We start from the raw sequence: 57,671 nt of genomic DNA on the forward strand, positions 1-57,671 counted from the left end.
ATTGAAAACAGGATCTAAACCTTGTTTCTTTTGAGCAATGTAATCTTTCAATAATGCTCTTGCTACTTTTGCTAAGCGCGTAATTGCGTAAAGGTTAACGATTACCATTAATCCCATGAAGATATCTGCTAAAGACCAAATTAATTCAGCGCTATATAATGCTCCGAATAATACCATTCCAATTACGGCAAAACGGTATAAGTAAATTGTTTTTTTCGAATGCTTCATGAAGCTAATATTTGATTCACCGTAGTAATAGTTCCCCATAATTGTACTTAAGGCAAATAAGAATACTGAAATTGAAACGAATGTTGCAGCAAAATCACCAACGCTTACACGTAAAGATTCTTGTGTTAGTGGAATACCTGATAGCTCAGATGTTTTGTAAACGCCAGAAACTAATACAATCATAGCTGTAGATGAACAGATGATAAATGTATCAACAATTACACCTAATGCTTGAATGAAACCTTGTTTTACTGGGTGAGTTACGTCAGCTGTTGCAGCTGCGTTTGGAGCAGAACCCATACCAGCTTCGTTTGAGAATAATCCACGACGAATACCATGAAGAACTGCAGCACCCATAACACCGCCAAACATTTGTTTAAATGTAAAAATACCCTCTGAGAAAATTGCACCAAAAACATCTGGTAAAATATCGAAATTTGCAATCATAACCCATAAAGCTAAAATAATATAAAAACCAGCTTTGATAGGTACTAAAACAGTTGAGAATTTAGCAACTGAATGTACGCCACCAAAAATAATTAGTGCCGTAATAATAGCTAGTACAATTGCAGATGTCTTTGTATTTACACCAAATTCATTATTAATAGAAGCAGCAATCGTGTTTGCTTGTACTGCATTAAATATAAGACCAAAAGATAAAGTAATTAAAATACTAAAAATTACACCAAGCTTTCGATTACCTAGAGCTTTTTCCATATAGTAAGCAGGTCCGCCACGCCATGAAGAACCGTCTTTCACTTTATAAAGCTGAGCTAACGTACTTTCTACAAATGCTGAAGCTGAACCAATTAATGCCATTAACCACATCCAAAATACTGCTCCTGGTCCCCCTAATGCCACTGCTGTTGCAACGCCGGCAATATTCCCGGTACCAATACGAGCAGCCATTCCGATCATAAATGCTTGTAATGAAGATACAGTTTTCTTGCTTTTGTCTCTGTTTCGACCATCACCTAATAATCGAACCATTTCAGGGAAGAATTTAAACTGAATAAATCCTAAATAAACTGTTAAAAATAGGCCGATTGCAACTAATAAGATAACAAGTAATTTAGCCCAAAGGTAGTCGTTGAGTACTGTAACCAATTCTGTCATGATTCCCTCTCCTTTTTAAGAATATTCGCAAAATTATCCGATAATTTTGACTACAAAATGTAATAATAATTTATTTTTTTATCAATGGCAACGTTTTTTTTATGATTAACCAATAAAAAGGATAATATTAAAAAAAGATTAAAAAAGTAAGTGTTCACTTACTTTTTGTTGACGAAATCCATTTCGGTTAATATACTAGAAAAGTGAATAAATACTTACTTTTTTGTACTAACTGCCTTTTTAACATCATTTTTTAAGGAGGTAAAAAATGAATAAAGGAGAAAGAACAAAACATCATATTCTAGAAAAGTCTATCCAACTATTTGCGAAAAATGGATATGATGGTACGACAATTAATCAAATTGCAAAGGATTGTAAAATTTCTGAAGCGACGATTTATAAGTATTTTAAAAGCAAACTGGATGTATTGATTAATTGTGTAAAACCAGATATTCATGACGTATGGACGGAAGAGGACTTTAGTAAACTTTCAATTGAAGAATTGCTTAGGTTATATGTTGAGAAAAGAATTAAATGGGTGGAAAAGAATCGAAATCAAATTGAGATCTTGATAAGTGAAACTTTACGACACCCTGAGTTATCAGAAATTTTCTTCCAACAGATCTATCGTAAAACACCAATTGAAGAAGAAATAGAAGCAAGAATGCTTGCAAAAGAAACCAATTTCCATTTAGAAATTCCTATACTGAGTTTAAGTATGATTACGACAATTATATCGATTCTTAATCTACAAAAAAGTATTCTGGAAAAAGATCCAATGCATATAACGGATGATGCTATAAATAAAATGGTGCAATTAATTTTATTTGGATTAATAGGAAATAAAAGTCCTGAATAAACATGAAAGTGTGTTTATTTGGAGAAAAGTTTAGTATTACCTTTTATTTTTTTTAAAGGAAGTATTAAACTATTTAATTGCAATAAAATGACCGGAATACGAATTTGGTCAATCGGTCTAAAAAGAGGAGTGAAAATGTGTTTAAACAAGAATGGAAAAATATTTTAAAGAAACCAATGACAATTGCAACAATCATTGCGATTGGTCTTGTACCTATGCTTTATTCATTAATTTTCTTATCAGCGTATTGGAATCCATATAATAAAACAGAAAAACTATCTGTCGCAATTGTAAACAATGACAAGGGTACGGAGTTTAATGATAAAAAGCTTAATGTAGGGAAAGATTTTGTAGAAGGACTGGAAGATAATAAGTCATTTAAATGGAAAGTTACAAGTAAAAAACAAGCTATGGAAGGATTAAATGATGAAAAATATTATTTAGTCATCGAATTGCCTTCTGATTTTTCAAAAAATGCGGCTACTTTATTGGATGAAAAACCAAAAAAAATGAAATTAAATTATTACACGAATGCAGGGAAGAACTATGTAGGCGCACAAATTGGTACAACTGCGATCAAAGAAGTAAATGCTAATATCTCAAAAGAAATTACTGAGCAATATGCTAAAACAGTTTTTGATAATTTCAAGGAAATTGGAGATGGCATGACAAAAGCATCTGATGGTGCAGGTAAAGTGAATGATGGTGCAGCAAAAATCACTGATGGAACAGATGTTTTAAATAAAAATTTAAAAAAATTAAATGACAGCATGATCACATTTGAAAGTGGAAGTACAAAACTGAAAAGTGGAGCAGAAAAATTATCAGATGGTATTAAAAAATCAAATGATGGTGCAAATCAATTAAATACTGGTTTAAATGCTCTATTAGAAGGAACTGGTACATTAAAAGCTGGTTCTAGTGATTTAAATAATGGACTATCGCAACTAGTTGAAGGCGGTAATAAAATCGAATCTGGTTCTTCTAAGCTAGAAGCTGGAAGTAATCAATTAAATGCTGGACTGAAACAATCTTATGCTGGTGCAACCGAACTGCAAAAAAATGAAGCAGGATTTAATGAAAATCTTGGCGCTACTAATGATGCTCTTAAATCAATTGTTAATGGATTGCAAGATGGTTCAATAAGTAAAGAAGATTTGCTGAAATTACAAGCAATCTCAAATAACTTAGATCAACTTTCAAAAGGAAGTAATCAAATTAAAAATGGAGTTGATCAAATTGCTGCAGCACAAGGTCAATTATATGAAGGTTCAAATAATCTCCTTGCTGGGCAAAAAGAATTAAATACAAATTTAAATTTATTTAATAGTAAATTGCAAGAAGCGTCGAATGGAGCAAATCAATTAGCTCAAGGAAGTAATGATTTATACATTGGTACAAAAAAATTAAGTGAAGGTAGTTCGCTACTTTCAATAGGCCTAGGAAAATTAAATACAGGTGGGGACGAATTAGTTCAAGGGATTAATCAATTAAATGCTGGTTCTAAACAACTATCTGATGGAACGAATAAGTTATATAGTGGGTCTGGAGATTTATTAAAGGGTGCAACTGATTTAACAAAAGGAACAACTGAACTTCATAAATCCCTTAAAGAAGGTGGAGATGAAGTAAACAAAGTTAAAACAAGTGATGAAACGGATCAGTTCTTTGCAGAACCAACAGAACTAGTTTCTCATAAATTAAATAATGTCAAAGAATATGGTGTAGGATTAACACCTTATATACTATCTATTGGACTATTTGCAGGTGGGTTAATGTTTACCTCAGTTTATCCAATGAGAAAGAACTCTATTGCTCCAACTACTGGTTTAGCTTGGTTCTTTAGTAAATATAGTGTTCTAATTTTCGTGGGAATCATGCAATCAATCGTAGCAGATATGGTATTAATTCACGGTATGGGTCTTGATGTGAAAAACGTGTGGTTATTCGTAGTGTTTACAATCATTACTAGCTTGACCTTCTATTCATTAATACAATTCTTAACTGTTACATTAGGAAATGTAGGACAATATTTAGTGTTTATCATTATGCTATTACAAATTGGTGGAACTTCAGGTACGTTCCCAATTTCATTAACACCAACATTTTTCCAAACGATTCATCCTTATTTACCGATGACATATGCTATAAAAGGATTCAGAGAATTAATTTCTAGTTCTGTAAATAAAGGACTTGTATGGGATCAAGTGTACTATCTATGTGGATTTGCAGTTTTATTCATCGTTTTAACAAATGTTACTTTTGCAGTTCGTGTTAAATTATCTAAGAAAAATCAATTAAGCGAAATCGAGGCTTAAAACGATAAAATAATAAAAAGGATTGAAATCAAATAAAAAAAGATTTCAATCCTTTTTACTATTAGTGAAATAAAAATCCAGTATCTTTAGAGCAATCTTTTATTGTAAAATTAGTAATGGAATATGGTAATAATGAAGGAAATTGTATAGAATCCCTTTACATTGTAAGGGAGTTATCGTTAAAATTTGAACGTAGTTAATCTGCTATTTGTACGTCAAAGCACTTAATTACTTTCTTTTAGAACATTAGATATAAAAAAATAAGAAAGCGTTTTCATTTAATAGAAAAGTGGTGAATAAATGAAACTAACTGAAATCGATAAAAAAATTCTAGAGATGCTCACTAAAAATGGACGGATGTCATACTCCGATATTGGAAAAGAACTTAATTTATCAAGAGTTTCAATCCGTGAACGTGTGAATCAATTAATAAAAAACGGGGTAATTGAGAGGTTCTCAGTCGTCATTAATTCAGAAAAAGTAGGAAAAGGAGTATCTGCATTCTTTGAAGTGGATTGTGAACCAGCTTATTTAGTAGTCGTAGCGGAAGCACTTGCAGATAATCCTGTTGTAGCGAGTTGTTATCAAATGACGGGTCCAAGCACTTTACATATGCATGTATTAGTAGATGATTTTGTCAGCTTAGAACAATTTATAAATAATGAATTATATGCTTTAGAAGGAATAACAAGAGTAGAAAGTCATATTTTATTACGAAGATTTAAGAGTAGAAATGGCTTAAAATTATAGTTGTCATGGCGAGAGATTGGAAAATCCTCGTCTTTTTTTACTGTTTTTTGTAAAAATACATAAAATTATAGAATATTCTGTCTACCAGAGGTATAATCGAGAATAATTAAATTTACATTGTTAGGTTATGTAGTGATTATGATTAACAAACGTATGTAATTTTAGTTAATATACTTACAAATGGAGTAGGTGGAAAGATGGCGTCACTCATATTAAGAAGGTTGTTTCAATTGTTTTTATTATTGCTAGGTATCTCCTTTTTAGTCTTTGCTTCTATGCATTTAGCACCTGGTGACCCAGCTGCAATAATTGGTGGACCTACAGCAACAAAAGCTGATTTAAATGCTATTCGAGAAAGTTTAGGATTGAACGACTCGTTTTTTGTCCAATATTGGCATTATTTATCAGGCGTATTTCATGGGGATTTAGGATATTCGTTTCAAACGAAACAGTCGGTTGCAGAGGCAATTTCAATCCGTTTTCCTAATACTTTAAGTTTAGCAATCGCGAGTATGATTGTTGCAGTAATAATCGGGGTAATAACAGGGATTGTTTCTGCACTTAAGCAAAACTCGTGGATGGATGTATCAAGTACAATAATTGCCCTTGCAGGTATTTCAGTACCGAATTTTTGGCTTGGTGCCATCCTTATTCTTATTTTTGGAGTTAATCTACAAATTCTGCCCGTTGGAGGACTCGATTCACCAATTTGGACGATTGAAGGATTTAAACAAATCATTTTACCTGCCATTGCATTGGGAACAGCCTCAGCTGCAATGATTGCCAGAATGAGCCGTTCATCTATGTTAGAGGTAATTCGAGCTGATTACATACGAACTGCAAGAGCGAAAGGTGTAAAAGAAAAATCGATTGTTTGGATTCATGCTTTAAAAAACTCGATGATTCCAGTCATAACTGTTATTGGTTTAAACTTTGGATTTCTTCTTGGAGGAACAATCATTACAGAACAAGTATTTGCGATTAACGGTGTCGGTAGATTAATGATCGATGCAATTGCAGCTAGAGATTTTCCGATGGTTCAAGGGGCAGTATTACTTGTAGCATCAATGTTTGTAATCGTGAATTTACTTGTTGATATTTTATACGTATTTATCGATCCAAGAATTAGCTACGATTAATTAGCTAGAAGGGAGGAAGGATTTTGTCTACAGAAGTAGTCCTTAATAACATAAGTGCAAAGCAAGCTAGTACAAAAAAGAAGGAAAAATTTATCGTTCAAACATTCAAACGTTTAATCAAAAATAGATTAGCAGTTTTTGGATTAATCATTATTGTTTTACAAGTTTTAATGGCAATATTTGCACCTCTTATTACGATACATGATCCGATTAAACAAAATTTAGCTTCAACAGAACTACCAATATTCTCAAGCGGACATTGGTTAGGTACAGATAATTATGGTCGGGATATGTGGAGCCGAATTGTATTCGGATCTAGAGTATCACTCGTTGTTGGATTCAGTGCAGTGATTCTTGGTTTAATTGGTGGTATTACAATAGGTATGCTAGCTGGTTATTTTTCTAAACTAGATGGCTTGCTTATGAGAATAGTAGATTTATTATTTGCTTTTCCAGGAATTCTCTTAGCCATGCTAATTATCGCAATTCTTGGGACAAGTTTAGTGAATGTAGCAGTTGCGATTAGTATTTGGTCCATTCCTTCATGTGCAAGAATTGTTCGAGGTTCGGTTTTATCGATTAAGAAGCAAGAATACATACATGCAATGAGGACTTTAGGTGCGAGTAATTTACGAATTATGGTGAAGCACATTTTACCAAACTGTATGGCACCAATCATTGTTTTTGCCACAATGAGAATGGCGACTGCTATTTTATCAACTGCATCACTAAGTTATTTAGGTCTTGGTGCACAACCTCCAACGGCCGAATGGGGGTCAATGATTTCTCAAGGGCAAGATTATATGTTTTCTTCCCCACATATGACAATCGTACCAGGGATCGCAATTATGTTGATTGTTTTCTCTTTTAATGTCGTAGGTGATGGATTAAGAGATGCTTTAGATCCAAATATGAATATTAATGATTGAGGAGATGGGTAAATGAAAAAATGGATGGTTATCGTACTTAGTGCAATTCTTCTTCTTGCTGGATGTTCTAGTAAAACAACTGGATCAAATAGCGCTAATGTTTCGCAAGAACTTACATATGCTTCAACATCAGATGCAGTAGGTTTATCACCAATCTTAACGAATGATTCTGTATCAGCTAATGTCATCATGCAAGTTTATGAAACTTTATTTAAAAGAAATCCTAAAACAATGAAAATCGAACCTTTATTAGCCGAATCTTATACGAATCCAGATAATAAGACTTGGGAAATTACATTAAAAAAAGGGGTTAAATTTCAAGACGGAACAGATTTTAACGCAGAAGCAGTAAAATACACATTTGATAAATTCCGTGATCCAAAAACTGCCGCTCCACGTGCTTCATTATTAGAACCAATTGAATCAGTTAATGTAATTGATGATTATAAAGTAGAAATTAAAACGAAATATCCATATGGACCACTTTTAGCTGCACTTGCTCATACCGCTGCTTCAATTGTAAGCCCTGAAGCAGATAAAAATAGTGATTTAATGAAAACGCCTGTAGGAACTGGGCCATTTAAGTTTGTTAGCTGGACACCTGGTGACCAAATCGTTCTTGAAGCAAACAAAGATTATTGGAATAGTGCACCTAAATTGAAAAAAGTTACTTTTAAAGTAGTACCTGAAGTTTCAACAGCTATTTCAATGTTACAAACAGGAAAAGTACAATTTATTGATGCTCTTCCAGCTGAACAAGTGAAACGTCTAGAAGCAATTAAAAATGTGAAAGTAACAAAGGAAGAGGGAACACCTGTTTATTATTTAGGATTTAACATGAAAAAGGCTCCAATGAATAAATTAGCATTCCGTCAAGCAGTTGCTTATGGATTAGATCGTAAAGCATATATTAATCAGTTAAACGGATTAGGTATTGAAGGTAATAGTGTAATTGGACCAAAAGTTTTCGGATATGATCAATCTGAAGAAAAGGCTGGTTATTCTTATGATTTGGAAAAAGCTAAAAAACTGATTAAAGATAACGGCTTTGAAGGAAAAGAAGTAAAAATGCTAGTACCAAATCGAGATATGTACATGAAAATGGCTGAAATTGCTCAATCTCAAATGACGGAAATTGGCCTAAAAGTTAAGCTTGAAACGATGGAATGGGGAACTTTCTTAGATGCAGCAACAAAAGGTCAATACGATGTAACATTCCTAGGATGGGCAAACAGTACAGCTGATGGTAGTGAATTATTGTATCCAAACTTCCACTCTGACAATGTTGGGTCGTCAAACCGAATTTCATATAGTAATAAGCAATTTGATCAGTTAGTTAATGAATCTCGTCAAACAATTGACCAAAATGCCCGAAAAGAAAAACTAAAACAAGCAAATGAATTATTAGTAAAAGATGCTCCTGTAATCGTTATGAATCAAGGTGTAGTAACATCTGCAGTTGATCAATCGGTGAAAGGCATTGAAATTGATCCTACTGGCCAATGGTCATTATACAACGTACACAGAGAGTAGGTAATAGTATGTCAACAGAGCTTCTATCTGTAAATAATTTAGTAACAACGTTTCAAACAGCTGATGGAGAAATCCCAGCTGTTCGAAACGTATCCTTTTCAGTTAATAAAAGTGAAACTTTATGTATAGTTGGCGAATCGGGTTGCGGAAAAAGTATTACTTCATTATCTATTATGGGATTATTGCCAAGTAATGGTTCAATAAAAAGCGGTTCAATTCAATTAGAAGGAACTGATTTAACTAAGTTAACAACTGATGAATTAAGAAAAATAAGAGGCAATAAAATATCGATGATTTTTCAAGAGCCGATGACTGCGTTAAACCCTGTAATCACAATTGGTTATCAGCTACGTGAGCCACTTATGATCCACCAGAAGCTTTCTAAACAAGAGGCAAATCAAAAGGGAATTGAACTCTTAAAACAAGTAGGAATACCATATCCAGAAAAAAGAATGACTCAATATCCCCATGAGTTAAGTGGTGGAATGAGGCAAAGGGTTATGATTGCTATTTCATTAGCCTGTACACCTGGACTCTTAATTGCAGATGAGCCGACGACCGCACTTGATGTTACGATACAATCTCAAATATTAGATTTAATCCATGATTTACAAGAACAGCTTGGAATGGGTGTCATTATGGTTACGCATGATATGGGGGTTGTAGCTGAAATTGCCGATAAAGTAATGGTCATGTATGCAGGAGAAAAAATTGAGGAAGGTCCAGTTGAAGAGATTTTCAATCGTCCAAGTCATCCATATACTAGAGGATTATTAAGCTCTGTACCAAATGTAGATGATCCTGATTTTGAATTAGAAGCAATCCCAGGCTCGACACCGAGCTTAAACGAACAAATAACTGGCTGCCGTTTCCATCCACGTTGTCAACATGCATTAGCACGTTGCAAAGTGGAAGTTCCAAAGGAATTTACAATAATGGACGGTCACACAGTTAAATGTTGGCTGAGTGAGGAGGATTCTATATGACTCTAACAAAAAGTAAAACTTTATTAGAGCTTCGAAATGTTAAAAAATATTATCCGATTCGTGGAGGCTTACTAAAAAAAGTTCAAGGCCATGTAAAAGCAGTTGAAGAAGTAAGTTTAACATTATTAGAAGGTGAAAGCTTAGGAGTTGTAGGTGAATCAGGTTGCGGTAAATCTACATTGGGAAAAACGATTTTAGGTCTTGAAGATATTACTGACGGAAAAGTATTTTTTAAAGAGACAGAAATCCAACATTTATCGAATAAGAATCGAAATGATTTTAAGAAACAAATGCAAATGATTTTCCAGGACCCGTATGCATCATTAAATCCGAGACAACGAATTGGAGATGCGTTGGAAGAGGTATTTGTTATCCATACGAATCTATCAAAACAAGAGCGAAAAGAAAAGGTAATCGGCTTGCTTCGTGAGGTAGGCTTAAACGAAGATCACTATGATCGATATCCCCATGAATTTAGTGGTGGACAACGTCAACGGATCGGAATTGCACGAGCGATAGCCCTTAACCCATCGTTAATTATATGTGACGAGGCAGTGTCAGCACTAGATGTATCTGTACAAGCACAAGTACTTAAACTATTAAAATCATTACAAGCAAAATATAACTTAACTTATTTATTTATCTCTCATGATTTAGGAGTCGTACGATATTTCTGTGATCGAGTTTTAGTAATGTATTTAGGTAATACAGTTGAGTTAGCTCCTGCTGACAAGCTATATAATAACCCACTACATCCTTATACTAAGGCGCTACTATCTGCGATTCCTCGCCCAAAGGTAGGAAAGAGACCTGAGAAAATTCGTTTGACAGGTGAAATTCCAAATCCAGCTAACCCACCATCAGGTTGTACATTCCGTACACGTTGTCCACTAGCAACTGAACTTTGTGGACAAGTAAAACCTGAGTGGAAAGAAATTGAAGAAAATCATTTTGTTGCATGTCACCATGTAGATGCTTAAAGGAGAGGAAACAGATGCAGTTTGATCATTTAAATAATCCATATTCAGCACAACGCCATACGACATTTGGTAAAAATGGTATGGTAGCTACTTCACAACCTTTAGCGGCACAAGCGGGGTTAGATATATTAAAAAAAGGTGGTAACGCAATCGATGCTGCAATTGCCACAGCGGCTGCATTAACAGTAGTCGAACCTACTTCAAACGGTATTGGTGGAGACGCCTTTGCACTAGTTTGGGTAAATGGGGAACTACATGGTTTAAACGGTAGTGGTCCTGCTCCAAAATCAATATCGATTGAAAAGTTAAAGGAACAAGGACTAGAGAAAATGCCGACGCATGGGGTTATTCCAGTTACAGTGCCTGGAGTGCCTGCTGCATGGGCTGCATTATCAAAACGTTTTGGTAAATTACCATTACAAGAGGTTTTACAACCAGCTATTACGCTTGCAGAAGATGGCTTCCCACTCTCGCCAATTTTAGGGAAGTTTTGGAATATAGCATATGAAAAGTTTAAAAAACAATTTACATCACCAGAATTTGATGAGTGGTTTAAAACATTCGCTCCAAATGATCGTGCACCTGAGATTGGCGAATTATGGTCATCTAAAGCACATGCAGAAACGTTACGTGAAATCGGTGCAACAAATGCTGAGAGTTTTTATCGTGGTAGATTAGCAGAAAAAATTGTTTCCTTTATGAAAGAACATAACGGATACCTTAGTTCAGAGGACTTAAGTGAATATAAAGTAGAATGGGTTAACCCAATCTCGACAAATTATCGTGGATACGATGTTTGGGAAATTCCACCTAATGGGCAAGGTTTGGTAGCATTAATGGCATTAAACATTGCTAAAGGTTTTAATTTTTCTACAAAAGATGATGTCGATACATATCATAAGCAAATAGAGGCTATGAAACTAGCATTTACTGATGGAAAAGCTTTTATTACGGATTCTGAGCATATGGATATGAATGTAGATGAGCTACTATCAGAAGAATATGCCGCGTCACGTCGAGAATTAATTTGTGAAAAAGCAATAGAACCAGAAAACTATACACCTCCAAAAGGTGGCACAGTTTATTTAGCGACTGCTGATGGTGAAGGGAATATGGTTTCCTTTATTCAAAGTAACTATATGGGATTTGGTTCTGGGATTGTCATTCCTGATACAGGAATAGCTCTTCAAAATAGAGGACATGACTTTACTTTAAATCCGGAGCATCCTAATGCACTTAAGCCTGGTAAAAGAACATATCACACAATAATCCCAGGGTTTTTAACAAAAGATGGTGAAGCAGTAGGTCCATTTGGCGTAATGGGAGGATATATGCAGCCACAAGGTCATGCACAAGTTGTCATGAATACAGTGGATTTTCACTTAAATCCTCAAAGTGCATTAGATGCACCTAGATGGCAGTGGATGGAAGGTAAAAAAGTGGTCGTGGAACCTCATTTTCCAAATCACCTTGCCCAAGCACTTGCGAGAAAAGGCCATCAAATTCAAGTGGCTACAGATTGTGGCAGTTTCGGAAGGGGCCAAATTATATGGCGTGATCCTAGAACCGGAGTACTAATGGGAGGAACTGAATCTAGAACAGATGGCGCAATTGCAGTTTGGTAAAGGGATGATTCGATGATAAATCAATGGAAACTTTTTTTAGCTTTTTTTAGAGTAGGAATGCTAGGATACGGAGGAGGTCCTTCTTCTATACCACTAATCCATACAGAAGTTGTGGACAAGTATAAATGGTTAAGTAAAGATGACTTTTCAGATGTACTAGCAATCGCAAATGCTCTTCCAGGACCAATTGCAACAAAGCTTGCAGGATATGTAGGATGGAGAACAGGTGGCGTAGTAGGTATGCTAAATGCCATTATCGCAACAACACTACCGACTGTATTCCTACTTTTACTTCTATTATCAACACTAAATCACTTTAAAGGTGTTGCTTGGGTACAAGGCATGTCGAATGCAGTTGTGCCAGTAGTAGGAGTAATGTTAGCAACTTTAACATGGGAGTTTATTGAGAAATCGAAGGAATCTCTTGGCTGGAAAATCACTAGCTTGATCGTGGTTGCTAGTTTTATCCTTTTATATTTATTAAATATACATCCTGCTATCTTAATTGGATGCTTAGTCGGATATGCCTTTTTCTCAAAAAGTAAAAACGAAAAGAAGAAGAAGGTGAAGGCTTCATGATTTATTGGAAAATATTTTTAGCATTTTTCTTACCAGGCATTTTCGGATACGGAGGAGGACCAGCTTCGATTCCTCTTATTGAGAATGAAGTCGTTGATAAATACGGATGGTTAACTTCAGTTGAATTTAGTAACGTACTTGCATTAGGAAATGCGCTTCCGGGTCCGATTGCAACAAAGATGGCCGGATATATCGGATATGTTGAGGGAGGTGTATTTGGTTCCTTTGTAGGACTATTCGCTTCAATCGCACCCTCTCTAATCTTGATGATTGCTTTATTAAGTATATTAATGAAGCATAAAAATTCACCAAAAGTCAAAAAGATGACATCATTAGTTAGGCCTTTAATCGCCGTTTTACTCGGCATTATGGCCTTTGACTTTTTTAACGATTCATATAATGGGGTAGGTGTAACGCAAACAATTATTATTAGCGTCCTTTCTTTATTATTTCTAGAACGTTGGAAAATTCATCCCGCATATGTAATTGGTGGGGCTCTTGTTTACGGTGCAGTATTTTTATCTTAAATAATGAACAACTGATTGTTTTATTCGAACATTATTGAAGCAATGCCAATATAGGGTTGCTTCAATAATGTTTTTTTAAAGCTCAAAGTTAAGGAGTAAAAAAGTGGCGGCTTTTTTATCATAAAAAAGCACTTTTAACAGTGAATGTGAATTCTGTCACAAAATAGACAATTTATAGACACGATTTAGACAAAAAAGATGAAGTCAAAAACCCCTTTGGAAAAGTAAACTAGAAGTAACAAGAGATACCACTGAATGGTTCTCTGAAATTTACTTAATGAATTATTTGTGAAAAAATATTCAAAGTTTTGCTCGAGCTTAATGGAATTTTTTTTGAAATGATTTTTATCCTAAGGGGGATGTACTGTGAGTGTGTTAGAGCTTGCAAGAATACAGTTTGGTTCTACTACAATTTTCCATTTTTTATTTGTTCCACTTTCAATAGGTTTAGTATTTATGGTAGCAATGATGGAAACGTTGTATGTTTTTCGAAACAAAGAGGAATATAAAAAGTTAACAAAATTCTTTGGGCACTTATTTTTAATTAATTTTGCAGTTGGTGTTGTGACAGGTATTATTCAAGAGTTTCAATTTGGGATGAACTGGTCTGAATATTCCCGTTTTGTAGGGGATGTATTTGGTGCGCCGCTTGCAATTGAGGCACTTTTAGCATTTTTTATGGAATCTACATTTTTAGGAATTTGGATATTTGGTTGGGAAAGACTTAATAAAAAAATTCATTTAATGTGTATTTGGTTAGTTGCTTTCGGTACGTTAATGTCTGCGTTTTGGATTTTAGCAGCGAATTCTTTTATGCAGGAGCCAGTAGGATTTGCGATTAAAAATGGTCGTGCAGAAATGACCGACTTCTTAGCAATCATAACAAATCCACAACTTAAAGTTGAGTTTCCTCACACAATTGCTGGAGCATTAGCAACAGGAGCATTATTTGTTGCTGGTGTAAGTGCGTATAAAATCTTAAAAAAACAAGAAATAGAATTATTTAAAAAAGCATTTAATCTCGCAATGGTGTTCGCGCTAATTGCAGGAATTGGTATTGCATTTAGCGGACATTCTCAAGCGAAGCATTTAATGAAAACACAGCCTATGAAAATGGCTGCAAGTGAAGGGTTATGGGATGATAGCGGAGACCCTGCAAGCTGGATGGTCTTTGGTCTGATTGATTCGAAAAAGAAAGAAAATAAATACGAGGTAGAAGTACCATATTTATTAAGTTATCTAGCTTATGAGAAGTTTGAAGGTAAAGTACCAGGAATGAATACATTACAAAAACAATATGAAAAATTATATGGTCCCGGAAATTATATTCCACCAGTTAATACAACGTTCTGGAGCTTTAGAATTATGGCAGGAGCAGGAATGGTTATGATTTTAATGTCGATGCTAGGTTTATATTTTAGTTATCGAAAAAAATTAGAATCAAAAAACCTATTCTTAAAGGCATCAATTTTACTAATTTCTTTACCATTTATTGCAAATACAGCTGGATGGGTTATGACGGAAATAGGTCGCCAACCATGGACAGTATTCGGTTTAATGACTACTGCTGCATCTGTATCACCAAATGTTTCAAAAGGATCACTCATTTTTTCAATCACAACTTTTACAACAATGTATGCCATTTTAGCAGTTGTTTTAGTTTACTTGTTTGTGAAAGAAATTAAAAAAGGAACACACCATGTTGAGACAAAAGAAGTTCCTACGGTCGATCCGTTTGAAAGGGAGGCTACTATCGTATGATTGAGTTAAATGAATTATGGTTTTTACTTGTAGCAGTTTTATTTATCGGATTCTTCTTCTTAGAAGGCTTTGACTTTGGTGTAGGTATATCTACAAAGCTACTAGCTAAGAATGATACCGAAAGAAGAATTTTAATAAACACAATTGGACCGTTTTGGGATGCTAATGAAGTGTGGTTATTAACAGCAGGTGGTGCAATTTTTGCAGCCTTTCCAAATTGGTATGCAACGATGTTTAGCGGATACTATATTCCATTTGTATTTGTATTAATGGCTTTAATCGGCCGTGGTGTAGCTTTTGAGTTTAGAGGAAAAGTTGAAAAAGCTAAATGGGCAAAAGCTTGGGATTGGGTCATTTTCTTCGGAAGTTTATTACCACCATTTTTATTCGGTGTACTATTCTCAAGTATTCTTAGAGGAATGCCAATTGATCAAAATATGAATATTTCTGCTGGTTTTACAGATTACGTCAATTTGTTTACAGTAGTTGGGGGCGTAACAGTGACATTACTGTGTCTCTTACACGGATTAATGTTTTTAACATTAAAAACGGTTGGAGAATTAAGAAACCGTGCACGTTCTCTAGCACGTATGGTAATCATGCCAGTATTCTTATTCTTAGTGGCCTTCACTGGTATGGCTTATTTTGAAACAGATATGTTTAAAGTAAAAGCACAAATAACAATTCCACTAATTTTATTAATCGTAGTAAGTTATGTTCTCGCTACAATATTCATTTTTAAGAAAAAAGATGGCTGGTCATTTACTATGACAGGCCTAGGTATTGTACTAACAGTCGGGACAACGTTTACTTCACTGTTCCCAAGAGTCATGATTAGTTCAATCAAAAGTACGTATGACCTAACTGTTTATAATGCTTCATCTGGTCCTTATTCGTTAAAAATAATGACAATCGTTGCATGTACATTATTACCATTCGTACTAGGTTACCAAATTTGGAGTTATTATGTATTTAGAAAAAGAGTGGATGAGAAGGATTTGACTTATTAATGGGAAAAGATCTTATTAAATATAAAGGGATAAATCGTTTATTAATGATCCTATCTTTTTTAACAATTATACAAGTAACGGCAATTATTATTCAGGCATATATGCTTTCACAAGCTATTGTCAGATTGTTCAATGGAAAAAATAGTAGCGATATTTTATACGCTACTATTTTCTTCATCACAGCGTTTATTTGTCGTTATCTTATATCAACTATAAAGCAGAAATGTTCAGAGCATTTTGCAGACATTGCTTCATCCGAAATGAAAATGAAAGTTTTAGAAAAGCTTTTTAAACTAGGACCTAGATTTGCGAGGAAATCAGGAACAGGAAATATTGTAACGCTTATTATGGAAGGAACTACACAACTAAGAAATTATTTAGAAATCGTTCCATTGAAAATGATTAACTTAGCAATTGTCTCACCAGTAATCGTGATTTATCTATTCTTTATTGATAAAGTTTCTGCACTTATACTAATCGTAACATTTCCAATCATTATTATTTTTATGATTTTACTAGGTTTGGCAGCTAAAAAGAAATCAAATAAACAATGGAAGGTTTACCGTATATTATCGAACCATTTTACTGATTCATTACGGGGTCTAGAAACATTAAAATTCCTTGGGTTAAGTAGAAAACATATAAAAAAAATAGAAAGTGTAAGTGAAAGATACAGAGAAGCAACGATGGGCACATTAAAAGTAGCTTTTTTATCATCATTTGCACTCGATTTATTCACAATGCTATCAATCGCTACAGTTGCCGTCTTTTTAGGACTTCGTTTGATTGATGGAGTAATTTTATTAGGCCCAGCATTAACAATTTTAATTTTAGCTCCTGAATATTTTTTACCAGTTCGTGAAGTTGGAGCTGATTATCATGCTACATTAAACGGTCAAGAAGCCGGAAAAGCAATGCAAGATATTTTAGATCAGCAAGAATTTAAGGTTCAAAGTGCTCCTATATCAGATTGGAATCATGATAGCGAAATTCATTTAAAAAATGTATCAGTAAAACCCGAAAAAGACGGTCAAATGATACTAAAAAATATAAATATGAATATAAAAGGGTTTCAAAAAATTGGGATTGTTGGAGAAAGTGGATCTGGTAAGTCGACGCTTATTGATTTAATAGGTGGATTTTTAGAGCCAGCAAATGGTACTATTCAAATTTCTGGTGAAGAGATATCACATTTGCAAATAGAAGATTGGCATAAACAGTTAATCTATATTCCACAAAGTCCTTATATTTTCTCAAAATCATTAAACGATAATATAAGCTTCTATAAACCGAATGCTACTACAGAAGAAATTGAAAATGCAGCTGTTAAAGCTGGGTTAACTTCTTTGATCGAAGAATTACCAAAAGGATTAAATGAAAAAATAGGTGAAGGTGGCAGGGCTTTAAGTGGCGGGCAAAGTCAACGTGTCGCTCTTGCTAGAGCATATCTTGAAAATCGTCCGATTCTTTTGTTAGACGAACCTACTAGTCATCTTGATATTGAAACTGAGTTTGAATTAAAACAAACAATGCTTCAGCTATTTTCTGGTAAATTAGTATTTTTGGCTACTCATCGCTTACATTGGATGAAAGAAATGGACCAGATTATTGTAATGAATGAAGGTAGCATCATTGAAGTTGGTACCCATGAAGAATTATTAATGAAAAAAGGTCATTATTATCGATTAATTCACAGTTAGAAGGTTAATATATGTTGAATAAAAATGGATGGATTTTACCATATATAAAAGAAAATCGTCGTTTGTTTCTAGTCGTGATTTTTTTAAGTTCATTGACTATATTTGCAGCGGCTTCTCTTATGTACACTTCCGGCTACTTAATCTCTAAAGCAGCAACAAGACCTGAAAATATTTTAATGATTTATGTACCAATCGTTGCTGTACGTACTTTTGGTATTTTAAGGTCAGCTTCTAAGTATGTTGAAAGATTAGTCGGTCACAACACAATATTAAAAATCTTATCTAAAATGAGAACCAGATTATTTAGTAATCTAGAACCGTATGCACTTACGATCAATTCGAAATTTAAAACAGGAGATATTCTAGGTCTTTTAGCAAATGACATTGAATATTTACAGGATATTTATTTAAAAACTATTTTCCCTGGAATTGCGGCATTGTTTATCTATTTTATATCAGTAGTAGCACTTGGATTCTTTTCCATTCCATTTGCAATACTAACAGCAGTCATTTCCTTTGTTTTAATAGGCGTTCTACCGTATGTTTCATTATTAGTTGAAAAAGCGCGTACTTACCAAATAAAAAAGGAAAAAAGTCATTTATATGAAAATTTAACTGATGCTGTTATGGGTATTAGTGATTGGCTGTTTAGTGGTAAACAAAATAGTTTTATTGAAAATTACCGAGAAATGGATGAATCGCTAAGAAACATACAAAACAAGGAAAAAAGATTTAGAAGACGTCGTGATTTAATTGCTCAATGTATTGTAGCAATTTTAGTTTTAATGATGCTATATTGGACAGGGAATGAAAGTATAGCTGGAGAAATTCCAAGAACATTTATCGCAGCATTTGTTTTAGTTTTATTTCCTTTAACTGAAGCTTTCATTCCACTTTCAAATTCACTTGGAAGTGTTCCTTTATATACTGATTCAATCAATCGTTTAGAAGGAATTAAAGAAGTGAGTCGTGATCAGCAAACACCTATTATTGAAGGAGATATTGAAGATTATCGACAAATCGAGTTTGAAAATGTATCTTTCCATTACTCGGAAAACGAAACGATCTTAAATAATGTATCTTTTACAATTAAAGAAAACAAAAAAACTGCTTTATTAGGACCGAGTGGATCAGGAAAATCGACTATTCTTAAGCTAATTGAAGGTGTAGAAACTCCTACAAATGGAAATGTTAAAATAAATAAAATTGAGAGTATTGCTTTTGGGGACAATATTTCGAAAGTTGTATCAGTCCTAAATCAAAAGCCATATTTATTTGATACAACGGTTATAAATAATATTCGTTTAGGAAATCCAAAAGCAAGTGATGAAGAGGTAATAGAGGTTACAAAGATGGTAGAAATGCATGACTATATCTCCTCACTTCCAGAAGGCTATCATACACCTATGCAAGAAACCGGTGTAAGATTCTCTGGTGGTGAACGACAAAGAATTGCTTTAGCTAGAATACTTCTTCAAAACACACCAATTGTTATACTAGATGAACCCACTGTCGGATTAGACTCAATAACAAAACGAAAACTACTTCATACGATCTTTAAAGTATTAGAAGGAAAGACAGTATTATGGATCACACACCATTTAATTGGCGCTGAAATGGCGGATCAAATTCTCTTCTTAGACAAAGGAAAAATTGCTATGAAAGGCACACATGAAGAACTGTTCAAAAACGAGGGCAGATATCGCAATCTTTTTGAATTAGATCGACCATTTAGAGTAAATGAATAGATGTTAAACAGAAAGACTCTGGCTAATTTGCTAGAGTCTTTTTACTTATAAAATTCAATTTGACGGAATATGATTTACATGATATATTTATCTCGAATTCGAGATATCTTGAATTCAAAATAAATTTTTTCAGTATTCTTAAGCAAAAGATTCACAAAATATAAAAGCGTATATAGATAAATAAATGATATGGAGGAATTAATATGAACGGCTTAAAGGGGATCCATCATGTAACAGCAATAACTAGTAGTGCAGAAAAAAACTATGAATTTTTCACATATGTTTTAGGGATGCGTTTAGTAAAGAAAACGGTCAATCAAGATGATATTCAAACTTACCATTTATTCTTTGCGGACGATAAGGGAAGTGCCGGAACGGACATGACATTTTTCGATTTCCCTGGAATTCCAAAAGGAGTACATGGAACAAATGAAATTTCAAAAACATCCTTCCGTGTACCAACTGATGCAGCATTAGACTATTGGGTGAAGCGTTTTGACAGATTAGAAGTAAAGCACACAGGAATAAAAACACAATTTGGTAAAAAAACATTATCATTTGTTGATTTCGACGACCAGCAATATCAATTAATTTCAGATGAGCATAATAAAGGAATTGCTTCAGGTACACCATGGCAAAAAGGACCAATCCCATTAGAATACGCAATTACAGGATTAGGACCAATATTTATTCGCGTAGCTAATTTCGAATTTTTTAAAGAAGTAATTGAAAAAGTACTTTTATTTAAAGAGATTGATAAAGAAGGTTCATTCCACTTATTCGAAGTCGGCGAAGGTGGAAACGGAGCTCAAATCATTGCGGAGCATAATGAAATATTACCTCAAAGCTTCCAAGGATTTGGTACAGTTCACCACGTTGCTTTCCGAGTAGAAGATACTTCTGTATTAAAAGAATGGATTAAACGACTAGACTCGTTCCGTTTACCAAACTCTGGCTATGTAGATCGTCATTTCTTTGAATCGTTATATGCAAGAGTTGCTCCACAAATCTTATTCGAATTTGCGACTGATGGACCTGGATTTATGGGTGACGAACCTTATGAAACACTTGGTGAAAAACTATCATTACCACCGTTCTTAGAACCAAAACGTGATGAAATTGAAGGCATGGTTCGTCACATTGATACTGTTAGAAGTACGAAGGAATTTATAAAAGAATAGAACTTTATTGAAAGACAACACTCACGATTTTAGTGAGTGTTGTTTTGTTTCTTCCTCGCCTACTGGAAGCTCTAAAAAAGAAGTGAATTCACCACTTACTGGTAGTGAGTTTTATTAACTAATCATTAAACAAACTGATAAAAATTACCTAAAAAATTTAATGCATAAAACAATTTGTTATTCTAATGAAATATTTCACTGAATAAAAATCTTATGAACTAAAATAACTTTTTAGGAGAGAGAGCATGAGTAGTACATCTAGTAGGCATTTATCGAAGGATGAAATGGTTACTTTAATACAAAATGGACTAGAGAGGACAAATAATTCGAAAAAGATTGTTATAGTAGGAGCGGGAATTTCGGGATTAGTGGCAGGTTCTTTATTAAAGGAAGCTGGACATGAGGTGACGATTTTAGAAGCAAATGGTCGTGTAGGTGGACGAATTTTTACGAAAAGAGCACCTTTTATTAATGAACAATACTTGGAATTGGGAGCAATGCGTATTGCTTCTGATCACAAGCTGGTACTTGAATATATTCGAAAATTTAATTTAAAGATCAACGAATTTATAAATGGGAAGTCAGAGGATCTTATTTTTGTTAACGGGGTAAAGACAACACAAAAGCAATATGAACAAAACCCTGATATATTAGGTTATCGTGTAGCAGAAAATGAAAAAGGGGTGAATGTCGATCAGTTAATTGAAAGGTCGCTAAAGTCCACAATGGATTTTATTAAACAAGACCCTTATGAAAATTGGAAAACCGTTATTAAAAATTATGATCATCATTCAATGGATTCATTCTTAAGATACAACCCAATCGGTACACCTTTATCACCTGGTGCGATAGAGGAAGTAAAAGTACTTCAAGGGATGGAAGGATTTCCTGAACTTGCCTTTACTGCAATATTAAGAGAGTTCATTGTGTTATTTTCAAAAGAAATTAAGTTTTATGAGATTACCGGTGGGAATGATCAACTACCTAAAAAGTTTTTGGCACAATTGAAGGATAATTTATTCTTTGGACAAAAAATGAATAAAATCGTCCAAGAAAATAATCAAGTAACGATTCACTCAGATCATTATACAAGCCATCTGCCTTATCAAACGACTGCAGACTATGCCATTATTACTATCCCGTTTTCGTTATTAAACTTCATAGAAGTGGTTCCACGAAATTCATTTTCTTATGATAAATGGAAAGCTATACGAGAATTACACTATGTTCCTTCTACTAAAATTGGACTTCAGTTTAAAACTAGATTTTGGGAGAAAGATGGTACATTAGGTGGGAAATTAACCACAGATTTACCAATCCGGTTTGCATATTATCCTAGTAATCATAATGGTAAAAATGGATCGGGAATTGTTTTAGCTAGTTATACTTGGGAAGATGATGCATTGATTTGGGATAGTATGTCTGAAAATGATCGGATAATGAATGCATTAAGTAATTTGGCCATAATCCATGGTAATCAAGTTTATACAGAATTTATTACTGGTTACACACATAGTTGGGCTCTTTATCCATACTCTGGAGGTGCATTTTCTATGTTCAAACCAGAACAAAATAGAGAGTTGACACCTTATATTTCCACTCCTGAGGGGCGAGTGCATTTTGCCGGTGAACATACATCAACTGCACCTGCATGGATTGAAGGCGCAATCGAATCTGGCATTCGATCAGCATTTGAAGTAAATAACCGAACCATCGTAGAACGATAAAAATTCATTTTTTAAATTTCCGTTGAATATAGTGAAAATAGTGGATGTCTTTTTATTTGAGGGAGTGATCAGTTTGAACGAAAATAATCAAGGACTACAATTTACCCCTGTGAAAACATGGAATGTTTTTCATGGCCCAAATGACCCTTGTCCACCAATTGGTACAAAATATTACTCTACACCACCACATTTGTATTTAGGATTTCAGCCACCAGGACTAGAGCAATTTTCTTACAAAGAGGCATTGAAAAAAGGTACTTTATGGAAAGTGTTTTATGACTATTACGAGAATCCATATAAACCAAGGAGGGATTAAAAATGCCTGAGCAACTTCCTCCAGAATATTATCAAGATTTAGAGGAACTGCAAGCTGTTGATTTTGTACTAGTAGAACTAACTTTATATTTAGATACTCATCCAAGTGATCAAAATGCAATTCACCAATTTAATCAATACGCCCAATATAAAAAACAAATCGAAGCTAATTTTGAATCAAAATATGGACCATTATATCAATTTGGTGGCAGTTATTCAGATCAAAACTGGAACTGGCATAAAGGCCCATGGCCATGGCAGGTTTAGAAGGAGGGAATATTCATGTGGGTTTATCAAAAAAAACTACAATATCCAGTTAAAGTGAGTACCTGTAACCCTATGCTTGCCAAATTTTTAGTTGAACAATATGGGGGAGCAGACGGAGAGTTGGCTGCTGCTTTAAGATACTTAAATCAGCGATATTCTATTCCGGATAAAGTTATTGGACTTTTAACGGATATTGGAACAGAAGAATTTGCTCATTTAGAAATGATTGCTACGATGATCTATAAGCTAACAAAAGACGCGACTCCAGACCAAATGAAAGCTGCCGGACTAGATGCTCATTATGCCTCTCATCATAGTGCATTGTTCTACCATAATGCAGACGGTGTGCCGTTTACTGCTGCCTATATTCAAGCAAAAGGTGATCCAATTGCCGATTTATATGAAGATATTGCAGCTGAAGAAAAGGCTAGGGCAACGTATCAATGGATCATTGATCTATCTGATGACCCTGATTTAAATGATAGTTTAAGATTTTTAAGAGAGCGTGAAATTGTTCATTCACAGAGATTTAGAGAAGCTGTAGAAATTCTGAAAGAGGATCGACAACAGCGGAAGATTTTTTAAGTTGGTTTAACTTGAATGATAATTTTTTAAAACCTGTTCCTTCTATAGTATAGGGAACAGGTTTTTATTTTAGTAACAGCTAATTAATTGGAAAAATTATTATTATATTAGAAGTTGATTTTTGTGAAGTAAATATTCAAAAGCCTACATTAGAAGAAATATTTATGGATAAAAGTATTCATATGAATCAACAGGAGGTAATTTACTTGAAATTTTTTATTACATTACTTGAAATAATATTTGTAGCAAGTGTAGTTGGTATTGTTGCAAGTAATTTTGGAGTGGAATGGTTAAAAGAACTAAAAGTGTTTCTATATATATTAGTTGGATTAAGTTTGGTACTTAGTTATCTCTTAAAAAACAATATAAAAAGTAACACAAAAAGTACTCTATAGCGATGGGCACATAAGTGTCTACCGCTATAGTGTACTTTTATTTCTATATAAAAACTGATACAGGTAAGTTTTTTCCGGTGTTGTCGATCTTCTTTCCAGAGTTTGCGGCTTTCAGAATTTATATGCAGGTCACTCAAAACAAGCTCGCCAAATTTTGTTATGACATGAAATTGTAACAAATTTCACAAAACTCTATGATGTTAATAGTATTTCCAAAATTTATATGATAATATTAAACTATAAGTCACGCAAACGTGATTAATACATGGTAAGGAGTGTTAAAAGCATATGGCAATTTCTTTACAAAAAGGTCAAAAAGTCGACCTTACAAAAGGAAGAGCGGGACTTTCCTCTTTAATTGTAGGTTTAGGTTGGGATCCGGTTAAAAAAAGTGGCGGATTTTTCGGATTTGGTAAACAAGAAAACATTGATTGTGACGCTTCTGTTTTAATGTTAGATGAAAATGATAAGTTAAGAAGTGCAAGTGATGTAATCTATTTTGGAAACAAAAAAAGTTTATGCGGTAGCGTAGTTCATTCTGGAGATAATCTAACGGGTGATGGAAACGGTGACGATGAGCAAATATTTGTTAATTTAAATAAGGTTCCATCTTATGTACATAAACTTGTATTTGTTGTAAATATCTATGCTTGTGTTCAACGTAAGCAAGATTTCGGTATGATTAAAAACGCATTTATTCGTGTAGTAGATAAGTCGGCAAACTCTGAGTTAGTAAACTACAATATTACTGAAAATTATTCAGGTTTAACTGCGTTATTCCCTGGTGAGATTTATCGCCATAATGGGGAGTGGAAGTTCTCTGCGGTTGGAGAGGGAACAAAAGATATAGCTTTAGATAAAATAGTTCAACGTTTTCAATAAATAATTTACATAAAGGACAAGGAGTGTATTTAAAATGACAGTAAATTTATTAAAAGGACAAAAAGTAGATTTAACGAAAACAAATCCTGGTTTAACGAATATTGTTGTTGGATTAGGTTGGGATACTAACAAGTACAGTGGCGGTAATGACTTTGACTTAGACTCATCAGTATTCTTATTAAATGGAGCTAGCAAATGTGCTTCTGAAAAAGATTTCGTATTTTATAACAATACAGTAGGTGGAAATGGATCAGTTAAACATCACGGTGATAACAGAACTGGCGCTGGTGATGGTGACGATGAGCAAATTACAGTTAACCTAACAAACGTTCCTGCTTCAGTAGAAAGAATCGCATTTGCTATTACGATTCATGAAGCTGATGCACGTAACCAAAATTTCGGACAAGTTAGCAACTCTTATGTTCGTATTTTAAATGAAACGAATGGTGAAGAATTAATTCGCTATGATTTAGGTGAAGATTTCTCAATTGAAACTTCAGTAGTAGTTGGTGAGTTATATCGTCATAACGGCGAATGGAAATTCAATGCAATTGGTAGCGGCTACCAAGGTGGTTTAATCTCACTAGTTAGAGATTACGGCTTAGACGCTTAATTTTATTTAGCAAAAAAAGTTTGTGGATAGTCAAAAGGGGAAAGCTTATTATGTATTTCCCCTTTCTATTTGGATATAGTCCGAAAAGTTGATTTGGCGGGCGGTCTAAACCTACTTTATTATCGTTTAGTACATCTTTAGAAAATGGTTTCTAAGTATGTACTAGATGATAATTTTAGTTTAAGATGTTTTCCTAATGTAATGTTGCATTATTTAGAAGTTCGGGGTGGGATTTTGGATAAACAAAGTAATACGATAAATTTAAATGATCCAAGTTTACTTAGTTCGCGCCAAGCGTGTGAAGAGTGGGGGATCAATGATTCAACATTACGGAAACGAATAAATGATTTTCCAGACGGTTCGATACGTAAATTTGGTTCCTCTTGGGTAGTAACTCGTGAAGGTATGTTAGCAGTTTTTGGACAACCAAAAATGAAATAATCACATCAGAAAGGAGTATCTATTATGTCTGCGATCAACCCAGTAGCCATGGATATTAATCAACATGAGTGGTTGAGTATTTTGAAACAACCTTCTAAATTAAGACAATCTTATCAAGTAGAAGGGGAAACTATACAGTTTAATCAAATTGCATGGCGAATTTTAGGAACAAGCTTCGATGAAGACGAGTATTTTGAAAATTTATATGAACTAGTACATGACGAGTCTTTAAATGTCATTCTATTAAGCGAAGATTTAGACAAGACAATTTCGAATGATATGTTACAAGCAGTTCAAAGAGTAGTCACAATTAACAATGCTGAAAATGGATTATCAGTGAACAGACTAATTGCATTCCTTGAAGGTGAGCGATTAATTCCGAAGCACGAAAATCAGAGCATCCACAGACATATTCGGGAACAAATTAAATCTGTTTTATCTACTTTTAAAGATTCACATAAAAATGGATTCCTAGATAGTAATTTTAGAAGGATCTTAGTTGATCTCGTTAAATGGTTACATAACCATGTAAATAAATGGATTGAGACATTTCCTACTAGTTCTCCACTTATTTTGTGGTATGGTGATGCAACGATAAGTGAAAGTTATTTTCTTTACTTACTAATCCTTTTAGGTTTTGATGTTGCTATATTTCATCCTGAAGGAAAAGATTCATTATCTCATTTAGTAGGTACAAAGAACGAAGGAATTAAGCGATTACCTTCAAAGACATCTTTAGTACCTTTTCCAACAGAAAAACCAGTTAGGAAAAGTACAGTTGCCCATCGAGCGACGAAGGAAATTGAGCAATTATTGCATACTGAGGATTCATTATTATTTAAACCATGGCAATTTAGAAATTATATTCCTCGATCAATTACGTTAAAAACAACCTTTGATGAATTATTCATTTTACATAAAGAAAGAGCAATGTTACGTCCTAATTTTCAAGTAAAGGACAATAGTGTTGAAATACCTGTTTTCTTTATGAAGGTTCTAGGTGTGACGAAAAATCACCGTGACTATTGGGAAAAAATTGGCCAACTAACTGAAAGTAATTTGACACTTAAAATAGATAAATTTCCATTTACACAATTAGTTAAAGGAAACCAACAATATCATTACCAAAATGCTTTAGGGCGTGACGGGCTACTAGACCCAGAAAAGATGGTGGAAAGTAACTGGTGGAGATATAAAGAACTTCCAAGTGGATTACAGTTTGGTTTAGCCTCTGCTATATCTAGATATGTTGACCGAGCAAATATTAAACCGTTACCAAATGAAACAAAAGATCAGACACAGTTATTTTTATTTAGCCAATCGATGAATATACCAAATGAAATATTAAGATTACTACAACAGTTTGATTACACACAGCAAGTTCCGAAATTAATTATTTATAATACAGAAAGAGATGGTGAACTAAATAGAAATGACGCAGCACTGCTTCTATTATTAAATGAGTTTGGCGTGGATTTAATTTTACTTAATCCAACGGGTCAGAATGATATCGAATTATTCGTAGATGAAAAATTTTTCGATTCTCATTGGTTAGATGAGGTTACTTTCGATACTGAATTTCAAGTGTTGCGACCATCAGGACAGTCACTAATTAAAAATCTATTTAGAAAAATAGTTAAATAAAAGGGGAACTAAAAATGTCTATAAATACACTGACTAGTTTAGAAAAGCAAGATGAAATTTTGAATGCAAATGATATGAAATTGCAATTAAGAAATGAACCTGAGGTACATCGTTTAGCAAGTTCAATTGACCATAAAAATCAAATCGCATTATTGGAGTATGGGAAAGAACCTGCAACTGAAATTTCTACCTTTTCAGGTAAAATTTTAAATACAATTAAGGCTTCAAGTATGGAAGAATCTAGTGTTTTATTAAAACAATTAGGTAAAATTATGGACCGCTTTGATGCAAAAGATTTTGCTGAAGAAAAAGGTTTTCTTTCTAAAATTTTTAATCGTGGTCAAAAGTTAATTGATAAATTATTTGATAAATATCAGTCAATGGGTACTGAAATTGATAAAGTGTATGTAGAAATTACAAAATATGAACACGAAATGAAAACATCTACAAATACATTAGAACAACTTTATGAGCAAAACGTAGCCTATTATCTGGAGTTAGAAAAATATATTGTAGCTGCAGAAATGAAAGTAGAAGAGTTGAAAACACAGCTTCCTACTTTAACTGAAAGAGCTGGATCAGGTAATCAACTTGCCATGATGGAGTTAGATTCCTTAAAAAATGCAATCGAGTTACTTGAGCAACGTACTTATGATTTAGAAATGGCAAAACAAGTTGCTTATCAATCGGCTCCGCAAATTCGTTTATTACAACGTGGTAATACGAAATTAATTGGTAAAATTAACTCTGCATTTGTAACAACTATTCCAATTTTTAAAACTGCATTAATTAATGCGATAGCAGCTAAAAGACAAAATTTAGTAGCTCAATCAATGAATGAATTAGATAAGAGAACAAACGAATTATTATTACGTAATGCCAATACCATTTCACAGCAAAGTGTGGATATTGCTAGATTATCAGGATCACCTAGCATTAAGATTGAGACGATGGAAGAAACTTGGAATATCATTATGAAGGGTATGCAAGAAACGAAAGCGATTGAAGAAGAAAATAAAATTCAACGTGAACAAGGTAAACTGCGTTTAGAGCAGCTGCAAGAAAACTTCATTAAACTTAAGCAAGGGAAGTAATGATATAGGTTAAAGTCAGTGGCTTAAACAATGCTACTGACTTTTGTTTATATTTAATGATAGTTTAGATAATCGGGGAGCAGTTTTAGCAAATTTTGATTCTTTTATTTTCAAAAAATGTTATTATAATATAATGAGATAAATTAAAAAGTTAATGCTATAGTACATAGTGTTGTAAAGAATTGGAAGATTCGATTTGCGACACTATTTAAGCTGATAAGTGAATAATTCTGAAAGTTCTGTAACAATGATGGAATTCTATTGAACATTAAATGTCGCTTTAGTATAATTAATGATTGAAAATGATTATCAACTTCAGTGTTAATTAAGGAGAGAACGAAATGATTAAAAATATCAAAATACCCAAATTACTTGGGATTATCATGTCTTTATTTTTATTGATTGGTCTAGTTGGCTGTTCATCAGATTCAGGTAAAAAGTCTGGTGAAAAGTCTTCAAGTGAATCTGGTGTAACAGTTGATACTAAATTCGGAAAAGTGGAGATCATAGGGCATCCGAAACGTGTTGTTGCTCTAGGTTGGGGCGATGCAGAGACGGCCCTAAGTCTTGGGGTTGAACCAATTGGTGCAAGTGATTGGCTTGCTTTTGGTGGTGACGGTGTAGGACCTTGGTTAAAAGGTGCATATAAAAAATCACCAACTATTCTAGGGACAATGGAACTTGATTATGAGAAAATTGCTTCTCTTAAACCAGATTTAATTCTCGATGTAAAATCTTCAGGAGATGAAGAACGATACAAACGCCTTTCAGAAATCGCTCCAACTGTCGGGGTTCCTGAAGGTGGAGATAATTATTTAACGACTACTACAGACCAAGTGCGAATGATTGCACAAGCCCTTGGTAAAGTTGATAAAGGTGAAGAATTACTTAAGGATGTAGATGTGGCATTTGATAAAGCGGCTAAGGCAAATCCTGAATTTGCAGGTAAAACGGTTGCTGTTGGTGCTTATGATTCTTCAGGTTTTGGTGCTTACGTAAAAGGCGATTCTCGTGTTGATTTTGTAACGCGACTTGGATTCAAAAACAAGGAAGAGATTGAAAAATTAGCTAAAGGTAATTTCTATATTAAAGTTGCTGATGAAAAGTTAGATCTATTAAATGCTGATTTAACGATTATTTTACCTATTTTTGTTGATCCAAAAGAGATAACAAACAATAAACTTTATCAGAAAATCCCATCTGTAGCTGATGGAAGATCAATTATTCTTGATACAAATTCATCAAACGCATTCTCAACAGGAACGGTACCTGCATTATTATGGGCAATCGATAATTTACCACAACAGTTTAAAAAAGCATTAGAAGGCGGGGAGTAAGACAGTGACAGCGATGAAGCAACCAAAAAACAAAACGACTCAAGTAGTTGGGGAAAATACAAAGACAATTACTTCGATGCGATTGCAACGATTTTTTGGCTTCATCGTAGCACTATTACTTTTGGTAGCTGTAGTGTTCATGAGTTTGATGATCGGTGCAAAATCCATACCTTTTGGTGAAGTATGGGATGCGTTGTTTTCACCAAACAATAGCTATGACCACACAATCATTCATAATACAAGGATACCAAGAACAATTATTGCACTAATTGTTGGTCCTGCATTCGGACTAGCTGGAGCTTTAATCCAAGTACTGACTAGAAATCCATTAGCCGACCCCGGTATTTTAGGCGTAAATGCTGGAGCAGCCTTCGCAGTTGCGATAGGAGTTGGTGTATTTTCTGTTACATCGATGTCTGATTATATGTGGTTTGCACTTATTGGTGCATTAATTGCGACAATTGCAGTATATGTTATAAGTGGAGGAGCTGGTAAAAAGGCTCCTACACCTGTACAAATTACACTTGCTGGGGTAGCACTTGGTGCCACTTTGAGTGGGATTACGACTTCATTGACATTAATAAATAGTAAGGCCTTTGCACGAATGTTGAACTGGAGTGTTGGGACATTAGCTAGGAGAAGTCTTGATGACCTTTGGCTTGTTCTACCCATTTTAATCATTGGTGCATTATTAGCATTTGTCATTACTCCTGCATTAAACGCGATTGCCTTCGGAGATGATCGTGCATCTTCTTTAGGAGTAAATGTTGGTGTGACTCGCGCAATAGGTTTGATTGCAATCACACTATTAGCTGGCGGGGCAACTGCGATAGCTGGACCAATTGGTTTTATTGGTTTAATGGTGCCACATTGTGTACGATGGTTTGTCGGCCCAGACCAATTTTGGATTTTTCTATACTCAATAGTAGCAGCACCAATCATCCTCATCCTTTCAGATATTATTGGTAGAGTTGTATTGTTGCCTTCGGAAGTTCCAGTAGGGATTATCACGGGACTAGTTGGTGCACCGATTCTACTAATTCTTGTTCGTAGACGTAAAGCGAGTGGATTATAAAATGATTTGTGGCATAGGTTTGAATGTAAGAAGGAGTGAATAATATGCGCCCCATTAATTATGGTAGGCACTATCTACAACTGAAATGGCCAGTAAAGGCGCGAATTGATGTGAGGAGCATGATTGTTGTGGCAATCCTTCTTATGGCCACGATTGCAATTGCAATGTTTGCATTAATGGTAGGCACACTGAAATTAAGTGTTCACGAAGTTTTTTCTGCTTTAATTGGCCAAGCGACAGGGATGACGAGAACTGTTGTGGTCGAATGGCGTTTACCACGAGTGGTAGCTGCGATTATATTTGGAGCAGGTTTAGCAATAAGTGGAATGATCTTTCAATCAATAACTCGGAATCCATTAGGGTCTCCTGATATCATTGGTTTTACTTCAGGCTCTTATACTGGAGCACTTATTGTGCTTCTTGTCGCTAAGTCGACTTCTTACATTAATATAGCTGGTGGAGCTTTGATCGGTGGATTCACAACGGCTCTCCTTATTTATTTGCTTGCTTTCCGAAAAGGAACGCAGAATTTTCGCCTAATTATCGTTGGAATAGCCGTTTCAGCAATCTTAGGCAGTATCAATTCGATGCTTCTTATTAAAAGTGATGCAGAGGTTGCGTTAACTGCGGCAGCTTGGGGAGTTGGATCACTAAATGGGATTGATTGGAAACAAGTAGTTCTTCCCGCAATTGCCGTCATTATTCTCATTATTTGTGCTGGAATAATGAACAGACCATTGCGTGAAATGGAGTTCGGCATGGACACGGCAAAATCTCATGGTGTTCGGATTGAACGTTCTCAACTATTACTGATTCTTATTGCAGTTGCATTGACGGCTGCTCCTACAGCAGTAATAGGTCCAGTTAGTTTTGTAGCACTTGTTGCACCGCAAATCGCTAAACGTATTACTAAATCAGAAGAGAGTATTTTACCTGCAGCGATGATGGGAGCGTTTCTTTTACTAGGGGCGGATGTTCTTGCACAAAGAGTAATTCCAGGAACAATTTTTCCAGTAGGTGTGGTAACTTTATCATTAGGTGGAATATACCTAGTCTGGCTATTATTCCGTCAAGCTCGATCAGCAGCTTAAATGAAATAAAAATGTACAAGCTTTAGGACCTTTCTCACGAGAAGGTTTCATGTATTACGATATTCTGATTGAAAGAAGTTGAAAATGAATTATGAAGTTAACAGCGGCAGACATTCAAAGCCAAAAGACCATTCAAACAGAGTCTAGGCTTTGGACAGAAAATATTACAATCAAATATGATAATCGGGTAATATCGAGAAACCTTTCAGTACAAATTCCAGATGGATCATTTACAGTCATTGTTGGTCCAAATGGATGTGGGAAATCAACCTTACTTCGAACACTTTCAAATCTGTTAAAGCCATCAAAAGGGCAAATATTACTAGATGGAAAAGCTATTACATCTTATAAGTCAAAGGAAGTAGCTCGTAAACTAGGACTGTTACCACAATCTTCAACCGCACCAGACGGTATAACGGTAGCGAATTTGATCGCACATGGCCGATATCCGTATCAGAGTCTTATAAGACAATGGACTGATGAAGATGAAAAAGCAGTAATGTCTGCGATGGAGCTTACAAATACGAGCGATTTGTCACATCGATACGTAGACGAACTATCTGGTGGACAAAGACAAAGAGTTTGGGTTGCAATGGTACTTGCTCAACAAACACCAATGCTCCTTCTTGATGAACCAACGACTTACCTTGATATTGCTCATCAAATTGATTTATTAGAGCTATTTAAAGATCTAAATATACAAGGGAATACATTAGTTGCTGTTTTACATGATTTGAATCATGCTGCGAGATATGCAGATAATATTATCGCTATGAAGGATGGCCAGGTGATTGCACAAGGAGACCCTCGCGAGATTATCACTGCTAAACTAGTTGAAGAAGTCTTCGGTTTAAAGTGCATAATCATAGATGATCCGATTGCCAATACACCACTGGTCGTTCCATTAGGTAAGAATAGCTAACTTGTGATTTTCGTTTAATATCACTAATAAAAAAATAAGTGAAAATAAAAACATCACTTATTTTTTTGTTAGTGATTTTTTGTTTAGATAATTTATCTAGTTAACTTCATCCTATTGAGTTATCGCTCATTAAGTCATCGAATCTTTTAACCATGTTTTTTATTAAAAAATTCTTATTTGAACAAATTGTATTTGTTTGAAATAATAATGTGGGATGAGAAAGTATTTTATACAATTGTTCTAGTAAATGGCAAAGTGGAGAATTCATATGAAAAAAGAAATGGAAGTAGTCGATCATCTTGAGGAACTGCGTAAAAGAATTATCATTACAGCAGTTACTTTTATTGTTCTATTTATAATTGGGCTCGTTTATGTAGAACCAATTTATAAATTCTTAACAAGGGATTTAACATATAAACTAGTTGTACTTAGTCCTGGGGATATATTATGGGTCTATTTTTCGATTTCTGCCGTTTTTGCTGCTGTTTTTACGATCCCAATTGCAACTTGGCAAACTTGGTTATTTGTTAGACCGGGTTTACATCCTTCCGAACAAAAAGGGATTGGATTTTATATACCCGCATTATTTTTGCTGTTTGTTTTAGGATTAGTGATTGGCTATTACTTTGTTTTTCCTAATATCCTTAGATTCCTAACAATTATGGGACAAGGATTGCTTGAACAAAACTACACAGTTGAAAAGTATTTCTCTTTTCTTTTTAATCTAGTTGTTCCCTTTGCTGCATTTTTTGATATGCCAGTTGTAATCATGTTCTTAACAAAAATCGGCGTAGTGAAGCCTAGATATTTACAGAAAGTGAGAAAGTATGCATATTTTATCTTAGTAATCGTTGCGTGTTGTATTTCACCACCAGACTTTATTTCACATATTTCTGTCTCGATTCCGTTAATATTATTATATGAACTAAGTATATTAACATCTAAATCAGTATATAGAAAAAAGGGGTAAATGAGTAAAAGCTCATTTACCTATTTTGGTTTCAAAGCATTTGTATGAAGTTTATTAAAATATCTATACTCTCCAAAACTTTTTATTAGTAAATTTTTAAACTTTGAACAAGTTGAATAATCATAGATTCTTCATAGGTTATAAAAAGCTAGACAAAAAACTTTTGTCGGAAAAAGATGAAGTAAGGAGCATATACTATGCATTATTCAATTTGGATTACTGTTTTATTTCTTGCCTTTTCATCTAGTATTGATAATTTTGGAGTAGGAATAACTTATGGAATTCGAGGAATAAAGGTTGGTTTATTAGCGAATTTAATAATTTCAATCATAGCGTTTATTTTCAGTGAAGTAGGTATTGTTTCAGGGCAATTTATTTCAAAAGTATTCCCGGGAACACTGTCCAATGTAATCGGTGCATTTTTTTTACTAGTAATTGGACTTAGAATCGTTCTGCTTACTTTTCCAAGAAAGGATAAACAGAACATAATAAATAATGATGGAGAAGAATCAGTTTCAAATAATATTACAATTTATTTAAGTTCACCGGAGAAAGCCGATGTTGACCATTCAGGAGACATAAGTAGTTTTGAAGCAATCATTTTAGGGACTGCTGTTTCAATGAATGCACTAACGAACGGCTTAGGTGTTGGATTAATTGGACTTTCACCATTTGCAATATCGATAGCAGCCAGTATTTTTAGCTTTTTAGCGATTTGGTTAGGCGTCCTTTTAGGAAAGAAAGTCGCCAATGTGAAAATCGGTGGATGGTCGCTTGGACAATTTAGCTCTATTATTAGTGGAATTATATTGGTCTTGATTGCGATCCACAATCTAGTTTGATAAATTAATTTAGATCATGAAAAAAGCTGATGTAAATAGTTCAACATCAGCTTTTTACTTTTAGTAAAATATTATGCGATTGTAGATTTTGATGCATCAACATCATTTTCATTTTGCACATCTTTTTTTGAAATTGAAAGATATCCAACTAGAATGATAATGATAATTGAAAGTACTAGTGTAACAGGCCCACCACCATATCCAAGTCCTCCGTGCTTTTGAGATACAGAGCTCCAATCCGAAAATGATGCTCCAACTGGTCTTGTCATAATATAAGCAAACCAAAATGAGAAAATTTCATTTAGCTTGAAGAACTTTCTTCCAATAACCGGTATTGCTAATAAAGCCGTGAACAGAATACCTGATGAAAAATAGCCTAAATGCATTGTTGATGCAGTCATGTCACCAGCAGCAGTTCCTAAAGCGAATGTTCCCATAACAACTGACCAATATAAAATCTCTCGGTGTCGTGTGTAAATGCTGTGGATAGAAAGAGTTTTCTCCATCTTATACCAAATCATAAAAATAATTGCCAACGAGACTGCAAAAAATACCGTTGATATCACATATGGAATACCAAGACCAACGTGTACAACGTCAGCTGCTACGGTACCAAATACACTAATCATTACAACAACTAACCAATAAATACTAGGTACGTATTTACGAACTTTAAACTGTAATATTAAAGACAGAATTAGGACAATTAATGCTACTGCAACACCTATTACTGGCGTTAAAGTTTTCACGATATAATCGGAAAACACTTCACCCATACCAGTTGTCAATAACTTAGTAATCCAGAAAAATATTGTAACTTCTGGAACTTTTTTTAACATATTTTCTATTGGTGGACTTATTTTCTTATTTATATGTTTTTGTTCAATTGATTCCACTTCATAATCCTCCTTACTGAATTTAAATATAATGTAAACAAGGTTTATGAAAGTAAAATGAAAAATGACATGTAATTTAGCAAAATCCATAATTTAGAAATTCTTGTTGTATATCCCATCGTAATCTATTAGAATCAATTAAAAGAAAATGGGTGATAAAATGATTAAGTATCCAGTTTTAAAAAGTGGTGCAACGATCGGAGTGACTGCACCATCATCAGGCCTAAAAGAGCAGTACCATGAATTGTTGAAGCAGTCCATAAACCGCATGGAAAGAGACGGATATAAAGTAGAGTGTGGAGAAGTTGTTTGGACACAGGAGAAAGCAAAATCAGCAAATGCTAACAAACGTGCAAATGAGTTAAATCAAATGATGAAAGATGAGAAAATAGATTTCATTTTTCCGCCGTGGGGTGGGGAGCTTGCTATCGAGATTCTTGATCAATTAGTATTTGAAAATTATAAAGAGAAATGGATTTTAGGCTATTCTGATACAAGTATTATATTATTAGCATTTACATTAACAACCGGAATTGCTACTGCACATGGATCGAATTTAATCGATTTAAGAGGAGAATATTCCGATGACACAACAGCTATGTGGCAGAAGGTGTTAGCAACTAAATCCGGTGACTCGATCACTCAAACCTCTTCCGAATTGTTCCAAGCAAAATGGCAACACGGAAATCCAACACCATATGTATTTCATTTATCCGAAAAAACAAAATGGAAAACTACTTCGAATAAAGATGAGAAAATCAAAGGTAGATTGCTAGGTGGATGTATTGATGTAATTAGACATCTTGTCGGAACACCTTATGGAGATGTACGCTCATTTAAAAGTAAATACATTAAAGAAGATCCAATCATTTGGTATTTCGAGAATTGTGAATTGAATACAACAGATTTAAGAAGATCGCTAGTGCAGATGAAACTAGCAGGATGGTTTGAAAATTGCTCAGGAATATTATTTGGACGTAGTGCAGCAAATCAAGCTGTAGATAATTATACAATTGAAGATGTATATAATGAGCTATATGAAGAATTAGAAATACCAGTTATATACGATATTGATTGTGGGCATGTACCACCTCAAATTACTTTAATTAATGGTGCATTTGCAGAAGTAGAAGTAAATAGTGGAAAAGGTAAGATTGTAGAGACTTTTATATAATTCAAGACAAAAAGCGTTTTTTATAAAAGAACGCTTTTTAATGTGGTCTAGAAGAAAGAAGTGTGTGAATACGAAAATGACAACTTGTACTTTCCTCAATCCAAGAGATTCTTAGTGCAAATGAAATTAGCAGTCCGGTTTGAAAATTGCTCAGGAATATTGGACGAGCGCTGTAAAAATAGAAGATGTATAGTATGAGTTAAATAAAGAAATGGAATATACTACATTACACAAAGCGTTTTTTATAGAAGAAAACTTATCTTTTATTAAAAATTTAAAAAAAGAAAACAAGTGCCATTATTGTAACAACCACTATGAATATACCTACCATGACTTTTGTGTAAAGGACATACCCATCAGAAAGTTCCGGTTCTTCTTTATACATAAAAAATTAGTGATAGAGGAAGATTTATCCGTTTTTTAAATGATACGAATCATATTAAGGAAGTAGAGGTGCCAAATTGAAAAAAGTTAATGTGGTTTATACGCTGATCTATGATGAAGTAACTAAAAATGTCTTAATGGTACAAAATGAAAATGAAGTTTGGACATTGCCTGGTGGTGCTGTTGAAGAAAATGAAACGTTAAAACAAGCAGCGGTAAGAGAGGCGTTTGAGGAAACTGGATTAGTAGTGGAAATAGGGAATATTATCGCGATTAATGAAGCTTTTTTTCCTGAAAGAGGACATCATGCCATTTTATTTACATTTAGTGCAAAAATAATCGGTGGCGATTTAGTCATTTCACATGAAGAGGAAATTCTACAAGTTAAATGGATTGATCTTCAAACAGCAAATGAATTAATGCCATATCATAAAGCTGGTATCGAAAAATTATTAGCTTCATCTGTTCCTTATACATTTCAAGGATAATTTTTAGAAACTAGAGTGATTACAAAGTGCCTTACTCCCTTAAAATTGTTATAGTCCCATTATCCCCTGCCTTTAATCCCACCTTTTTTGTCTTGTATAAGTGCTTAAAAGACTATAACATAGTAATATTATGGCATAATAAAAGAAAGACAAATTATTAAATAGAATCAGGAGCAATAAAATGATTATCAAGAATGAACAAGAATTAGAAGCTTTAAGAAAGATAGGCCGTATCGTAGCGTTAGCAAGAGAAGAAATGAAGGCAAGAGCTGTCGTTGGAATGACAACAAAAGAATTAGATGAAATCGGTAGACAAGTTTTAGAGGAGCATGGTGCAACTTCTGCCCCACAAAAAGAGTATGATTTTCCTGGCACAACTTGTATTAGTGTTAATGAAGAAGTGGCTCATGGAATTCCAGGTGACAGAGTACTTCAAGATGGCGATTTAGTGAATGTCGATGTATCAGCAGCATTAGATGGATATTATGCAGACACTGGAATCTCTTTCGTAGTTGGGAAAGGTGATCTATTAAAAGAGAAGCTTTGCAAAGTTGCAGAAGATGCATTTTGGGCTGCAATGAAAAAAACAAAAGCAGGTTCAAAACAAAACCAGATTGGCAGAGCAGTATATAATGAAGCAAGTAAAAACGGTTTAAATGTCATTGAAAACCTAACTGGCCACGGTATTGGAAGAAGCCTTCACGAAAGCCCACAACATATATTAAGCTATTTTGATCCAATGGATAAAGCCTTATTAAAGGACGGTCTTGTTTTAGCAGTAGAGCCATTTATCTCTGCAAATGCAGACCACATTATCGAGTCAGGCGATGGCTGGACATTTGTGACGCCAGATAAGAGTTTAGTTGCCCAATGCGAACATACAATTGTTGTAACAAAAGGTGAACCAATCATTTTAACTCAGATTTAAGAAATTGGAAAAGCGAAGAATTTTAGTTCTTCGCTTTTTATTTTCCAGTTACACTTGCTTAGAATAATTTAATTCCCAAATAAATCCATTTCTATCTTTTACAACAGCAAATCTAGCATTCCAAAATGTGTCTTGAAGTTCCATATGAATTTCTCCATCTTTAGATAACTTTTCATAAATTGTTTTAATTTCCTCTTCAGAACTCATGTCTAGCATTGTCCAAATATTGTCACCTTTTATTAATGGTCTAAAAGCATCTGCGAAATATATGACACAGTTTTCATTGATATGTAATTCTGCGTGTATGTATTTTCCTTCTTGCCCTTTAAACATTTCCATACCATCGCCGGTTTGTGTGTTTTTTATTTCTCCTCCAAAGATTTGTTTATAATACTCCAGTTCTTCTTTACAGTTTTCAACGTAAATATGAGGTAAAATTTTTTTCACTTTTTTTCCTCTTTTCTTTGAATATTTATGTATGAATTGCGAACAATAACTCACAGTTTTAAGTATAGCCAAATAGAATAGGTATTGTGCTAAAAGTTAAAATATTTTATAATTTAAATAAATTTAAGTTCGAAAAGGAGGTGTAGAAAAGATGTTACGTTTTCAAATGGTTTGCGCACAAATGATAGAGTTCTTATATTATTGTCGTGCAAAATTTGCGTTTTTAGTTGTTAACGGGATAGGTCTGTCCATTTTTAACAATTTAACAACACAAAATAAAACGAAAACGTACTCTTTCCTACGACTTCATTTGATAAAATAATCGTGTGATTGCACACTTCTATTTAAGTCATTATTTAAGCCATGGATGGGTTCTTTAGTCTATGGCTTTTTTGTATGGATTGGTACGGAAAATAGAAGGAGAATGTATCATGATCGCATGTAGTATAGATAAAATTTCAAAAATGTTTGGTGGAAATTCACTTTTTACGGATTTAACATTTCAAATACATCAAGGTAGCCGTGTAGGTTTAGTTGGAGCAAACGGAAGCGGTAAAACTAGTATTTTTAAACTTTTGACGGGTATAGAATCACCTGATTCTGGTTCAATTCATTTTAAAAAAGGATTAAAAACAGGGTACTTGGCTCAAATTCCTGTTTTTCCAGATGAGATGACTAGTAGGGATGTTTTATTAACTGTTTTTGAAGAATTACGAAAAATAGAAAATGAAATGAAGCAATTAGAAATAAAAATGTCTAATACGGAAGATGAACGGACTTTAGAACAATTGCTAGTAAGTTATGGATCATTACAAGAGAAGTTTAGTAATAACGGTGGTTACGAGATGGAGGCTTCGCTTGCGAAAATTGCTAATGGATTAGGTATCACTGATTTACTTACTAAACAATTTTCTTCTTTAAGCGGGGGAGAAAAAACAAAAATTGGCTTAGGAATCGTCCTTTTACAACAACCTGATTTATTATTACTTGATGAACCAACGAATCACCTAGATTTATCTGCTATTGAATGGTTAGGTTCATACTTAAGGGAATATGAAGGAACGATCATTGTTATTTCGCACGATCGTTATTTTTTAGATGAGGTAGTTAATCATATTTTAGAATTAGAAGATGGAGAAATTAACGTCTATCATACGAATTATTCACAATATGTTATTCATAAAGAAGAAAGATTACTAAAAGAATTCCAGGCTTATGAAGAGCAGCAAAAGAAAATACAAAAAATGAAAGAAACGATTAAGCGCTTAAGAGAATGGGCTAATCAAGCAAATCCACCGAATGCTGGATTGCATAGAAGAGCTAGAAGTATGGAAAAAGCGTTAGAGAGAATTGAGAGACTAAAACGTCCGGTATTACAAAAAAAGAAAATGGCATTTCAGTTAGAGGAATCCAGTCGTAGTGGAAAAGATGTAATTGTTGCAGAAAATCTTTCAAAATCCTTTGCGGACAAAGTTTTATTTAATCAACTTAACTTCTCGTTATACTATGGCGAAAGAGCAGTTATAGTAGGTGACAACGGAACAGGTAAATCAACTTTGTTAAAGATGATTTTAGGTCAGTCATCTATCGAGGGAGGAAAAATTAAGCTAGGTAGTAATGTTAAGATTGGATATTTATCACAACATTACGAACCAGCCCATTCAGATCACACCGTACTTCAAGAATTCAGAGAGGAAGTACATGTTACAGAAGGTGAAGCTCGTAATATTTTAGCTGGCTTTTTATTTTATGGCTATATGGTTTATCGCAAAGTAAGTCAACTTAGTGGTGGAGAGAGAATGAGATTACGATTGGCTCAACTCATGTATCAAGATATTAATTTATTAATCGTAGATGAGCCTACTAACCATTTAGATATTGAATCTAGAGAAGTATTAGAAGATGCTCTTGAAAAATTCAAAGGAACGATTCTTGCTGTCTCGCATGACCGTTATTTTATTAATAAGCTATTTTCAAAAATTTATTGGTTGGAAAATGGTGGGCTTTTCGAATTTATTGATGAATACCAAATTGCGAAAGAAAAAATGACGGTCTATCGAAATAATCGTGAAAAAGAAAAAGTAATCAAAACAAATTCGTACGCTAAACCGATAAAATTAAAAACAAAAATGCGAAAGATAGAAGATATTGAAAATGAAATTTACTCACTAGAAGAAACAATCAGCGAAATTAATAAACAAATGTTGCTTGAAAATGATCTAAACATTTTACAGGATTATCATCGAGAACTTGAAGAATTAGAGTTAAAAAGTATTAGTTTATATAAAGAACTTGAAGAATGTGTTGAATAAAAGAATTGGTCGTATTTAACATAGGGTTAAAGTAAACTTGTAGGCAAAAGCATCAATTTTCTAAATAATGTTAGTTAAATGTCTTAGTACTTGCTCATGTCTTTATTAGGATTAATAAGTTATAAGGATATGATTCTATTTAGGTGGTGAGTGCATGATGTTTGATGAACTATATAGTCGATATCCTGGACCAGGGTATGCTCAACCGGGACACGGACCAGGCCAAGGACACGGACCAGGCCAAGGACACGGACCAGGACATGGGCCAGGACACGGACCAGGTCACGGACCAGGACATGGGCCAGGCCACGGACCAGGACATGGACCAGGACACGGACCAGGACACGGACCAGGACATGGACCAGGACACGGACCAGGACATGGACCAGGACATGGTTTTCCTGGGCCGGGAGGTTATTGGCAAGGAGGGTATTATATTCTGCATGGTAGAAGATGGTACTTTGTGCCGGGGATTGGATGGATTGTTGTATATTAAAAAATAATAAAGCTGATTAATCTTTTTAATCAGCTTTTACATAAAAAGAAAAAAATACCAGTATCCATCTGATTGGATTACTGGTATTTTTATTAATTTTACTAGAAAGTATAAATTGGCAACGCAGAAGAAAACTCGACGTTAGATGCCAATTTTAGGAATTAAGTATAAGTGCAACTAAGCCTCTAGCTTCACCTAAGGCGGCTCGCTAATTGGCTAGTTTTCTTTATTTTCAACTCCGAAAACTATTCCGCCTTGCTTTCTTGCAGTTTCAGTTACTGTTAAAACTAGTTTGCTAAGTTCTTTTAAGTTTTCATATTCTGTTTGATTTGATTCTTTTATGATGCTAGTAATATTTTGGATTTCATATAGCATATCATTTGGTACTTGACTAACTTCCAATGACTCACGTTGCTTTGATTTATGGTTAATCAAAGTAATTTTTGATATTGGAGATGGTTTATCAAGAACTAAAGATCCAATTTCACCAGTAATTTCACTTTCAATATATGATTGAGAGACTTTAGAGCATTGAATGCTGCAAGTGAAGTTTTTATAATTTAGCACTAATGTACCACTGCCATCAATACCAGTACGTAATTTAACAGGTGTATAATTTAAGGAGGTTGGTTTTCCAAATAAACCAATCGCTACATAAATTGGATAAACACCTAAATCGACTAATGCCCCACCAGAAAATTCGGGAGAGAAAACATTCGGATTCTCACCTCTTAGGAATGCATCATATTTAGAAGAATATTGTAAATAATGCAGATTGGCACTTCTAATTTGGCCGATTTTTTCTAGACCTTTTTTTAAAGCTATAAAGTTTGGTGAGTGGAAGTTACGAATTGCTTCAAATAAATAAACTCCATTTTCTTCTGCAACTTTAAAGGCATGATCTAATTCATTAATTGTTGAGAAAATTGGTTTTTCACAAATGACATGCTTTTTATTTTTTAATAATAAAATGCTTTGTTCATAGTGCAAAGAGTTTGGTGATGCTATGTATACTATGTCGATATCAGGGCTTGTTGCTAACTCTTCGATATTAGTAAAAAACTTAGGAGCGTTATGCTTTGTAGCAAATGCTCTTGCTGTTTCTTCATTTCTAGAATAGATCGCCGTTAAATTAAGCAATTTACTGTCCTTTGAAGCTTCGATAAAACTTTCTGTAATCCAACTTGTTCCAATGGTACCTAAATTCATTTTTTCAACCCCTAAAAAAAATTAGTTAACTTTATCTTTACAATCCTAATCGAAAGATATGTTAAAATAAAGAAAAATACATCGAAGGAAGTGACATTTTATGAAGAAAATTTGTGTTTATGCTGGTTCAAATCTTGGGAATAGAGAGTCATTTAGTCTTCAAGCCAAAAAACTAGGTGCCTTATTTGCTAGTAATAATATAGATTTGATATATGGTGGATCAAGACTAGGGATTATGGCAGAAATCGCAAATGAAGCTTTAAAACAAGGTGGAAATGTCATTGGCATTATGCCTGGTGGATTATTTCGTGGAGAGGTTGCTCATAAAGGGCTAACGCAATTCATTGAGACAGATTCAATGCATGAGCGTAAAGCTTTAATGAACGAAATGTCTGATGGGTTTATTGCATTGCCGGGTGGGATTGGTACTTTCGATGAATTATTTGAAATTATTTGTTGGGCACAAATTGGAATCCACAATAAGCCAATCGGTTTATTAAATGTTGATAACTTCTTTAGTCCTGTATTAGATTTGCTTAAACATGCTGTAAAAGAAGGATTTATGAACGAAAATACACTTTCATTATTTGTTGTTGCAGAAAACGCAGACGAACTACTAAAACGAATGCAAAACTATGAGCCACCTGTTATGCAAAATAAATGGAAGCAATTAGAAGGCAAATAAGTTTTTGTAATTTGTCTACCCACAATTTTGTGGGTTTTTTGCGTTTTATTATGAAATTCTTACAGATTTAGGGGGGCTAGAGCAAGGAAGTTCACAACTTTATCCACAATTTTCCGCATAAGTCGAACTTTTCAATCTGTTTTTACTAGTTATCAACACACGACATCCATCTGAATTTGAATTTTATGACTTTATGGATAAAAAATTACTACTTTATAAACATTGCTCACAACTTTATTAACAAATTAACATTATACCCGTATTCTATCCACATCCACATTTTGCATAAAAAAAAAGGCTCTTATGAGAGCATCCCTTTATTCATCAATTTTCTTGCTTTCTTTTATTTTTAAACCATTTTGCCGGGCTCAATTTTTTACGATAGTTTGTCATAACATCTTTACCTACAAATACTCCGCCAATCCAAAACATTCCTTCGCCAAGTATAACTAATAAAGCGATCAGACCAGCTTTTAAGCTACCAGAAACAGGCAAAAAAGGTAAAGCAAAGATTAATAAATATGGGATAAATGAGCCAAATACTAAGTAATATGGTATTCTTTTCATAAAGTTCTCCTTTCAATTCCTTCCATGAGAATAGCATTAATTATTAAGAAAAGGAAGGGGAAAACTTTAAAGTTAGTAAGAGGAGGCTTCAAGATGAATCGAGATATTGTTCTTGAGCTAAAAAGTGTAAATAAGACGATTAGCAATAAGAAGATTATTAAAGATATTAGTTTTGAGTTATATAAAGGTGAAGTTTTAGGTTTACTTGGGCCTAATGGTTCAGGAAAAACGACAACAATGCGAATGATTGTTGGGCTTATTAGTATCACAAGTGGTGAGATTTATATCCAAGGTAATTCGATTAAAGAAGACTTTAAAGAATCAATCAGACATATTGGAGCAATGATTGAAACTCCAGCATTTTATCCTTTTTATAGTGGGTATAAAAATCTAATGTATTTTGCTCGAATGTTAGAGGGTGTTACAAAGGAGAGAGTGCTAGAGGTAATTGATTTACTTGGACTTTCGAATGCCATACATAAAAAGTTTTCAACTTATTCTCTAGGGATGAAGCAAAGATTAGGAATTGCTCAAGCGTTATTACATAATCCCTCCATTTTAATTTTAGATGAGCCAACAAATGGATTGGACCCGGCTGGAGTAAGGGAAATCCGTGATTATTTAAAACAGATTGCTGAGGTTGAACAAACAGCAATTCTACTATCTAGTCATTTATTATCTGAAATAGAACTGATTTGTGATCGCTCAATTATTATTCAAAATGGTCAATTTGTTGAATCAATTGAGCTGAATGATCAAAGTGGTGAGAAGTTATTTATAGAAATAGTTGTAAAAAGTACGAAAGCTTTTGAAAGTCGTTTTACAAACGAAGATAACAAGTACAAAATTGACATTATTGATGATCGCTCAATGATTGTTGAAATTGATGAGGAAGAAATTCCTTCATTAATGAAAGAGTTAGTACTTTCTGGAGTTGAGATTTATTATGTAACTCGCAAAAAAGAAAGGCTAGAAGATTTGTTCATTCAATTGACAGGAGGAAATGTCATTGAGTAATTTTATTCGCTTAATAGAAAACGAATTACGTAAAATATTTGTCCAAAAATCATTTATCATAACGTTAATTTTACTATTTATCCCAATTATTGTTCTTGGAAGATGGGATTATGTAGAAAAGGAAAGCGGAGCAGCAAAAGCAAAAAACTGGAGGACAGAATTAAAAATAGAAAATAAAAAAATAGAAGAAGTATTAAAAGAGCAAAACTCTTCAGACATACCAGCATTTGCAAAAGAGCAAAAGGAGATATATGAGATTAATAAGTATCGTCTCGCACATAATATTTCACCGATTCAACAACACACTTTGTTGGACTTTATGAAAAAAGGTGCAGTCGTAACGAATTTTATCGGAATCCTCCTTTTATATTTTGCAAGTAATATGATGTCAAAAGAACATCAATGGAAAACGATTAATTTCTTGCTCGTTAAACCATCAACAAGACGGATGATCTATTATGCGAAATTTTTAAGTTTGGTGATCTTATATTTCATCTTTTCTTTTGCAATCATAATCTACTCATTTATTATAGGTAGTGTATTAAATGGTTTAAATTTTAGTACTCAACCGATATTACAATATGTCAATAACCATGTAGTAGAGCAAGGAATTTTACCAAGCTTACTAAAAGATTACTTAATTAATCTACTACCATACTTGTTCTTTGTTGCCGTTGCTTATTTTTTATCAACAGTTTTAAGGACAAGCAGTATTTCTTTGTTAATCAGCATAATCCTACTTGCAACTTCAGATGTAATAGGAACTTTATTAAGAACAAAAAGCTGGTCAAAATTCTTACCGTTTATGCACACTGATTTAACAGTTTACGCAAAGGGGATCAATTTTGAAAACGGCATGAGAATTGAATTTTCTATAGCAGTATTGGTTATATATATTTTGATATTTCTTGTTACTGCTGGTGAACTCTTTAAGAAGAGAGACGTTGCGGGGCAATAGAAAGAAGGATAAGGAAATAACTTATCCTTTTTCTATTCTTATCACTGCTTCAGCATTGATCCGTATGGAATCGTATTAGTTGTAGATGTTTTATAAATCGAGCAGACGTTGATTTGTGCAGAGTTGTTATACTCCCATTTTAAACATGCGCTTTGGTTGTATTGTTCAGATGAATCTGTTGTAAAAAAAATAGTTGCTAGACAAAAAATTGTAAATCCACCAATTAAGCCTCTTTTAATTTCATCGCAATTTTCCTTAAGCCATCGAATCGTTTTGCGCATATACTCCTCCAAGAGTTTAGAATAAATAGTAGTAATCCATTCTATGAACAAAAAGGGTAAGTTAATACAAATATATGGATAAGTTTACCTAGAAGAATATTCCAAATAAAAAAGCATTTTTGCCGAAGCAAAGATGCTTTTTTTATTAGTCTTCTTGTTTCAGAAGTCCATATAAGAATAAATTCATAATTTCATCTATTACTTCTTTTTGTTGGAGATATTGTGAAGTTGTTTGGTCCATATTTAAAAAAGCTTGGCTCAAGACTTGGATATAGATTAATAATGTTTGGTTTTGAACCTCACTTCGAACTAATCCTAGTGAACGTCCTTCATCGATTATCGAGGTCAGCAATTTGAATGATTTGTTCATTGTAAAATCTAAAACTAACTCTTGAAGTTCAGGGTCTTTTTTCATTAATGCTGTAAACATGCCTAGATTCACAATATCAAGACCGTTTTTCTTTCGTATAAATAACTCCTTAATTTTTTCATTAAAAGGAATATCACTTGAAAGCATTTGTTTTGTTTCTTCGTATTGATGATCCATTAATCGAATTATTGTCGCCTTTAGTAGGGCTTCTTTACTACCATAATAATTGTAAATTGATACTTGTGATACATTTGCTAACTTTGCAATATCAGCTATTTTTATATCATTTAATGGTAGTGACAATAGTTTGGTTGTACTTTTTTCAATGCTCTCCATCTTCTGCAGAGTTCGTTTTTTATACCCGTCCAATTTTGATACCTCCGTGATTATCTATACAATAGTATATCATGTTTTGAAATATTTTATTAAAATTATTTCAAAACATATTCTCTTTTTTAGGATTGAGGTATATACTAGTTTTGTAATATTCACAATGAAATATTTCAAAACAAAGCGGGAGGTTCATTTATGTACGCGATTGAAATTAAGAATTTAACGAAGACCTATGGCAATTCAAGGGGAATCAAGGATATAAGCTTCAATATAGAAGAGGGAGAAATATTCGGATTCATTGGTCCAAATGGTGCAGGTAAATCAACTACAATTCGAACGTTACTTTCGTTAATTTATCCTACAAGCGGCAGTGCTAAAATATTTGGAAAGGACTGTGTACAGTTTGCTCCAGAAATAAAAAAAGAAATTGGTTATTTGCCTTCTGAAGTTTTTTACTATGACAATATGAAAGTGATGGATTTGTTAAAGTACTCAGCTAGTTTTTATAAAAAAGATTGCATGAAACGAATGAAAGAATTAGCTGAAGTAATGGACCTCGATTTAACGAAGAAAATTGATGATTTATCTTTAGGGAATAAAAAGAAGGTAGGGATTGTACAAGGATTACTTCATGAACCGAAGTTAATCATATTGGATGAACCGACAAGTGGTCTCGATCCTTTAATGCAACAAAGATTTTTTGACTTATTAGAAGAAGAAAACAAAAAAGGGGCAACGATTTTATTTTCATCTCATATTTTAAGCGAAGTTCAGCGATTATGTGATCGAGTTGCAATTATTAAAGAAGGTGAAATTGTTACAGTAGAAAAAATAAGCACATTACAAGATAACAATTACAAACGATTTAAAATAGATAGTCAAAACGGAGTAGATGCAAATTTCTTTAATATGCCAGGTGTAAATAATATCTCGGTCAAAGGTAAAACGATTAGCTTTATCTATAAAGGCAATATAAATATTGTATTAAAGAAAATAGCGGAAATCGAAATTGAAAATTTATGGATAGAAGAGCCTGACCTGGAGGAAATTTTCTTACATTATTATGAAAAGGAGGCCTAATAAGCAATGAATATTTTTTTACACGAATTAAAAGCTTATCGGAAATCCACTTTCATTTGGACGGCTTCTTTAATGGCAATTGTTGTTTTTTTCTTATCTCTATTCCCAGCTATTGCAAAGGACTATGTAGAATTCTCAAAAGTGTTGGAGGGTTATCCAGAAGGGGTAAGAAAAGCACTTGGACTTGAGATTGAGAGTTTTGGGAATGTTTTAGGGTTTTACTCCTATGTATTTATTTATATTTCTCTTTGTGGTGCGATTCAAGCGATGGTTTTAGGTACTTCAATTATTTCAAAAGAAGTACGTGAAAAAACAGCAGATTTTCTTTTAACAAAGCCAGTTACTAGAACAAAGATTATGACTTCAAAGATTTTTGCAGGTGTTGTTTCTTTAGCGATTACAAATGTATTTTATTTAGTAACATCTATTATGATGGCTCAGCATGTAAAAACGGATGCTTTTAGTAGTAAGTCAATGATTTTACTCTCTGTGTCGTTGTTTATTATGCAGCTACTATTTTTGGGAATAGGCATTTTCATATCAGTTGTATTTCAAAAGATCAAAGCAGTACTATCCATTTCACTTGCTATTGTTTTCGGATTTTTTGTAGTTGGAATGATAGTGGCTACTGATGAAAGTAATGCCAAACGTTTTCTATCACCTTTTAAATATTTTGAACCGAAATATATAATTGCTCATTCAAAATTTGAATCACAATTTTTAATTGTATCGATTGGAATTATTATTCTATCAATCTTTTTAAGCTATGTGATTTATAAGAAAAAGGATGTTCACGCGGTATAGGAGGGAGGATGAATATGAATCTATTTTTAAGAGAAATGAAGACATATCGCAAATCGATTATATTTTGGTGTATTGGAATCGTCTTTTTAGTAGGTAGTGGAATGGCAAAATATAAAGCTACAGCTTCCAATGGACAAATAACCGACCTTTTTAATCAAATGCCGAAATCACTTCAAGCGATAATGGGCTCAGGAGCACTTGATTTATCAAAGGCAAGCGGCTATTTTGGCATTTTAGTTTTATATTTATATTTAATGGGAACAATTCATGCGGCAATGCTGGGCGCTAATATATTTGCTAAAGAAGAGCGAGATAAAACGGCAGAGTTTTTATTTGTAAAACCAATTTCTAGAATGAAGATCATAACTTCTAAATTATTGAGTGCTTTAGTAAACATCCTTATTTTTAACGGTATTACGTGGATATCCAGTGTACTAATCGTAGGAAAGTATAGTAAAGGTGAGGATGTAAATGGTGATATAGCAGTGGTAATGATCGGGATGTTTATTTTACAACTATTATTTTTAGTAATTGGTTCGGCTATAGCTGCAGTTTGTAAAAATTCCAAAAAGGCTGCTTCTTATGCAACTGGTATTCTATTAATCACATTTATACTATCTATTGCAATTGATTTGAATGATCGGATTAGGGGGTTAAAATTTTTTACACCGTTTAAGTATTTTGAAGCGAAAGATATGATGTATGGTGGAGGATTTGATGGGATTTATCTAACTATTTCGATCGGATTAATTTTAATATTAATCATAGTCACATATGTTTCCTATAAGAAACGGGACTTACATTTGTAAGGAAAAAAAATTAAATGAAGAAAAAATTGTGTCAGAATCTAAGATAGGGATATTTAGGATTTGTTGACACTTTTTTTATTAAAAATTATATTCAGAAAATATTGACATATATTATTAATCGCAATACCTTTAATATAGTAGGTTATTTCTTGCAAGGGGGTAAAACGAGGGGATGTTTCAACCAACAAAAGAATTTGCAGAATTTCTAGATCAAAAAGATACATTATCAAAATATCGTAGTGAGTTCTATTTACAACCTAATACAATTTATTTAGATGGAAATTCGCTAGGACTTCTTTCTAAAAGAGCAGAACAAAGTTTACTAGATTTATTAGATTCATGGAAGACACTTGCAATCGATGGATGGATGCAGGGTGATCATCCATGGTATTATTTTGCAGAAAAATTGGGAGCATTAAGTGCACCGCTAGTTGGGGCAAAAGAGAATGAAGTAATTGTAACCGGTTCAACGACTACAAATCTTCATCAATTAATTGCTTCTTTTTATCACCCTAATGGTCAAAAAACGAAAATATTAGCGGATGAATTAAATTTTCCGTCAGATATTTATGCTATTCAAAGTCAATTAAAATTAAAAGGCTTCGATCCAGAAACTCATTTAATTCAAGTGAAAAGCCGAGATGGTCGAACGATTAGAGAAGAAGATATTATTGGAGCGATGACTGATGAAATTGCCTTAATTATACTTCCTACAGTTTTATACCGTAGCGGACAATTATTAGATATAGAGAGATTAACAAAAGCTGCACATGAGCGTGGAATCATAATCGGTTTTGATGGATGCCATTCTGTTGGCGCAATCCCTCATCAGTTCCATGAATGGGACGTGGATTTTGCTTATTGGTGTAATTATAAGTATTTAAATAGTGGACCAGGTGGAGTGGGAAGCTTATTCGTTCACGAAAAACATTTTGGTACTATGCCTGGTTTAGCTGGTTGGTTCGGTTCAAATAAAGAAAAGCAGTTCGATATGAAGCATGAATTTGTTCCGTCTGATACAGCTGGTGCTTATCAAATCGGTACCCCGCATATTTTAAGCATGGCACCGCTTGTTGGCTCACTTGAAATGTATAAAGAAGCTACAATTGAGAAAATTCGTGAAAAGTCTTTACACAGTACAGCTTATTTAATGAACTTAATCAATGAAGAATTAAGCGAATTCGATTTTACAATTGGTAATCCACTCGAGGATACAAAACGTGGTGGACATGTTTGTCTTGAACATGATGATGCAGCAAGGATTTGTAAAGCATTAAAGTTAAATGGGATTGTACCTGACTTTAGAGCACCAAACGTAATCAGACTAGCACCGATTGCATTTTATACTTCTTATGTAGATGTTTGGAATAGTGTACAAATCTTAAAGAAAATCATGGTTGAGAAACAATATGAACAATTTAAGAATGAACGAGAAATCATCGCTTAGGAGGTGTATGTGAATGACATTAATTGATATTTCAAGAAGGCTGGAAGATGGTATGCCTGTATGGCCAGGTGATACGAATTTTTCATTCCAATTAAGTTGGACAAAAGAGGAAAGTGGCTCTGTTAATGTTGGGAAGTTAACTTTCAGTACCCACACAGGAACGCATATAGATGCGCCATTTCATTTTGATGAAAATGGTAAGAGAGTCATAGATTTAGATCCTAATTTATATGTAGGGAATGCAAAAGTAATCGAGCTAATTGAAGTAGATTGTATTAAAAAGTCAGATTTAGAAGCTTTTCAATTCGATGGTGTTGAACGTTTATTAATTAAAACAAATTCATGGAAAAATGATAGCGTTTTCCCAGAAAGAATTCCACATATTGAAAAGGATGCAGCAGAGTTTTTACATGAAAAAGGCGTTAAGTTAGTTGGAGTAGATGTACCTTCAGTAGATCCACTTGATAGTAAAGAACTAAAAGCACATCATGCTCTTCATCATGCCGGTATTCATATTCTCGAATCGATTGATTTAAGGAATGTAACGCCAGGTGAGTATGAACTTATTGCATTACCGCTACCATTAACAGATGCAGATGGTAGTCCAGTAAGAGCAGTTTTACGTAAATTAGTTTAGGGGGAAAAGGGAAATGACACAAGAGCAAAAAAAACTGACAGATTATGAGAAGTATATTCGAACAGAAGAATTATTAAGTTTACAAAAATCTGAGGAAGAATTATTTTGCCCAGATGAATTAACTTTTCAAACGGTTCACCAAATTGCTGAGTTACATTTTAAATTAATCATTCAATCTATTCATTTTGCAGATAAACATATGCGTGCTAAAGAGATTACGAAAGCAACACATCACTTACAACGAATTAATAATCACCTAGTACATTTACCAGCAGTTTTTGATATGGTAAAACTAGTGAGCCCAAGTGATTATCATATTATTCGTTTAGCTCTAGGAAGAGGTAGCGGTCAAGATTCTCCAGGTTTTAATGAAATCTTAAGATTAGGTCCAACACTTTGGCAGCCTTTTAAAGATTTATTAGATGAAAATTTACTTACACCTGTTCAATTACATCAAGATGCGGCTAAAAACTTTGAGTTATTCCAATTAATGCAAGAATTAACTTGCTTCGATGAAAGATTCCAATCATTCCGCAGACTGCATATTCAACTTGTTCGTCGCATGATTGGGATGAATACTAAGAGCTTAAAAGGAGTACCAGCAGAAGCATTAGAGCGTGCTGTACGATTTGAATTTTATCCAGAATTATGGCAAACTGTTTGTGACTTAACAGATTTAACAGGATCAAGTTATAATCCAAAGCCACTATAATTATATAGGTAAAATAGGAAAAACAGATTCGAGTATTCGATTCTGTTTTTTTTTACTTAAAATGGAAAATTTGCATTATGGGTATGATAAGCCCATAAGATTTTTTATTAGGGCGGGGTGATTTCATGGAGAAAAATCTTCAAAAGCAATTAGACTTTGCTGCTTTTTTAAGTGTTATTTCCTACTTAGTTCTCGCAAGTTTAAAAGTACTTATTAGTTTTTATACAAATTCTAGTGCTCTTTTAGCTGATGGACTTAACAATGTGACTGATATTGGTGCAACATTGGCTGTATTGATTGGAATAAGAATCGCAAGAAAACCGAGAGATTTAGACCATCCATATGGACATTCAAGAGCAGAGCAAATAGCTACTTTAATTGCATCTTTTATTATGGTGTCAGTTGGTTTACAGGTTATTATTGAAAATATGCGTTCACTTTTCGTTGGAGAATATGAGACACCAAATAGACTAGCAGCTGTAGTGGCATTTGCTTCTGGGATTTTTATGTTTGGCATTTACTTTTATAACAGTAAAGTTGCCAAGAGAACGAATAGTAAAGGGCTCGAGGCATCAGCAAAAGATAATTTTTCCGATGCATTAGTTAGCTTCGGTACAACGATTGGTGTACTAGGTGCTTCAATTGGTTATCCGATTATCGATCCAATCGCGGCCATTTTAGTAGGTGTGATCATTTGCAAAACAGCATGGGAGATTTTTTATGAAGCAAGCCTCCTACTAACGGATGGATTCGATCCAGAAGAAATGAATCTCTTTACTGAAACCGTGGATAAAGTACCAGGTGTACATAAAGTTGTAGACTTAAGAGCTAGAATGTACGGAAATACAACAATCGCAGATGTAGTCATTGAAGTAGATGGCGGAATAGATGTGAGTAAAAGTCACGGTATTACAGATCAAATTGAAAGAATCTTAAACGAACAACATGGTATCAAATATACTCATATCCATGTTGAACCATTAAGGTCTGGGAGTGTAGGTAAGGAATAAAAAAACGGGAAGGGGAACGGAAAAGAAATTAAACTTTTTCGATCCCCTTTTCTATTTAATTCATGTCTTGCTTAATAAATACGATGAAAGAGATTAGTAATGCTGATAGTCCCCATATTGATAAATTCATAAGAGAGAATTGCATGTTTAATCCCTCGATGGAAGGGAGTTGGCCGGCTAAGTAGTCAGTAAGGCCAAGGTTTACACTAAAAAAGTATTTTGCCCCTGACCATGATGTAGCAAGTCCGCTTAAAACGCTTCCTGTTATTAAAGCGGCTAGCATAATGCCCATTGCAGCGGGAGTAGTCCGAACTAGTACGGATACCATAAATGAAAGAGTTCCAATGATCATACAAACAAACCATGCTAGTCCAAAGGCCATTATGATGTATTGCCATTGGGGAATTAGCTGAACTGAGTCAGTTAATAACTGGTTATTTTTGATGACAAATCCTGTTAACACAGGTACTGTCCATCCTTTAAAACTGAAAACAAATCCTGAAATGACATATGCTAAAACGCCATATAGAACGAGAAGAAATGAGATTAATAAACAAATTGATATGTATTTACTTAGTAAGACCTTCCATCTTTTAATCGGACGGGTTAGTAGTATTTTGATCGTACCGTCGCTTCGTTCACCAGATATCATATCGATCGTGATGACCATGACCAATAATGGTAACAGTAGCCATCCAATACTTTGTTCAATTAATTTTCGGATAAATGTAGGTGCACCAGGTGTAGTAGGATTGATGTCGTTATCCAAATAATATTGCTCTTGATCGATTTGAACCTTTAACCAACTTTTCCATTCTTCAGGTATTCCTGATGAGTTCAATCTATTTTGTTGGTCGACTATTTTTTGTTGAAGAGCTACTTTCCAATTATCAGTACCAAGTCTTTTAATTGTTTCTTCGGTTTGCTGCAGTTGAGCATAAACAAAAATAGGGATTAACACTGCTAAAATAAAAAAGATAACAAGTATTCTTCTTTTCCTTACCATTTTTTCAATTTCGTTAAAGACGAGTCTAATTAGTTCAGCCACGAACTTCGCCCCCAGTCATTTCCATGAATAAATCTTCCAATGTTTCAGACATTGTTTTAACGCCATTCACTTGAATATCACCTGCTACAAATTGTTGAATGACCTCATTAATTTTGAGAGGCGACATTCGGCACAGTATAAGCTCATCTTTTACTAATATATCTTGAATCGTAGAATCTTTTTTTAATAAATCTAGCGCTTTTTGAATTGGAGAAACACGCCATTCAACTCTTTCAGCAGCTTCTTGTACTAATTCTTTTACTGTTGAAACTCTAACCATTTTCCCTTTATTTATAATACCTACTCGATCACAAATCATTTCGATTTCACTTAATAAATGACTTGAAATAAATACACTTATATTTTGCTCTTTTACAAGCATATGAATAAATTCACGTAATTCACGTATACCGGCTGGATCTAATCCATTAGTTGGTTCATCTAAAATAAGAAGTTTTGGGCTACCAAGTAATGCTTGAGCAATCCCCAATCTTTGTTTCATTCCAAGTGAATACGTTTTTACTTTTTCATGAATTCGATCAGTTAATTTTACTAAATTAACGACATCGCTTATTTTTTTATCATCTTTAATTCCTAACATTCTCGCAAATTGATTTAGATTTTCCCATCCGGTTAAATAACCATATAATTCTGGATTCTCTACAATACATCCAATTTGTCGCATCGCTTCTTTGAAATGAGTTTTAATTGGATAACCAGCGATTTCAATTGTGCCTTTTGTTGGTTTGATTAATCCAACTAACATTCGAATAGTTGTTGTTTTTCCAGCTCCATTTGGGCCTAGAAAACCAAACACTTCCCCTTCATACACTTCAAATGAAATTTGATCGACTAGTACTTTTCCTTTAATGCTTTTTGTAACACCTTCTAATTTTAGAACTTTATTCATTCGTCTCACCTCGAAAGCTGACTTCCTATTTTACTACTTAGGCGATTTGCCATTTCAATATATCCATCTTTGTTCGGATGGAAATGATCGGTGTATAAATATTTCTTTTCCTCATTAAAAAATAAATCGAATGTAGGAATGACGTATGCATTATTCGTTTGAAGCACCGATAATTCGAGTAAATTATTCCATCTCGATACAAAGCTTGACGATGTATCTAAACCTTGTACATTATGAAATGGATTATAATAACCAAACGCGTAAATAGATGCTGAAGGATTTTTTTGACGTATTCCTTTAATAATGGATTGTAGATTATTTTTAAACGTTTTTTCATCTGGTCGATATGTCTTTAAAAATTGTTCGTTTAGTTGATTAGCGCCAGGAAATAAATCATTACTTCCAATGGAAAGAACGATTATGTCGGCAGAACCAATCGTTTCTTGTATATTTTTTTTCTTAAAATCGTTAAGTAAATTTGCTGTTTTCGCACCGCTAACCGCTAAATTAGTAATCGTTGTTGATTGTTTATATTCTTTTTGAAGAATGGTTTTTAATCTTCCTACATAACCTGTACCTTCGTCATCACCGACACCACGCGTAAGTGAATCTCCTAATGCAACAATTTTCAGTGTATTGTTTTTATGAACACTGTCATTTTGATTATTTTTTTGTGGATTATTATTTACGATTAGTTTGCTTTTTTGAGGATTTAAAACTGTATAAGCACCTTTTACGAAGCCATATGATAATAAAAGAAAACATAGTAATGAAATGAACATGATAAATCGAACAAAATGATTGTATTTCAAATTTTACACCACCAAAAAAGGAAAAATTTTCTTTATAAAATCATTATTACCATAATAAAATTAGTTTTGCACGAAAAAACCTGTCCACAAAAAAATGAGGACAGGAGATTAGGGTTACGAGACCCGTTTTAATTCTTTTACTTCTAATTTTTGTTCATTATTCAAGAAGTAATATGCCACTCCAACACCAACTGAACCACCAATAATATTTCCTAATGTAACAGGAAGTAAATTATGGTATACATCACCAAACGTAAAAGGCACATCGTGAGGCAGAATAAATGATAATGTAAAGACAGCAATATTTGCGATACTATGTTCATAACCAGAGAAGAAGAAAGCAAAAACTAATAAAAAGATCAGGAGCATTTTTGCGAAATCATCTTTGAATCTTGTAGGTAAAAAACAAGCAAGACAAACAAGCCAATTACATAGAACACCTTTAAAAAATAAGGTTGAAAATGATGCGTGAATTTTATGGTCAACTACACTTGTTAAAAAATGATTAGCAGGAAAATCTTTTGCTAAACCTGTAAAAAAATAAATAATCGCAAAAATAAATGCACCAATGATATTACCGGCGTAACATGCAATCCAGTTTTTCACTAAATCTTGTTTTGTAGTTTTTTTAGCTAATGTAGAGAAGGTAAAATACATCGTATTACTTGTAAATAATTCACCACCACCA

At 33.8% G+C, this 57,671-nt stretch carries 59 protein-coding genes (2 of these 59 running past the window's edge); 48 read left to right on the forward strand and 11 right to left on the reverse strand.

Features of this window, described 5'->3' with window-relative positions:
- A protein-coding gene (locus tag ACSBO6_RS02145) for an alanine/glycine:cation symporter family protein (RefSeq protein ID WP_098845628.1) crosses the window boundary here: on the reverse strand, window positions 1–1,344 show its 5' portion. It extends 84 nt beyond the left edge of the window; the window shows 1,344 of its 1,428 coding nt (coding positions 1–1,344); it begins with the start codon at window positions 1,342–1,344; the stop codon falls past the left edge of the window.
- A gap of 268 nt (window positions 1,345–1,612) precedes the next feature.
- Between ACSBO6_RS02145 and ACSBO6_RS02150 the strand changes: the two genes are divergently transcribed.
- From ACSBO6_RS02150 to ytaF, 32 genes are all read left to right on the forward strand, one after another.
- A complete protein-coding gene (locus tag ACSBO6_RS02150; protein ID WP_098845629.1) occupies window positions 1,613–2,203 on the forward strand; it encodes a TetR/AcrR family transcriptional regulator in 591 nt (196 codons plus the stop codon).
- Window positions 2,204–2,340: 137 nt separating this feature from the next.
- Window positions 2,341–4,521: a YhgE/Pip family protein gene (locus tag ACSBO6_RS02155; RefSeq protein ID WP_498844087.1), complete on the forward strand. Its 2,181-nt coding sequence runs from the start codon at window positions 2,341–2,343 to the stop codon at window positions 4,519–4,521.
- A 300-nt stretch (window positions 4,522–4,821) separates the two neighbouring features.
- Window positions 4,822–5,271 carry an Lrp/AsnC family transcriptional regulator gene (locus ACSBO6_RS02160; RefSeq protein WP_098845631.1) on the forward strand — a complete coding sequence of 150 codons (450 nt, stop codon included), beginning with the start codon at window positions 4,822–4,824 and terminating at the stop codon, window positions 5,269–5,271.
- Window positions 5,272–5,468: 197 nt separating this feature from the next.
- On the forward strand, window positions 5,469–6,410 hold the full coding sequence (gene nikB, locus ACSBO6_RS02165; protein ID WP_098845632.1) for a nickel ABC transporter permease: 942 nt from the start codon (window positions 5,469–5,471) through the stop codon (window positions 6,408–6,410).
- 23 nt (window positions 6,411–6,433) lie between these two features.
- Window positions 6,434–7,339 (forward strand): ABC transporter permease, encoded by a 906-nt coding sequence (locus ACSBO6_RS02170; protein ID WP_286138285.1) that lies wholly within the window; start codon window positions 6,434–6,436, stop codon window positions 7,337–7,339.
- A gap of 12 nt (window positions 7,340–7,351) precedes the next feature.
- Window positions 7,352–8,872: a glutathione ABC transporter substrate-binding protein gene (locus tag ACSBO6_RS02175; RefSeq protein WP_098845633.1), complete on the forward strand. Its 1,521-nt coding sequence runs from the start codon at window positions 7,352–7,354 to the stop codon at window positions 8,870–8,872.
- Window positions 8,873–8,880: 8 nt separating this feature from the next.
- Window positions 8,881–9,858, forward strand: coding sequence for an ABC transporter ATP-binding protein (locus ACSBO6_RS02180; RefSeq protein ID WP_498844088.1), 978 nt, complete (start codon window positions 8,881–8,883; stop codon window positions 9,856–9,858).
- Entirely contained in the window at window positions 9,855–10,838 is a 984-nt protein-coding gene (locus ACSBO6_RS02185) for an ABC transporter ATP-binding protein (RefSeq protein WP_098845635.1), read from the forward strand. Before ACSBO6_RS02180 ends, ACSBO6_RS02185 begins: the two co-directional genes overlap by 4 nt.
- 14 nt (window positions 10,839–10,852) lie before the next feature.
- Window positions 10,853–12,463, forward strand: a complete 1,611-nt coding sequence (gene ggt / locus ACSBO6_RS02190) for a gamma-glutamyltransferase (RefSeq protein ID WP_098845636.1) — start codon at window positions 10,853–10,855, stop codon at window positions 12,461–12,463.
- A 15-nt stretch (window positions 12,464–12,478) separates the two neighbouring features.
- The gene (locus ACSBO6_RS02195) at window positions 12,479–13,042 is read left to right on the forward strand and encodes a chromate transporter (protein WP_098845703.1); all 564 of its coding nucleotides are present in this window, start codon (window positions 12,479–12,481) and stop codon (window positions 13,040–13,042) included.
- Window positions 13,039–13,569, forward strand: coding sequence for a chromate transporter (locus ACSBO6_RS02200; RefSeq protein WP_069034898.1), 531 nt, complete (start codon window positions 13,039–13,041; stop codon window positions 13,567–13,569). Before ACSBO6_RS02195 ends, ACSBO6_RS02200 begins: the two co-directional genes overlap by 4 nt.
- Window positions 13,570–13,935: 366 nt before the next feature.
- Entirely contained in the window at window positions 13,936–15,330 is a 1,395-nt protein-coding gene (locus tag ACSBO6_RS02205; RefSeq protein ID WP_098845637.1) for a cytochrome ubiquinol oxidase subunit I, read from the forward strand.
- On the forward strand, window positions 15,327–16,340 hold the full coding sequence (gene cydB, locus ACSBO6_RS02210; RefSeq protein ID WP_498844089.1) for a cytochrome d ubiquinol oxidase subunit II: 1,014 nt from the start codon (window positions 15,327–15,329) through the stop codon (window positions 16,338–16,340). Before ACSBO6_RS02205 ends, cydB begins: the two co-directional genes overlap by 4 nt.
- Complete coding sequence (cydD, locus tag ACSBO6_RS02215) at window positions 16,340–18,040, forward strand: thiol reductant ABC exporter subunit CydD (protein ID WP_498844090.1); 1,701 nt, start codon at window positions 16,340–16,342, stop codon at window positions 18,038–18,040. Before cydB ends, cydD begins: the two co-directional genes overlap by 1 nt.
- A 14-nt stretch (window positions 18,041–18,054) precedes the next feature.
- Window positions 18,055–19,788 (forward strand): thiol reductant ABC exporter subunit CydC, encoded by a 1,734-nt coding sequence (gene cydC / locus ACSBO6_RS02220; RefSeq protein ID WP_498844642.1) that lies wholly within the window; start codon window positions 18,055–18,057, stop codon window positions 19,786–19,788.
- A 203-nt stretch (window positions 19,789–19,991) separates the two neighbouring features.
- A complete protein-coding gene (locus tag ACSBO6_RS02225) occupies window positions 19,992–20,969 on the forward strand; it encodes a ring-cleaving dioxygenase (protein ID WP_098845641.1) in 978 nt (325 codons plus the stop codon).
- Window positions 20,970–21,214: 245 nt separating this feature from the next.
- Complete coding sequence (locus tag ACSBO6_RS02230; RefSeq protein ID WP_098845642.1) at window positions 21,215–22,696, forward strand: flavin monoamine oxidase family protein; 1,482 nt, start codon at window positions 21,215–21,217, stop codon at window positions 22,694–22,696.
- A gap of 109 nt (window positions 22,697–22,805) precedes the next feature.
- Complete coding sequence (locus tag ACSBO6_RS02235; RefSeq protein WP_098845704.1) at window positions 22,806–23,012, forward strand: spore coat associated protein CotJA; 207 nt, start codon at window positions 22,806–22,808, stop codon at window positions 23,010–23,012.
- Window positions 23,013–23,014: 2 nt separating this feature from the next.
- Window positions 23,015–23,278, forward strand: a complete 264-nt coding sequence (locus tag ACSBO6_RS02240; protein ID WP_098845643.1) for a spore coat protein CotJB — start codon at window positions 23,015–23,017, stop codon at window positions 23,276–23,278.
- A 15-nt stretch (window positions 23,279–23,293) separates the two neighbouring features.
- The gene (locus ACSBO6_RS02245; RefSeq protein ID WP_498844091.1) at window positions 23,294–23,863 is read left to right on the forward strand and encodes a manganese catalase family protein; all 570 of its coding nucleotides are present in this window, start codon (window positions 23,294–23,296) and stop codon (window positions 23,861–23,863) included.
- A gap of 206 nt (window positions 23,864–24,069) precedes the next feature.
- Window positions 24,070–24,258: a hypothetical protein gene (locus ACSBO6_RS02250; protein ID WP_098845645.1), complete on the forward strand. Its 189-nt coding sequence runs from the start codon at window positions 24,070–24,072 to the stop codon at window positions 24,256–24,258.
- A gap of 288 nt (window positions 24,259–24,546) precedes the next feature.
- Window positions 24,547–25,140, forward strand: coding sequence for a TerD family protein (locus ACSBO6_RS02255; protein ID WP_498844092.1), 594 nt, complete (start codon window positions 24,547–24,549; stop codon window positions 25,138–25,140).
- 34 nt (window positions 25,141–25,174) lie between these two features.
- On the forward strand, window positions 25,175–25,753 hold the full coding sequence (locus ACSBO6_RS02260; RefSeq protein ID WP_098845647.1) for a TerD family protein: 579 nt from the start codon (window positions 25,175–25,177) through the stop codon (window positions 25,751–25,753).
- Window positions 25,754–25,987: 234 nt separating this feature from the next.
- On the forward strand, window positions 25,988–26,194 hold the full coding sequence (locus ACSBO6_RS02265; RefSeq protein ID WP_286138286.1) for a helix-turn-helix domain-containing protein: 207 nt from the start codon (window positions 25,988–25,990) through the stop codon (window positions 26,192–26,194).
- Window positions 26,195–26,218: 24 nt separating this feature from the next.
- Window positions 26,219–27,838 (forward strand): YceG family protein, encoded by a 1,620-nt coding sequence (locus tag ACSBO6_RS02270; protein ID WP_498844093.1) that lies wholly within the window; start codon window positions 26,219–26,221, stop codon window positions 27,836–27,838.
- A gap of 14 nt (window positions 27,839–27,852) precedes the next feature.
- Window positions 27,853–28,932, forward strand: a complete 1,080-nt coding sequence (locus ACSBO6_RS02275; RefSeq protein ID WP_498844094.1) for a toxic anion resistance protein — start codon at window positions 27,853–27,855, stop codon at window positions 28,930–28,932.
- A 341-nt stretch (window positions 28,933–29,273) separates the two neighbouring features.
- Window positions 29,274–30,269: an iron-siderophore ABC transporter substrate-binding protein gene (locus ACSBO6_RS02280; RefSeq protein ID WP_498844095.1), complete on the forward strand. Its 996-nt coding sequence runs from the start codon at window positions 29,274–29,276 to the stop codon at window positions 30,267–30,269.
- Window positions 30,270–30,282: 13 nt separating this feature from the next.
- Entirely contained in the window at window positions 30,283–31,344 is a 1,062-nt protein-coding gene (locus ACSBO6_RS02285) for a FecCD family ABC transporter permease (protein ID WP_498844643.1), read from the forward strand.
- Window positions 31,345–31,388: 44 nt separating this feature from the next.
- Complete coding sequence (locus ACSBO6_RS02290) at window positions 31,389–32,435, forward strand: FecCD family ABC transporter permease (protein ID WP_098845652.1); 1,047 nt, start codon at window positions 31,389–31,391, stop codon at window positions 32,433–32,435.
- A gap of 91 nt (window positions 32,436–32,526) precedes the next feature.
- On the forward strand, window positions 32,527–33,357 hold the full coding sequence (locus tag ACSBO6_RS02295; protein ID WP_098845653.1) for an ABC transporter ATP-binding protein: 831 nt from the start codon (window positions 32,527–32,529) through the stop codon (window positions 33,355–33,357).
- Between the two features lie 268 nt (window positions 33,358–33,625).
- Complete coding sequence (tatC, locus tag ACSBO6_RS02300; RefSeq protein ID WP_286138287.1) at window positions 33,626–34,327, forward strand: twin-arginine translocase subunit TatC; 702 nt, start codon at window positions 33,626–33,628, stop codon at window positions 34,325–34,327.
- A gap of 197 nt (window positions 34,328–34,524) precedes the next feature.
- Entirely contained in the window at window positions 34,525–35,169 is a 645-nt protein-coding gene (gene ytaF / locus ACSBO6_RS02305; RefSeq protein ID WP_098845654.1) for a sporulation membrane protein YtaF, read from the forward strand.
- 71 nt (window positions 35,170–35,240) lie between these two features.
- Here the strand turns inward: ytaF and ACSBO6_RS02310 are convergent, their stop codons facing one another.
- Window positions 35,241–36,065, reverse strand: a complete 825-nt coding sequence (locus ACSBO6_RS02310; protein ID WP_286138288.1) for a COG4705 family protein — start codon at window positions 36,063–36,065, stop codon at window positions 35,241–35,243.
- A gap of 160 nt (window positions 36,066–36,225) precedes the next feature.
- Between ACSBO6_RS02310 and ACSBO6_RS02315 the strand changes: the two genes are divergently transcribed.
- The 3 genes from ACSBO6_RS02315 to map all read left to right on the forward strand — a co-directional run bounded on the left by ACSBO6_RS02315 (window position 36,226) and on the right by map (window position 39,039).
- Window positions 36,226–37,239: a S66 family peptidase gene (locus ACSBO6_RS02315; RefSeq protein ID WP_098845655.1), complete on the forward strand. Its 1,014-nt coding sequence runs from the start codon at window positions 36,226–36,228 to the stop codon at window positions 37,237–37,239.
- 461 nt (window positions 37,240–37,700) lie between these two features.
- Window positions 37,701–38,111, forward strand: coding sequence for an NUDIX hydrolase (locus ACSBO6_RS02320; RefSeq protein WP_098845656.1), 411 nt, complete (start codon window positions 37,701–37,703; stop codon window positions 38,109–38,111).
- Window positions 38,112–38,292: 181 nt separating this feature from the next.
- A complete protein-coding gene (gene map, locus ACSBO6_RS02325) occupies window positions 38,293–39,039 on the forward strand; it encodes a type I methionyl aminopeptidase (protein ID WP_098845657.1) in 747 nt (248 codons plus the stop codon).
- A gap of 48 nt (window positions 39,040–39,087) precedes the next feature.
- Here the strand turns inward: map and ACSBO6_RS02330 are convergent, their stop codons facing one another.
- Complete coding sequence (locus tag ACSBO6_RS02330) at window positions 39,088–39,486, reverse strand: VOC family protein (protein ID WP_098845658.1); 399 nt, start codon at window positions 39,484–39,486, stop codon at window positions 39,088–39,090.
- A 181-nt stretch (window positions 39,487–39,667) separates the two neighbouring features.
- Between ACSBO6_RS02330 and ACSBO6_RS02335 the strand changes: the two genes are divergently transcribed.
- The 3 genes from ACSBO6_RS02335 (at window position 39,668) to ACSBO6_RS02345 (ending at window position 42,294) form a co-directional block, all read left to right on the forward strand.
- Window positions 39,668–39,808, forward strand: coding sequence for an RAxF-45 family protein (locus ACSBO6_RS02335; RefSeq protein WP_286138293.1), 141 nt, complete (start codon window positions 39,668–39,670; stop codon window positions 39,806–39,808).
- A 109-nt stretch (window positions 39,809–39,917) separates the two neighbouring features.
- Window positions 39,918–41,798, forward strand: a complete 1,881-nt coding sequence (abc-f, locus tag ACSBO6_RS02340) for a ribosomal protection-like ABC-F family protein (RefSeq protein WP_098845659.1) — start codon at window positions 39,918–39,920, stop codon at window positions 41,796–41,798.
- Window positions 41,799–41,952: 154 nt separating this feature from the next.
- Complete coding sequence (locus ACSBO6_RS02345; RefSeq protein ID WP_098845660.1) at window positions 41,953–42,294, forward strand: hypothetical protein; 342 nt, start codon at window positions 41,953–41,955, stop codon at window positions 42,292–42,294.
- A gap of 216 nt (window positions 42,295–42,510) precedes the next feature.
- Here ACSBO6_RS02345 and ACSBO6_RS02350 read toward each other — a convergent pair whose 3' ends face one another.
- Entirely contained in the window at window positions 42,511–43,503 is a 993-nt protein-coding gene (locus ACSBO6_RS02350; RefSeq protein ID WP_098845661.1) for a Gfo/Idh/MocA family protein, read from the reverse strand.
- A 100-nt stretch (window positions 43,504–43,603) separates the two neighbouring features.
- Here ACSBO6_RS02350 and ACSBO6_RS02355 point away from each other — a divergent pair, with 100 nt between their 5' ends.
- Window positions 43,604–44,188 (forward strand): LOG family protein, encoded by a 585-nt coding sequence (locus tag ACSBO6_RS02355; protein WP_098845662.1) that lies wholly within the window; start codon window positions 43,604–43,606, stop codon window positions 44,186–44,188.
- A gap of 324 nt (window positions 44,189–44,512) precedes the next feature.
- Here the strand turns inward: ACSBO6_RS02355 and ACSBO6_RS02360 are convergent, their stop codons facing one another.
- On the reverse strand, window positions 44,513–44,755 hold the full coding sequence (locus tag ACSBO6_RS02360; protein WP_098845663.1) for a transporter suffix domain-containing protein: 243 nt from the start codon (window positions 44,753–44,755) through the stop codon (window positions 44,513–44,515).
- Between the two features lie 93 nt (window positions 44,756–44,848).
- Here ACSBO6_RS02360 and ACSBO6_RS02365 point away from each other — a divergent pair, with 93 nt between their 5' ends.
- Both ACSBO6_RS02365 and ACSBO6_RS02370 read left to right on the forward strand, forming a co-directional pair.
- Window positions 44,849–45,772: an ABC transporter ATP-binding protein gene (locus tag ACSBO6_RS02365; RefSeq protein ID WP_498844096.1), complete on the forward strand. Its 924-nt coding sequence runs from the start codon at window positions 44,849–44,851 to the stop codon at window positions 45,770–45,772.
- Complete coding sequence (locus ACSBO6_RS02370) at window positions 45,765–46,730, forward strand: ABC transporter permease (protein ID WP_180232890.1); 966 nt, start codon at window positions 45,765–45,767, stop codon at window positions 46,728–46,730. Before ACSBO6_RS02365 ends, ACSBO6_RS02370 begins: the two co-directional genes overlap by 8 nt.
- Before the next feature lie 41 nt (window positions 46,731–46,771).
- On the opposite strand, the gene ACSBO6_RS02375 is transcribed toward ACSBO6_RS02370, so the two are convergent.
- Window positions 46,772–47,011 (reverse strand): hypothetical protein, encoded by a 240-nt coding sequence (locus tag ACSBO6_RS02375; RefSeq protein ID WP_098845666.1) that lies wholly within the window; start codon window positions 47,009–47,011, stop codon window positions 46,772–46,774.
- 145 nt (window positions 47,012–47,156) lie between these two features.
- Window positions 47,157–47,750, reverse strand: a complete 594-nt coding sequence (locus tag ACSBO6_RS02380) for a TetR/AcrR family transcriptional regulator (protein WP_098845667.1) — start codon at window positions 47,748–47,750, stop codon at window positions 47,157–47,159.
- A 159-nt stretch (window positions 47,751–47,909) separates the two neighbouring features.
- Between ACSBO6_RS02380 and ACSBO6_RS02385 the strand changes: the two genes are divergently transcribed.
- The 7 genes from ACSBO6_RS02385 to ACSBO6_RS02415 all read left to right on the forward strand — a co-directional run bounded on the left by ACSBO6_RS02385 (window position 47,910) and on the right by ACSBO6_RS02415 (window position 54,213).
- Window positions 47,910–48,794: an ABC transporter ATP-binding protein gene (locus ACSBO6_RS02385; RefSeq protein WP_498844097.1), complete on the forward strand. Its 885-nt coding sequence runs from the start codon at window positions 47,910–47,912 to the stop codon at window positions 48,792–48,794.
- Window positions 48,795–48,800: 6 nt separating this feature from the next.
- Window positions 48,801–49,598, forward strand: coding sequence for a DUF2705 family protein (locus ACSBO6_RS02390; protein ID WP_098845669.1), 798 nt, complete (start codon window positions 48,801–48,803; stop codon window positions 49,596–49,598).
- 14 nt (window positions 49,599–49,612) lie between these two features.
- On the forward strand, window positions 49,613–50,407 hold the full coding sequence (locus tag ACSBO6_RS02395; RefSeq protein ID WP_498844098.1) for an ABC transporter permease subunit: 795 nt from the start codon (window positions 49,613–49,615) through the stop codon (window positions 50,405–50,407).
- Window positions 50,408–50,579: 172 nt separating this feature from the next.
- A complete protein-coding gene (gene kynU / locus ACSBO6_RS02400; RefSeq protein WP_498844099.1) occupies window positions 50,580–51,854 on the forward strand; it encodes a kynureninase in 1,275 nt (424 codons plus the stop codon).
- A gap of 13 nt (window positions 51,855–51,867) precedes the next feature.
- Window positions 51,868–52,491 carry an arylformamidase gene (kynB, locus tag ACSBO6_RS02405; protein WP_098845672.1) on the forward strand — a complete coding sequence of 208 codons (624 nt, stop codon included), beginning with the start codon at window positions 51,868–51,870 and terminating at the stop codon, window positions 52,489–52,491.
- Between the two features lie 13 nt (window positions 52,492–52,504).
- Window positions 52,505–53,203 carry a tryptophan 2,3-dioxygenase family protein gene (locus ACSBO6_RS02410; protein ID WP_098845673.1) on the forward strand — a complete coding sequence of 233 codons (699 nt, stop codon included), beginning with the start codon at window positions 52,505–52,507 and terminating at the stop codon, window positions 53,201–53,203.
- Between the two features lie 125 nt (window positions 53,204–53,328).
- Window positions 53,329–54,213: a cation diffusion facilitator family transporter gene (locus ACSBO6_RS02415; RefSeq protein ID WP_098845674.1), complete on the forward strand. Its 885-nt coding sequence runs from the start codon at window positions 53,329–53,331 to the stop codon at window positions 54,211–54,213.
- A 55-nt stretch (window positions 54,214–54,268) separates the two neighbouring features.
- On the opposite strand, the gene ACSBO6_RS02420 is transcribed toward ACSBO6_RS02415, so the two are convergent.
- The 4 genes from ACSBO6_RS02420 to ACSBO6_RS02435 all read right to left on the reverse strand — a co-directional run.
- Window positions 54,269–55,228, reverse strand: coding sequence for an ABC transporter permease (locus ACSBO6_RS02420; protein WP_286138294.1), 960 nt, complete (start codon window positions 55,226–55,228; stop codon window positions 54,269–54,271).
- Window positions 55,229–55,253: 25 nt separating this feature from the next.
- Complete coding sequence (locus tag ACSBO6_RS02425; protein WP_498844100.1) at window positions 55,254–56,171, reverse strand: ABC transporter ATP-binding protein; 918 nt, start codon at window positions 56,169–56,171, stop codon at window positions 55,254–55,256.
- 5 nt (window positions 56,172–56,176) lie between these two features.
- Window positions 56,177–56,983 (reverse strand): GDSL-type esterase/lipase family protein, encoded by an 807-nt coding sequence (locus tag ACSBO6_RS02430; RefSeq protein ID WP_286138289.1) that lies wholly within the window; start codon window positions 56,981–56,983, stop codon window positions 56,177–56,179.
- 114 nt (window positions 56,984–57,097) lie between these two features.
- On the reverse strand, window positions 57,098–57,671 hold the 3' portion of the coding sequence (locus ACSBO6_RS02435; RefSeq protein WP_098845677.1) for a formate/nitrite transporter family protein. The gene runs 230 nt beyond the window's last position; 574 of the gene's 804 nt are visible here — the last part of the coding sequence; its start codon lies off the right edge, out of view; its stop codon occupies window positions 57,098–57,100.

The organism is Bacillus sp. AL-1R, assembly GCF_052180195.1.
Lineage (GTDB): Bacteria > Bacillota > Bacilli > Bacillales > Bacillaceae_G > Gottfriedia.

Excerpts from the sequence above, each read along its gene's own strand:
- ACSBO6_RS02150 (WP_098845629.1), top strand. The coding sequence starts at position 1,613 with ATGAATAAAGGAGAAAGAACAAAACATCATATTCTAGAAAAGTCTATC.
- ACSBO6_RS02160 (WP_098845631.1), top strand. The coding sequence starts at position 4,822 with ATGAAACTAACTGAAATCGATAAAAAAATTCTAGAGATGCTCACTAAA.
- nikB (WP_098845632.1), top strand. The coding sequence starts at position 5,469 with ATGGCGTCACTCATATTAAGAAGGTTGTTTCAATTGTTTTTATTATTG.
- ACSBO6_RS02175 (WP_098845633.1), top strand. The coding sequence starts at position 7,352 with ATGAAAAAATGGATGGTTATCGTACTTAGTGCAATTCTTCTTCTTGCT.
- ACSBO6_RS02180 (WP_498844088.1), top strand. The coding sequence starts at position 8,881 with ATGTCAACAGAGCTTCTATCTGTAAATAATTTAGTAACAACGTTTCAA.
- ACSBO6_RS02185 (WP_098845635.1), top strand. The coding sequence starts at position 9,855 with ATGACTCTAACAAAAAGTAAAACTTTATTAGAGCTTCGAAATGTTAAA.
- ggt (WP_098845636.1), top strand. The coding sequence starts at position 10,853 with ATGCAGTTTGATCATTTAAATAATCCATATTCAGCACAACGCCATACG.
- ACSBO6_RS02200 (WP_069034898.1), top strand. The coding sequence starts at position 13,039 with ATGATTTATTGGAAAATATTTTTAGCATTTTTCTTACCAGGCATTTTC.
- cydB (WP_498844089.1), top strand. The coding sequence starts at position 15,327 with ATGATTGAGTTAAATGAATTATGGTTTTTACTTGTAGCAGTTTTATTT.
- cydD (WP_498844090.1), top strand. The coding sequence starts at position 16,340 with ATGGGAAAAGATCTTATTAAATATAAAGGGATAAATCGTTTATTAATG.
- ACSBO6_RS02225 (WP_098845641.1), top strand. The coding sequence starts at position 19,992 with ATGAACGGCTTAAAGGGGATCCATCATGTAACAGCAATAACTAGTAGT.
- ACSBO6_RS02230 (WP_098845642.1), top strand. The coding sequence starts at position 21,215 with ATGAGTAGTACATCTAGTAGGCATTTATCGAAGGATGAAATGGTTACT.
- ACSBO6_RS02240 (WP_098845643.1), top strand. The coding sequence starts at position 23,015 with ATGCCTGAGCAACTTCCTCCAGAATATTATCAAGATTTAGAGGAACTG.
- ACSBO6_RS02245 (WP_498844091.1), top strand. The coding sequence starts at position 23,294 with ATGTGGGTTTATCAAAAAAAACTACAATATCCAGTTAAAGTGAGTACC.
- ACSBO6_RS02255 (WP_498844092.1), top strand. The coding sequence starts at position 24,547 with ATGGCAATTTCTTTACAAAAAGGTCAAAAAGTCGACCTTACAAAAGGA.
- ACSBO6_RS02260 (WP_098845647.1), top strand. The coding sequence starts at position 25,175 with ATGACAGTAAATTTATTAAAAGGACAAAAAGTAGATTTAACGAAAACA.
- ACSBO6_RS02270 (WP_498844093.1), top strand. The coding sequence starts at position 26,219 with ATGTCTGCGATCAACCCAGTAGCCATGGATATTAATCAACATGAGTGG.
- ACSBO6_RS02275 (WP_498844094.1), top strand. The coding sequence starts at position 27,853 with ATGTCTATAAATACACTGACTAGTTTAGAAAAGCAAGATGAAATTTTG.
- ACSBO6_RS02280 (WP_498844095.1), top strand. The coding sequence starts at position 29,274 with ATGATTAAAAATATCAAAATACCCAAATTACTTGGGATTATCATGTCT.
- ACSBO6_RS02285 (WP_498844643.1), top strand. The coding sequence starts at position 30,283 with ATGAAGCAACCAAAAAACAAAACGACTCAAGTAGTTGGGGAAAATACA.
- ACSBO6_RS02290 (WP_098845652.1), top strand. The coding sequence starts at position 31,389 with ATGCGCCCCATTAATTATGGTAGGCACTATCTACAACTGAAATGGCCA.
- ACSBO6_RS02295 (WP_098845653.1), top strand. The coding sequence starts at position 32,527 with ATGAAGTTAACAGCGGCAGACATTCAAAGCCAAAAGACCATTCAAACA.
- tatC (WP_286138287.1), top strand. The coding sequence starts at position 33,626 with ATGAAAAAAGAAATGGAAGTAGTCGATCATCTTGAGGAACTGCGTAAA.
- ytaF (WP_098845654.1), top strand. The coding sequence starts at position 34,525 with ATGCATTATTCAATTTGGATTACTGTTTTATTTCTTGCCTTTTCATCT.
- ACSBO6_RS02315 (WP_098845655.1), top strand. The coding sequence starts at position 36,226 with ATGATTAAGTATCCAGTTTTAAAAAGTGGTGCAACGATCGGAGTGACT.
- map (WP_098845657.1), top strand. The coding sequence starts at position 38,293 with ATGATTATCAAGAATGAACAAGAATTAGAAGCTTTAAGAAAGATAGGC.
- ACSBO6_RS02335 (WP_286138293.1), top strand. The coding sequence starts at position 39,668 with ATGATAGAGTTCTTATATTATTGTCGTGCAAAATTTGCGTTTTTAGTT.
- abc-f (WP_098845659.1), top strand. The coding sequence starts at position 39,918 with ATGATCGCATGTAGTATAGATAAAATTTCAAAAATGTTTGGTGGAAAT.
- ACSBO6_RS02345 (WP_098845660.1), top strand. The coding sequence starts at position 41,953 with ATGATGTTTGATGAACTATATAGTCGATATCCTGGACCAGGGTATGCT.
- ACSBO6_RS02350 (WP_098845661.1), bottom strand. The coding sequence starts at position 43,503 with ATGAATTTAGGTACCATTGGAACAAGTTGGATTACAGAAAGTTTTATC.
- ACSBO6_RS02355 (WP_098845662.1), top strand. The coding sequence starts at position 43,604 with ATGAAGAAAATTTGTGTTTATGCTGGTTCAAATCTTGGGAATAGAGAG.
- ACSBO6_RS02360 (WP_098845663.1), bottom strand. The coding sequence starts at position 44,755 with ATGAAAAGAATACCATATTACTTAGTATTTGGCTCATTTATCCCATAT.
- ACSBO6_RS02365 (WP_498844096.1), top strand. The coding sequence starts at position 44,849 with ATGAATCGAGATATTGTTCTTGAGCTAAAAAGTGTAAATAAGACGATT.
- ACSBO6_RS02375 (WP_098845666.1), bottom strand. The coding sequence starts at position 47,011 with ATGCGCAAAACGATTCGATGGCTTAAGGAAAATTGCGATGAAATTAAA.
- ACSBO6_RS02385 (WP_498844097.1), top strand. The coding sequence starts at position 47,910 with ATGTACGCGATTGAAATTAAGAATTTAACGAAGACCTATGGCAATTCA.
- ACSBO6_RS02390 (WP_098845669.1), top strand. The coding sequence starts at position 48,801 with ATGAATATTTTTTTACACGAATTAAAAGCTTATCGGAAATCCACTTTC.
- ACSBO6_RS02395 (WP_498844098.1), top strand. The coding sequence starts at position 49,613 with ATGAATCTATTTTTAAGAGAAATGAAGACATATCGCAAATCGATTATA.
- kynU (WP_498844099.1), top strand. The coding sequence starts at position 50,580 with ATGTTTCAACCAACAAAAGAATTTGCAGAATTTCTAGATCAAAAAGAT.
- kynB (WP_098845672.1), top strand. The coding sequence starts at position 51,868 with ATGACATTAATTGATATTTCAAGAAGGCTGGAAGATGGTATGCCTGTA.
- ACSBO6_RS02410 (WP_098845673.1), top strand. The coding sequence starts at position 52,505 with ATGACACAAGAGCAAAAAAAACTGACAGATTATGAGAAGTATATTCGA.
- ACSBO6_RS02415 (WP_098845674.1), top strand. The coding sequence starts at position 53,329 with ATGGAGAAAAATCTTCAAAAGCAATTAGACTTTGCTGCTTTTTTAAGT.
- ACSBO6_RS02425 (WP_498844100.1), bottom strand. The coding sequence starts at position 56,171 with ATGAATAAAGTTCTAAAATTAGAAGGTGTTACAAAAAGCATTAAAGGA.